The organism is Gordonia sp. McavH-238-E, from assembly GCF_022348225.1.
In the GTDB taxonomy this organism is placed as follows: domain Bacteria; phylum Actinomycetota; class Actinomycetes; order Mycobacteriales; family Mycobacteriaceae; genus Gordonia; species Gordonia terrae.
On the sequence record NZ_JAKRFE010000009.1, the window covers coordinates 172,667 to 229,039 of the forward strand.

Annotated in this window: 55 protein-coding genes and 1 pseudogene (2 of these 56 only partly in view); 21 read left to right on the forward strand and 35 right to left on the reverse strand. The window is 69.0% G+C overall.

What is annotated here, in order from left to right:
* The 4 genes in view from MHN80_RS15675 to MHN80_RS15690 are tightly spaced (at most 44 nt apart) and all read right to left on the reverse strand, a layout consistent with a single transcriptional unit that may run on beyond the window.
* Positions 1-360 carry the 5' portion of a TIGR00730 family Rossman fold protein gene (locus MHN80_RS15675; RefSeq protein ID WP_004019224.1) on the reverse strand. The gene continues 177 nt to the left of window position 1, outside the view, so the window shows 360 of its 537 coding nt (coding positions 1-360); it begins with the start codon at positions 358-360; the stop codon falls past the left edge of the window.
* A gap of 43 nt (positions 361-403) precedes the next feature.
* Positions 404-1,183 (reverse strand): TIGR00730 family Rossman fold protein, encoded by a 780-nt coding sequence (locus tag MHN80_RS15680; RefSeq protein WP_239402569.1) that lies wholly within the window; start codon positions 1,181-1,183, stop codon positions 404-406.
* A 44-nt stretch (positions 1,184-1,227) separates the two neighbouring features.
* A complete protein-coding gene (gene dapE / locus MHN80_RS15685) occupies positions 1,228-2,328 on the reverse strand; it encodes a succinyl-diaminopimelate desuccinylase (protein WP_239402570.1) in 1,101 nt (366 codons plus the stop codon).
* A 4-nt stretch (positions 2,329-2,332) separates the two neighbouring features.
* Positions 2,333-2,848 carry a DM13 domain-containing protein gene (locus MHN80_RS15690; protein ID WP_004019221.1) on the reverse strand — a complete coding sequence of 172 codons (516 nt, stop codon included), beginning with the start codon at positions 2,846-2,848 and terminating at the stop codon, positions 2,333-2,335.
* A gap of 189 nt (positions 2,849-3,037) precedes the next feature.
* Between MHN80_RS15690 and dapD the strand changes: the two genes are divergently transcribed.
* Both dapD and MHN80_RS15700 read left to right on the forward strand, forming a co-directional pair.
* Positions 3,038-4,003, forward strand: coding sequence for a 2,3,4,5-tetrahydropyridine-2,6-dicarboxylate N-succinyltransferase (dapD, locus tag MHN80_RS15695; RefSeq protein WP_081486967.1), 966 nt, complete (start codon positions 3,038-3,040; stop codon positions 4,001-4,003).
* Between the two features lie 61 nt (positions 4,004-4,064).
* Positions 4,065-4,307, forward strand: coding sequence for a DUF3072 domain-containing protein (locus MHN80_RS15700; RefSeq protein ID WP_239402571.1), 243 nt, complete (start codon positions 4,065-4,067; stop codon positions 4,305-4,307).
* Positions 4,308-4,334: 27 nt separating this feature from the next.
* Here MHN80_RS15700 and dapC read toward each other — a convergent pair whose 3' ends face one another.
* Together dapC and fdxA are read right to left on the reverse strand one after the other, a co-directional pair.
* Positions 4,335-5,477 carry a succinyldiaminopimelate transaminase gene (dapC, locus tag MHN80_RS15705; RefSeq protein WP_239402572.1) on the reverse strand — a complete coding sequence of 381 codons (1,143 nt, stop codon included), beginning with the start codon at positions 5,475-5,477 and terminating at the stop codon, positions 4,335-4,337.
* A gap of 10 nt (positions 5,478-5,487) precedes the next feature.
* A complete protein-coding gene (gene fdxA / locus MHN80_RS15710) occupies positions 5,488-5,817 on the reverse strand; it encodes a ferredoxin (RefSeq protein ID WP_004019217.1) in 330 nt (109 codons plus the stop codon).
* Between the two features lie 441 nt (positions 5,818-6,258).
* On the opposite strand from fdxA, the gene MHN80_RS15715 reads away from it, so the two are divergent.
* Both MHN80_RS15715 and MHN80_RS15720 read left to right on the forward strand, forming a co-directional pair.
* Positions 6,259-6,849, forward strand: coding sequence for a cysteine dioxygenase family protein (locus MHN80_RS15715; protein WP_239402573.1), 591 nt, complete (start codon positions 6,259-6,261; stop codon positions 6,847-6,849).
* A complete protein-coding gene (locus MHN80_RS15720) occupies positions 6,846-7,220 on the forward strand; it encodes a rhodanese-like domain-containing protein (protein WP_004019215.1) in 375 nt (124 codons plus the stop codon). Before MHN80_RS15715 ends, MHN80_RS15720 begins: the two co-directional genes overlap by 4 nt.
* A 3-nt stretch (positions 7,221-7,223) precedes the next feature.
* On the opposite strand, the gene cofG is transcribed toward MHN80_RS15720, so the two are convergent.
* The 7 genes from cofG to typA form a co-directional block, all read right to left on the reverse strand.
* Positions 7,224-8,471 carry a 7,8-didemethyl-8-hydroxy-5-deazariboflavin synthase CofG gene (gene cofG / locus MHN80_RS15725; RefSeq protein WP_239402574.1) on the reverse strand — a complete coding sequence of 416 codons (1,248 nt, stop codon included), beginning with the start codon at positions 8,469-8,471 and terminating at the stop codon, positions 7,224-7,226.
* A complete protein-coding gene (locus MHN80_RS15730) occupies positions 8,468-9,976 on the reverse strand; it encodes an NAD(P)/FAD-dependent oxidoreductase (RefSeq protein WP_239402673.1) in 1,509 nt (502 codons plus the stop codon). The genes cofG and MHN80_RS15730 overlap by 4 nt, the downstream gene beginning before the upstream one ends.
* A 53-nt stretch (positions 9,977-10,029) precedes the next feature.
* Positions 10,030-11,169: an FO synthase gene (locus MHN80_RS15735; protein WP_239402575.1), complete on the reverse strand. Its 1,140-nt coding sequence runs from the start codon at positions 11,167-11,169 to the stop codon at positions 10,030-10,032.
* A gap of 59 nt (positions 11,170-11,228) precedes the next feature.
* Positions 11,229-11,627: a hypothetical protein gene (locus MHN80_RS15740; protein ID WP_004019211.1), complete on the reverse strand. Its 399-nt coding sequence runs from the start codon at positions 11,625-11,627 to the stop codon at positions 11,229-11,231.
* A gap of 16 nt (positions 11,628-11,643) precedes the next feature.
* Positions 11,644-12,534 carry an N-acetyl-1-D-myo-inositol-2-amino-2-deoxy-alpha-D-glucopyranoside deacetylase gene (gene mshB / locus MHN80_RS15745; RefSeq protein ID WP_239402576.1) on the reverse strand — a complete coding sequence of 297 codons (891 nt, stop codon included), beginning with the start codon at positions 12,532-12,534 and terminating at the stop codon, positions 11,644-11,646.
* Complete coding sequence (locus MHN80_RS15750; RefSeq protein WP_064571152.1) at positions 12,531-14,501, reverse strand: ABC transporter family substrate-binding protein; 1,971 nt, start codon at positions 14,499-14,501, stop codon at positions 12,531-12,533. The genes mshB and MHN80_RS15750 overlap by 4 nt, the downstream gene beginning before the upstream one ends.
* A 70-nt stretch (positions 14,502-14,571) precedes the next feature.
* Positions 14,572-16,482, reverse strand: a complete 1,911-nt coding sequence (typA, locus tag MHN80_RS15755; RefSeq protein WP_004019208.1) for a translational GTPase TypA — start codon at positions 16,480-16,482, stop codon at positions 14,572-14,574.
* A gap of 209 nt (positions 16,483-16,691) precedes the next feature.
* On the opposite strand from typA, the gene MHN80_RS15760 reads away from it, so the two are divergent.
* A complete protein-coding gene (locus MHN80_RS15760; protein WP_004019207.1) occupies positions 16,692-16,868 on the forward strand; it encodes a hypothetical protein in 177 nt (58 codons plus the stop codon).
* 7 nt (positions 16,869-16,875) lie between these two features.
* Here the strand turns inward: MHN80_RS15760 and MHN80_RS15765 are convergent, their stop codons facing one another.
* From MHN80_RS15765 to MHN80_RS15780, 4 genes are all read right to left on the reverse strand, one after another.
* Complete coding sequence (locus MHN80_RS15765; protein WP_239402674.1) at positions 16,876-17,724, reverse strand: DMT family transporter; 849 nt, start codon at positions 17,722-17,724, stop codon at positions 16,876-16,878.
* Between the two features lie 70 nt (positions 17,725-17,794).
* The gene (locus MHN80_RS15770; protein ID WP_239402577.1) at positions 17,795-18,838 is read right to left on the reverse strand and encodes an ABC transporter ATP-binding protein; all 1,044 of its coding nucleotides are present in this window, start codon (positions 18,836-18,838) and stop codon (positions 17,795-17,797) included.
* Entirely contained in the window at positions 18,835-20,490 is a 1,656-nt protein-coding gene (locus MHN80_RS15775) for an iron ABC transporter permease (RefSeq protein WP_239402578.1), read from the reverse strand. The genes MHN80_RS15770 and MHN80_RS15775 overlap by 4 nt, the downstream gene beginning before the upstream one ends.
* A 7-nt stretch (positions 20,491-20,497) precedes the next feature.
* Positions 20,498-21,568: a thiamine ABC transporter substrate binding subunit gene (locus tag MHN80_RS15780; protein ID WP_239402579.1), complete on the reverse strand. Its 1,071-nt coding sequence runs from the start codon at positions 21,566-21,568 to the stop codon at positions 20,498-20,500.
* A 302-nt stretch (positions 21,569-21,870) separates the two neighbouring features.
* Between MHN80_RS15780 and MHN80_RS15785 the strand changes: the two genes are divergently transcribed.
* From MHN80_RS15785 to MHN80_RS15800, 4 genes are all read left to right on the forward strand, one after another.
* On the forward strand, positions 21,871-22,701 hold the full coding sequence (locus tag MHN80_RS15785) for a hypothetical protein (RefSeq protein ID WP_064571148.1): 831 nt from the start codon (positions 21,871-21,873) through the stop codon (positions 22,699-22,701).
* Positions 22,702-22,973: 272 nt separating this feature from the next.
* Positions 22,974-23,876: a hypothetical protein gene (locus tag MHN80_RS15790; protein WP_004022507.1), complete on the forward strand. Its 903-nt coding sequence runs from the start codon at positions 22,974-22,976 to the stop codon at positions 23,874-23,876.
* Between the two features lie 48 nt (positions 23,877-23,924).
* On the forward strand, positions 23,925-25,196 hold the full coding sequence (locus MHN80_RS15795; RefSeq protein WP_239402580.1) for a S9 family peptidase: 1,272 nt from the start codon (positions 23,925-23,927) through the stop codon (positions 25,194-25,196).
* On the forward strand, positions 25,193-25,855 hold the full coding sequence (locus tag MHN80_RS15800; protein WP_239402581.1) for a lysoplasmalogenase: 663 nt from the start codon (positions 25,193-25,195) through the stop codon (positions 25,853-25,855). The genes MHN80_RS15795 and MHN80_RS15800 overlap by 4 nt, the downstream gene beginning before the upstream one ends.
* Before the next feature lies 1 nt (position 25,856).
* On the opposite strand, the gene MHN80_RS15805 is transcribed toward MHN80_RS15800, so the two are convergent.
* Positions 25,857-26,402, reverse strand: a complete 546-nt coding sequence (locus MHN80_RS15805; protein WP_033203995.1) for a hypothetical protein — start codon at positions 26,400-26,402, stop codon at positions 25,857-25,859.
* A gap of 48 nt (positions 26,403-26,450) precedes the next feature.
* Between MHN80_RS15805 and MHN80_RS15810 the strand changes: the two genes are divergently transcribed.
* On the forward strand, positions 26,451-27,035 hold the full coding sequence (locus tag MHN80_RS15810) for an HhH-GPD-type base excision DNA repair protein (RefSeq protein ID WP_064571144.1): 585 nt from the start codon (positions 26,451-26,453) through the stop codon (positions 27,033-27,035).
* A gap of 70 nt (positions 27,036-27,105) precedes the next feature.
* Positions 27,106-28,071 (forward strand): hypothetical protein, encoded by a 966-nt coding sequence (locus MHN80_RS15815; RefSeq protein ID WP_239402582.1) that lies wholly within the window; start codon positions 27,106-27,108, stop codon positions 28,069-28,071.
* Positions 28,072-28,098: 27 nt separating this feature from the next.
* On the opposite strand, the pseudogene MHN80_RS15820 reads toward MHN80_RS15815, so the two are convergent.
* The 3 genes and pseudogenes from MHN80_RS15820 to MHN80_RS15830 all read right to left on the reverse strand — a co-directional run bounded on the left by MHN80_RS15820 (position 28,099) and on the right by MHN80_RS15830 (position 32,543).
* Positions 28,099-29,777 (reverse strand): annotated as a pseudogene (locus MHN80_RS15820) (DUF222 domain-containing protein).
* A gap of 191 nt (positions 29,778-29,968) precedes the next feature.
* A complete protein-coding gene (locus MHN80_RS15825) occupies positions 29,969-31,264 on the reverse strand; it encodes a wax ester/triacylglycerol synthase domain-containing protein (RefSeq protein WP_239402583.1) in 1,296 nt (431 codons plus the stop codon).
* A 28-nt stretch (positions 31,265-31,292) separates the two neighbouring features.
* Entirely contained in the window at positions 31,293-32,543 is a 1,251-nt protein-coding gene (locus MHN80_RS15830) for an acyl-CoA dehydrogenase family protein (protein WP_239402584.1), read from the reverse strand.
* 175 nt (positions 32,544-32,718) lie between these two features.
* On the opposite strand from MHN80_RS15830, the gene MHN80_RS15835 reads away from it, so the two are divergent.
* The 4 genes from MHN80_RS15835 to MHN80_RS15850 all read left to right on the forward strand — a co-directional run bounded on the left by MHN80_RS15835 (position 32,719) and on the right by MHN80_RS15850 (position 38,996).
* Positions 32,719-35,124 carry an acetyl-CoA acetyltransferase gene (locus MHN80_RS15835; protein WP_374206369.1) on the forward strand — a complete coding sequence of 802 codons (2,406 nt, stop codon included), beginning with the start codon at positions 32,719-32,721 and terminating at the stop codon, positions 35,122-35,124.
* Between the two features lie 135 nt (positions 35,125-35,259).
* On the forward strand, positions 35,260-36,501 hold the full coding sequence (locus MHN80_RS15840) for an AI-2E family transporter (RefSeq protein WP_239402586.1): 1,242 nt from the start codon (positions 35,260-35,262) through the stop codon (positions 36,499-36,501).
* Between the two features lie 90 nt (positions 36,502-36,591).
* On the forward strand, positions 36,592-37,824 hold the full coding sequence (locus MHN80_RS15845; RefSeq protein ID WP_004022519.1) for an acyl-CoA dehydrogenase family protein: 1,233 nt from the start codon (positions 36,592-36,594) through the stop codon (positions 37,822-37,824).
* A 20-nt stretch (positions 37,825-37,844) separates the two neighbouring features.
* The gene (locus MHN80_RS15850; protein WP_239402587.1) at positions 37,845-38,996 is read left to right on the forward strand and encodes an acyl-CoA dehydrogenase family protein; all 1,152 of its coding nucleotides are present in this window, start codon (positions 37,845-37,847) and stop codon (positions 38,994-38,996) included.
* A 58-nt stretch (positions 38,997-39,054) separates the two neighbouring features.
* On the opposite strand, the gene MHN80_RS15855 is transcribed toward MHN80_RS15850, so the two are convergent.
* Together MHN80_RS15855 and MHN80_RS15860 are read right to left on the reverse strand one after the other, a co-directional pair.
* Positions 39,055-39,843 carry an enoyl-CoA hydratase gene (locus MHN80_RS15855; RefSeq protein ID WP_239402588.1) on the reverse strand — a complete coding sequence of 263 codons (789 nt, stop codon included), beginning with the start codon at positions 39,841-39,843 and terminating at the stop codon, positions 39,055-39,057.
* Between the two features lie 43 nt (positions 39,844-39,886).
* The gene (locus tag MHN80_RS15860; RefSeq protein WP_101821061.1) at positions 39,887-40,411 is read right to left on the reverse strand and encodes a DUF1648 domain-containing protein; all 525 of its coding nucleotides are present in this window, start codon (positions 40,409-40,411) and stop codon (positions 39,887-39,889) included.
* Between the two features lie 60 nt (positions 40,412-40,471).
* Between MHN80_RS15860 and MHN80_RS15865 the strand changes: the two genes are divergently transcribed.
* The gene (locus tag MHN80_RS15865; RefSeq protein WP_239402589.1) at positions 40,472-41,557 is read left to right on the forward strand and encodes an NADH:flavin oxidoreductase/NADH oxidase; all 1,086 of its coding nucleotides are present in this window, start codon (positions 40,472-40,474) and stop codon (positions 41,555-41,557) included.
* Between the two features lie 142 nt (positions 41,558-41,699).
* Here the strand turns inward: MHN80_RS15865 and MHN80_RS15870 are convergent, their stop codons facing one another.
* The gene (locus MHN80_RS15870; protein ID WP_239402590.1) at positions 41,700-42,359 is read right to left on the reverse strand and encodes a TetR/AcrR family transcriptional regulator; all 660 of its coding nucleotides are present in this window, start codon (positions 42,357-42,359) and stop codon (positions 41,700-41,702) included.
* 98 nt (positions 42,360-42,457) lie between these two features.
* On the opposite strand from MHN80_RS15870, the gene MHN80_RS15875 reads away from it, so the two are divergent.
* Positions 42,458-43,765 (forward strand): cytochrome P450, encoded by a 1,308-nt coding sequence (locus MHN80_RS15875; RefSeq protein ID WP_239402591.1) that lies wholly within the window; start codon positions 42,458-42,460, stop codon positions 43,763-43,765.
* A 275-nt stretch (positions 43,766-44,040) separates the two neighbouring features.
* Positions 44,041-44,376 (forward strand): transglycosylase family protein, encoded by a 336-nt coding sequence (locus MHN80_RS15880; protein ID WP_004022526.1) that lies wholly within the window; start codon positions 44,041-44,043, stop codon positions 44,374-44,376.
* 140 nt (positions 44,377-44,516) lie between these two features.
* Here the strand turns inward: MHN80_RS15880 and MHN80_RS15885 are convergent, their stop codons facing one another.
* Positions 44,517-44,936 (reverse strand): hypothetical protein, encoded by a 420-nt coding sequence (locus tag MHN80_RS15885; protein WP_239402592.1) that lies wholly within the window; start codon positions 44,934-44,936, stop codon positions 44,517-44,519.
* A 56-nt stretch (positions 44,937-44,992) separates the two neighbouring features.
* On the reverse strand, positions 44,993-45,172 hold the full coding sequence (locus MHN80_RS15890; RefSeq protein WP_033205713.1) for a hypothetical protein: 180 nt from the start codon (positions 45,170-45,172) through the stop codon (positions 44,993-44,995).
* A 47-nt stretch (positions 45,173-45,219) separates the two neighbouring features.
* Here MHN80_RS15890 and MHN80_RS15895 point away from each other — a divergent pair, with 47 nt between their 5' ends.
* On the forward strand, positions 45,220-45,960 hold the full coding sequence (locus MHN80_RS15895; protein ID WP_239402593.1) for a guanylate cyclase: 741 nt from the start codon (positions 45,220-45,222) through the stop codon (positions 45,958-45,960).
* A 39-nt stretch (positions 45,961-45,999) separates the two neighbouring features.
* Here the strand turns inward: MHN80_RS15895 and MHN80_RS15900 are convergent, their stop codons facing one another.
* Positions 46,000-46,602: a TetR/AcrR family transcriptional regulator gene (locus MHN80_RS15900; RefSeq protein WP_239402594.1), complete on the reverse strand. Its 603-nt coding sequence runs from the start codon at positions 46,600-46,602 to the stop codon at positions 46,000-46,002.
* Between the two features lie 106 nt (positions 46,603-46,708).
* Here MHN80_RS15900 and MHN80_RS15905 point away from each other — a divergent pair, with 106 nt between their 5' ends.
* Positions 46,709-47,530, forward strand: a complete 822-nt coding sequence (locus tag MHN80_RS15905; protein ID WP_239402595.1) for an SDR family NAD(P)-dependent oxidoreductase — start codon at positions 46,709-46,711, stop codon at positions 47,528-47,530.
* A gap of 22 nt (positions 47,531-47,552) precedes the next feature.
* Here the strand turns inward: MHN80_RS15905 and urtE are convergent, their stop codons facing one another.
* From urtE to MHN80_RS15935, 6 genes are all read right to left on the reverse strand, one after another.
* Entirely contained in the window at positions 47,553-48,245 is a 693-nt protein-coding gene (gene urtE / locus MHN80_RS15910) for an urea ABC transporter ATP-binding subunit UrtE (RefSeq protein ID WP_239402596.1), read from the reverse strand.
* 3 nt (positions 48,246-48,248) lie between these two features.
* The gene (urtD, locus tag MHN80_RS15915; RefSeq protein WP_101821069.1) at positions 48,249-49,124 is read right to left on the reverse strand and encodes an urea ABC transporter ATP-binding protein UrtD; all 876 of its coding nucleotides are present in this window, start codon (positions 49,122-49,124) and stop codon (positions 48,249-48,251) included.
* Positions 49,121-50,233 carry an urea ABC transporter permease subunit UrtC gene (gene urtC, locus MHN80_RS15920; protein WP_239402597.1) on the reverse strand — a complete coding sequence of 371 codons (1,113 nt, stop codon included), beginning with the start codon at positions 50,231-50,233 and terminating at the stop codon, positions 49,121-49,123. The genes urtD and urtC overlap by 4 nt, the downstream gene beginning before the upstream one ends.
* Entirely contained in the window at positions 50,230-51,117 is an 888-nt protein-coding gene (urtB, locus tag MHN80_RS15925; RefSeq protein WP_004022535.1) for an urea ABC transporter permease subunit UrtB, read from the reverse strand. Before urtB ends, urtC begins: the two co-directional genes overlap by 4 nt.
* Positions 51,118-51,217: 100 nt before the next feature.
* Positions 51,218-52,531 carry an urea ABC transporter substrate-binding protein gene (gene urtA / locus MHN80_RS15930; protein WP_101821071.1) on the reverse strand — a complete coding sequence of 438 codons (1,314 nt, stop codon included), beginning with the start codon at positions 52,529-52,531 and terminating at the stop codon, positions 51,218-51,220.
* Between the two features lie 279 nt (positions 52,532-52,810).
* Positions 52,811-53,857 carry an oxygenase MpaB family protein gene (locus MHN80_RS15935; RefSeq protein WP_239402598.1) on the reverse strand — a complete coding sequence of 349 codons (1,047 nt, stop codon included), beginning with the start codon at positions 53,855-53,857 and terminating at the stop codon, positions 52,811-52,813.
* A gap of 115 nt (positions 53,858-53,972) precedes the next feature.
* Here MHN80_RS15935 and MHN80_RS15940 point away from each other — a divergent pair, with 115 nt between their 5' ends.
* Complete coding sequence (locus tag MHN80_RS15940; RefSeq protein ID WP_239402599.1) at positions 53,973-54,578, forward strand: TetR/AcrR family transcriptional regulator; 606 nt, start codon at positions 53,973-53,975, stop codon at positions 54,576-54,578.
* 29 nt (positions 54,579-54,607) lie between these two features.
* Here MHN80_RS15940 and MHN80_RS15945 read toward each other — a convergent pair whose 3' ends face one another.
* Positions 54,608-55,855, reverse strand: coding sequence for an MFS transporter (locus MHN80_RS15945; RefSeq protein ID WP_239402675.1), 1,248 nt, complete (start codon positions 55,853-55,855; stop codon positions 54,608-54,610).
* A gap of 42 nt (positions 55,856-55,897) precedes the next feature.
* Positions 55,898-56,373, reverse strand: partial view of a TetR/AcrR family transcriptional regulator gene (locus tag MHN80_RS15950; RefSeq protein WP_239402600.1) — the 3' portion only. 307 nt of this gene lie beyond the right edge of the window; only the last 476 of its 783 coding nucleotides appear in the window; its start codon lies beyond the right edge, outside the window; the stop codon is at positions 55,898-55,900.

A 56,373-nucleotide genomic window follows, 5' to 3' on the forward strand; every position in this document is an offset into this window, starting at 1 on the left:
GCCACCGGTCCAGGTCTCGAAGAGCTCCTCGAGCGTCCCGATCCCGCCCGGCAGGGTGATGAACCCGTCGGCGCGCTCGTCCATGAGCCGCTTGCGTTCGCGCATGGTCTCGGTGACGACGAGTTCCCCCGAACCGAGGTCGGCGACCTCGTGCTTCATCAGCGCGCGGGGGATGATGCCGATCGTGTGACCGCCCGCCTCGCGGGCGGCGTTGACCAGCGCGCCCATCATGGAGATGTTCCCGCCACCGGAGACGACGACATGCCCCTGCTCGGCCAGGGTCCGCCCGACCTCGGCGGCGAGGTCGAGATAGGGCTGGTCGACGGGACCGGACGCGCAATAGACACAGACAGCACTCACCGGGCAATCGTGCCATCGCCGCCCGACCCGGTCATCTCGGCCCTCAGGGCGTGGCGGCCTCGATCGCGGCGACCACGTCATCGGGGTCGTCGACGACGGTGAGCAGGTCCAGATCCTCGGGCGAGATCATCCCGCGCGCGGCGAGGACATCGCGCATCCAGGCCAGGAGCCCGCCCCAGAAGTCGCTGCCCACCAGCACGATCGGGAATCGCACCACCTTCTTGGTCTGCACGAGGGTCAGCGCCTCGAAGAGCTCGTCGAGCGTGCCCATCCCGCCGGGGAGACAGACGAACGCCTGCGCGTACTTGACGAACATCGTCTTGCGGACGAAGAAGTACCGGAAGTTCATCCCGAGATCGACCCACGGGTTGAGGCCCTGCTCGAAGGGCAGCTCGATGTTGAGGCCGATGGACTGGGCACCCGCCTGGCGGGCGCCCTGATTGGCGGCCTCCATCGCTCCGGGCCCACCGCCGGTGATGACCGCATACCCGGCCTCGCCGAGCGCACGTCCGACCCGCACCCCGAGCGCGTATTCGGGCGATTCCGGGGCGAGGCGGGCGGAGCCGAACACGGTGACGGCCTCGGCCACCTCGCTCATGGCGTCGAACCCGGCCACGAACTCCGACTGGATGCGCAGCACGCGCCACGAGTCGCGCATGGTCCGCTCCGAGCGCCGCTCGGCGTCGCGCGGGTCGACCCACTCGAGCAGCCGTCGATCGGTGGTCTTGCCCTGCTGATCCCGGCGGATGCGGATGGGCCCGACGTAGCAGGTGTCGGGATCGGTTCCGTCGGTGTCGGTGGCGGGATCGGGCGTGGTCGACATGGCGGTCACGCTAGCAGCGTGGCCGGGCCACCCGATCCGGCCACTCAGGACAGGTAGTCGCGCAGCAGCTCGGTCACCGCGCGGATCTGCTCCACCGGGACCCGCTCGTCGACGCGGTGCGCGAGGTTGGGGTCGCCGGGACCCAGGTTCACAGCCGGGATGCCCAGCGCCGAGAACCGCGACACATCGGTCCACCCGTATTTCGCGCGGAAGCGGCCACCCGCGGCCTCGACGAGCGCCGCAGCGGCCGGGTGTGCCAGACCCGGCAGGGCGCCGGCGGCCGAATCGGTGACCGCCAGCTCGATGACACCGTCGGCCAGGTCGGCGGCGAACACCTCGCGCACGTGGTCGAGGGCCTGATCGATCGAGCGGTCGGGCGCGAAGCGGAAGTTCACGTCGACGTGTGCGGCGTCGGGGATCACGTTGCCCGCGACCCCGCCCCCGACGGCGACCGCGGACAGACCTTCGCGGTACTCACAGCCGTCGATGTCGACCCGACGGGCCTCGTAACCCGCCAGCGTGGTCAGGACATTGCCGAGCTTGTGGATGGCGTTGTCGCCCATCCACGACCGGGCCGAGTGCGCCCGGGTCCCCGACGTCGACAGCCGGACCCTGAGTGTTCCTTGGCATCCCGCCTCGATGAGCCCCGCGGTCGGCTCGCCCAGGATCGCCACGTCGCCGGCCAGCCATTCGGGGAGTTCCCGTTCGATGTCGTTGAGGCCGTTGAACTCCGCCGCGATCTCCTCGCAGTCGTAGAAGATCAGCGTCAGGTCGGAGGCCGGCTCGGGCAGCGTTGCCGCCAGGTGGAGGAACACCGCGTCACCGGACTTCATGTCGACGGTGCCGCAGCCGTGCAGGACGTCACCGTCCGCCGGATGGGTCTCACGGCGGTGCGGGAGGTTGCCGGCCACCGGCACGGTGTCGAGGTGACCGGCGAGGATGACTCGCCGGGCATGCCCCCGATCGGTACGGGCGAGAACGCGATTGCCGTGTCGGAGGATCTCGAAACCGGTTGTCTGCGCCCGCAGTGCGGCCTCGACCGCGTCGGCGATGGCCGATTCGTTGCGCGACTCGCTCTCGATGTCGACGAGCGCGGCGGTCAGGTCGACGGGATCGGCGGTCAGGTCGAGATCGGGAGTGCTCACCCCTTCACCGTAGTGAGCCCATCTCGGCGGCGCCGAAGGAGACGCTGAACTTCACGCACCAGAGGAACACCGACGGATAGTCGCCCGGGTCGACGTCGGCGGGGATCTCGTAGAGCTGGTCGCCCTTGTTGCCCTTGATCATGCCGAGGTCGACGTGCGGGGCCCCGGCGGCCGTGCGCCAGCCGGCGAATCCCTCGACCACCTCCCCCTGTGACAGCCACACGTGGACGTCCGGGCCGGTGGTGGTGTCCAGGTTCTCGATCGCCAACACGCGTGAACCGTCGGGTTGTTCGATGACCGAGACCGTTCCGGAGGTCGAATGCTCATGGCTGATCAGGCTTCCGCGCGAGACCACCACCGGTCCGGCGGGGGGCGCCTGGCCCGGCGCCGAGGTCGTCGGGGTGACCGCCACGGGGATCGCGTCGTCGATCTCGGTGTCGACGAAGATCAGCCACGGCTGGAAGACGACGGCCCCGACCGCCAGCACCGCGACGAGCACGACGCCGAGGCCGCCGAGCACCCACGGCCAGCGGCGACGTCGCCGCCGGGGCGGTGCAGGTGGCTGCGGATGACCGGTCATGGTGGCGACCATACGAGCGCCGCACGGCACGTGACCAGGACTTTGGGCCGAATGGATGACGGTAGAGCGGCGTCGGGGCACCGGTGGCGGCGCGGGACGACGGGCAGCGATCACCTAGACTCACCTGTCGTGACATCTACTGGCGCACACGCAACTGGCATCGCGACCGTGACCGACGGGGGTTCGACTCCCGGCGTCGTCCTCGACGTCTGGTTCCCCGAACCCGAGCTCGACGGTGTCGAGACCGCCGAGACCGTGACCCTCGACGACGAGTCGACGCCGGCCCATCTCCGCGATCTGGTGGGCGTCGACGAGGCCCGCGGGGTGAAGACCATCGCGGTCCGCACCGGCATCGCCGACATCGCGGCCGCACCCATCGACGCCTACGACGTCTACCTCCGGCTCCACCTGCTGTCACATCGCCTCATCACCCCGCACGGCGCCAACCTCGAGGGCATCTTCGGGATGCTCACCAATGTCGTCTGGACCAACCACGGCCCATGCGCGGTCGAGAACTTCGAGTCGGTGCGGGCGAAGCTGCGTGCGCGCGGACCGGTCACCGTCTACTCGATCGACAAGTTCCCGCGCATGGTCGACTACGTCGTGCCCGGCGGCGTGCGGATCGGCGACGCCGACCGCATCCGCCTCGGCGCGCACCTGGCGGCCGGCACCACCGTGATGCACGAGGGCTTCGTGAACTTCAACGCCGGCACCCTCGGGTCGTCGATGGTCGAGGGCCGCATCTCCGCGGGCGTCGTCGTCGGCGACGGCTCCGACATCGGCGGCGGCGCCTCGACGATGGGCACCCTGTCGGGCGGCGGCAAAGAGATCATCGCGCTGGGCAAGCGCTGTCTCCTGGGCGCGAACTCCGGCTGCGGCATCCCGCTGGGTGACGACTGCGTCATCGAGGCCGGCCTCTACGTGACCGCAGGCACCAAGGTCACCGGACCCGACGGCACGCAGATCAAGGCGCGCGATCTGTCCGGCCAGTCCAACCTGCTGTTCCGTCGCAACAGCCTGACCGGCGCGGTCGAGGTCGTGCCGTGGAAGGGCGACGGCATCGCCCTCAACGAGGCGCTGCACAAGAACGACTGAGTCCGGCCGACGCCACCGTCGCGCACTGGCCGGATCGGTGATCGCGACGTATGGTGGGCTCATGAGCACATCGAACAATAGTTCGACGAACGATTCCGACGACGTCCTGGGCGCAGGCGCCGGAAACACCACCGAAAAGGACCCGGACGACTGGGTGACCGGTGACGAGCCGATGACCGGCGCCCAGCGCAGCTACCTCGACACCCTCGCACGAGAAGCCGGCGAGACGCTCTCGGCCGACCTCACCAAGGCCGAGGCCTCCGAGGAGATCGACCGGTTACAGCAGAAGAGCGGCCGCGGCTGATCCGGTCGGGACTGATCGGGCCGGGGCTCAGGCGGCCAGGCGGGCGACGGCCGCGCTGATCCGTTCATCGGTGGCGGTGAGCGCCATCCGAACGTGGCGTTCACCCGCCGGGCCGTAGAAATCACCGGGGGCGCAAAGGATTCCACGCGTGGCGAGCCAGTCGACGGTCTCCCGGCACGGTTCGTCCCGGGTTGCCCAGAGGTACAGGCCCGCCTCGGAATGGTCGACCCGGAAGCCCGCACCCTCGACCGCGGCCTTCAACAGCCGACGACGGGCTGCATAGCGTTCACGCTGCTCGTCGACATGCGCGTCGTCGCGCAGCGCGGCGGTCATCGCCCCCTGTATCGGGAACGGCACGATCAGTCCGGCATGCTTGCGGACCGCGAGCAGTTCGCCGATGAGATCGGGGTCGCCGGCGAAGAAGCCGGCACGGTACGACGCGAGGTTCGAGATCTTCGACAGCGAGTGGACGGCGAGCAGCCCGGTGTGGTCGCCGTCGCAGACCCGGGGGTCGAGGATCGACAGCGGCTCGCCCTCCCAGCTCAACCCGAGATAGCACTCGTCGGACACGACGACGGTCCCCCGCTCGCGTGCCCATCCGACGACCTTGCGCAGATGGTCGAGACCCAGCACCTTGCCGGTCGGATTCGACGGCGAATTGATGAACATCAGCGCCGGGTTCATCGGCCCCAGGGCGACGGTCGAGTCGGCGCGCACCGGCCGGGCACCCGCGAGCAGCGCGCTCACCTCGTAGGTCGGGTACGCGACCTCGGGGATGACCACGTCGTCGCCGGGCCCCAGTCCGAAAGTCGAGGCGAGACCCGCGATCGCCTCCTTGGTCCCGATCACCGGGAGGATGCCCGCCTCGTCGAGACCGGAGACCCCGTGCCGCCGGACCAGCGACTCCGCGGCCGCCTCGCGCAGCTCGCGCGTCCCGATCGTCGTCGGGTACCCCGGGAACGTCGAGTTGTCGGCGAGCGCGTCACGGATGAGGGCGGGCACCGGGTCGACGGGCGTGCCGACCGAGAGGTCGACGATGCCGTCGGCGTGGGCCCCCGCCGTCGCCTTCGCGTCGGCGATCGTGTCCCAGGGAAAGTCGGGTAGGCGCCCGCTCACCCGGGTCGAGGTGACGCGTAGCGGAGCGGCCGCACGGGATACAGGACTGCTCATGCCGAGCCGGTCAGTCCTCTTCGTTCATCGGCGGGAGTCCCTTGATGAACGCCGGATCGGCGTCGGTCTTGCCGACCTTGCTGGCGCCGCCGGGCGAGCCCAGGTCGTCGAAGAAGTCGGCGTTCGCGCTGACGTAGGGCTCCCACTCGTCCGGCACATCATCTTCGTAGAAGATCGCCTCGACCGGGCACACCGGTTCGCACGCACCGCAGTCGACGCACTCATCCGGCTGGATGTAGAGCATGCGTCCACCCTCGTAGATGCAGTCGACGGGGCATTCCTCCACGCAAGCCTTGTCCAACACGTCGACGCAAGGCTCCGCGATGATGTAGGTCACCACTCACTCCTTCGCTAGGGAAGATCCGGGTCGGCGCGACGAGAAGTGCGGGTTCGGCGTCGAACAGCACTCCGGCGTCGGCGCCGGTACGGCTCGAGGGCTGGTCGAACCGCACCCCACAGTATCCGCCCCGGTGGACGCTGCGACGAAATCGGCCCCCGCCCAGAACCGCCTGGATCGGCCTTCGAGTAACGAGGATCACACTCGGACCGCACGCGAGCGCCTCGGGTTTCGCTCAGCGTGCCGACAAACCTCGACGCCGCGACCATCCGCGGGCAGTGTCGGGCGCATGATCGTCGTCGACGAATCCGTCCTGAGGGGACACCGACCCGCGGGTGCGTGCGCCCGGGTGCCGCACCGACCCACCGCGCGGTCGATGTCGATGTGCTGTTGCTGAACCGATCGGCCTCATCACATCCTCATCGACCCACGCAAGGATTCGCCATGACCTCCACCCTCGCCCGCACCGAATGGGCGTCTCGGTCCTCCGCTGCCCCACGCACCATCAGCCACCTGCCGACGCGGCTCCGGCCCGCCGACCTCCTCCGTATCACCGATCAGGGCGTCGCCGACGTTCTCGACGGCCGGCACGACGCCGTGCTCCCGAACGTCTGGGACGAGCGGCACCGCTGGTCGACGCGACTGCACGCCGACGACGACGTCGATGTGTGGCTGATCAGCTGGACGCCGGGAGAGGCCACCGAACTCCACGACCACGCCGGCTCGCTCGGCGCGCTCACCGTGCTGTCGGGCAGCTTGCGCGAGTACCACTGGACGGGAGACGATCTCGCGGTGCGCATCCTCGACGCCGGCGACCAGGCCGCCTTCCCCCTCGGCTGGGTGCACGACGTCGTGCGGAACCCGGTCGTGGCCGCGCCGGAGCCGTCGACGAGTGAGCAGCCTGTCGCACTGGTGACCCCGACGCTGAGCGTGCACGCCTATTCCCCGCCGTTGACCGCCATGTCCTACTACGACATCTCCGAGGGCGGGTACCTGCGCCGCAACCGGACCGTCCTCACCGACGAACCCGAATGAGCGCTCACCGGACCATCGACGACGTGCTCGCCGACGCGCGGTCGCGGATCGCGCGGGTCGAGCCCGTCGACGTCCCCGCGGAGCTGGCCGACGGCGCGGTGCTGGTCGACATCCGGCCCGCGGCCCAGCGCGCCGAGGAAGGCGAAGCGCCGGGGGCTCTCGTGATCGAACGCAATGTCCTCGAATGGCGCTGCGATCCGGCGAGCGACGCACGTATCGACCAGGCAGTCGACCACGACGTCCGCTGGATCATCCTGTGTTCGCAGGGTTATACGTCGAGTCTCGCCGCGGCGGCGCTGCAAGAGCTCGGACTCCACCGCGCGACCGACGTCATCGGCGGATACGAGGCTCTGGCACCGGTTCTCGGTTGACTCTCAGGCCACCGCGGGCCAGGGCCGTGGCGCGGGGCGGGTGTCGACGGCGAGGCCGGTGACCGGGTCCGCGAGTGCGGACACATGGTGCGCGAGGGCCGGATCGATCCAGTCGGTACCGTTCAGCACATAAGGCGGCTGCGCGGTGATGCGTTCGGTGAGAACGAAATCGGACTCCGCGGTCCGCGCGGCCAGAGCGTCGAGGTGGGGCCAGGGGCGCTCCGGGTTGACGTGGTCGGGCGTCAAAGGTGACACCCCACCCCAGTCGTCGACGCCGGAGGCGATCAGGGCAGCGCACTCGGCGGGCGACACGAGGTTCGGCGGCGCCTGGATCCGCATGTGCGGGCCGAGGACGATCCGGGCGACCGCGACGGCGGCGAGGAACTCGGTCATCTCCGCATCGGGCGTCGAGCGCATCGCGGTGTCCGGCTTCGCGCGGAAGTTCTGCACGATCACCTCCTGGATGTGCCCGCCCTCGGCGTGCACATCGGCGAGGGCCAGCAGCGATTCGGCTCGCTCGGTGAGGGATTCGCCGATCCCGACGAGGATTCCGGTGGTGAACGGAACGCGGGCGGTGCCCGCGTCGCGCAGCACCTGCATGCGGACCAGAGGGTCCTTGTCGGGACTTCCGTAGTGCGCCTGCCCCTTCTCGGTGAACAGGCGTCGCGACGTCGTCTCCAGCATCATCCCCATCGACGGCGCGACCGGCCGCAGGTGGCGGAGCTCGTCGAGGCTCATCACACCGGGATTGAGGTGCGGCAGCAGACCCGTCTCCGACAGCACCGCGACCGCGGCCGCGCGCACGTAGTCCAGCGTCGAGGAGTATCCCCGTTCGGCGAGCCACTCGCCGGCCTGGGGCCACCTGTCCTCCGGTCGGTCGCCGAGGGTGAAAAGGGCTTCCTTGCAGCCCAGTTCGGCGCCGCGCCGCGCGAGATCGACGACCTGGTCGAGTTCGAGATACAGGCCCTCCCCCGCTCGGGCGAGCTTCCCGGGGACAGTCACGAAGGTGCAGTAGTGACACCGGTCGCGGCACAGGCGGGTCAGCGGGATGAACACCTTGCGCGAGTAGGTGATCTGACGCGACCTGCCGACCGCCGCGAGGCCTTCGTCGCGGATCGCCCCCGCGATCGACTGGAGTTCGGTGAGGTCCTCGCCCGAACAGGACAGGAGCGCCACGGCGTCGTCGAGACCGATCGGCGCGCGCTCGTGAGCGGCGGCCAGCGCCCCGCGGATGATGGACTTGTCGGTCATTCCTGCCCCTCCTCGGGTGTTCCGGTGCCGGGATCGGCGGGATGTGGTTCATAGGGTGCGGGGTCGAACGTGCCGTTGCGTTCGCGGAACGACGCCGCGGTGCCCGGCCAGAGCAGGGTCAGGCGACCACTGTCCGGATCGACATACCAACTGTCACAACCGGTCATCCACACGGTCGACTCGGCGCGCGCGTCGATCTCCCGCGTGTAGGCCTCTTCTGCGGCGGGCGACACCGCCAGGGTCCCGATCCCGTTGTCGGCCATGTACTCCAACGCGCCCAGGACGTAGTCGAGCTGCGTCTCGATCATGTAGATCGCCGAGTTGTGTCCGAGTGCGGCATTCGGCCCGTCCAGGACGAACATGTTGGGGAAACCGCTGACGACGGTCGAGGCATGGGAAGTCATGCCTGCGGACCAGTGCTCGGACAGCCGACGTCCGGCGCGGCCGGTGATACGCGACGCCGCGGGCGGTCGCGCGGCCTCGAAACCGGTCGCCATCACCAGGACGTCGAGGTCGTAGGTGCGGCCGCTGTGCGCGGTGGCCTTGGACTCGGCGACCGACGTCAGCGCGCTCGGCTCGAAGACCACGTTCGACCGCTGCAACGCCGGGTAGAAGTCGTCACTGAGAAGGATGCGCTTGCAACCGATCTCGTAGTCGGGGGTCAGCTGCTCACGGAGGCCGGCGTCGGCCACCTGCCCGTGCAGGTGGTCTCGGGCGCGCGCCCGGATCTGGTCGATGTCCGGATGCAACCCGAGTCGCTGCCGGAACGCCGAGTCGGCCTCGATCAGCAGGTGCTCGCGCACCTCGGCGGCGACGACCGGATCGAGCATCGCGACGCGCTCGTCGGCGGTGTAGCTCCGATCCGCCCGCGGCACGACATACGGCGCGGTACGAGAGAAGACGACGAGGTCCTCGGCGACCTCGGCGAGGTGCGGGACGAGTTGCACGGCCGACGCACCGGTCCCGACGACCCCGACCCGCGCACCGGCCACCGCGACGGCGTCGTGCCAGCCGGCCGTGTGGACGACCTGTCCCGGAAAGGTGTCGAGCCCTTCGATGTCGGGGATGCGCGCCTCCGACAACCGCCCCACGGCCAGGACCAGCGTACGGGCGCGGAACGTCGCGGACCGCCCGTCCGGCGCGGCGGCAGTGATCATCCAGTGTGCACCGCGCTCAACCCAGACGGCTTCGTGCAGTTCCCGATTGAGATGAATCCGATCGGCCAGCCGTTCGTCGACGACGATCTGCTCGAGATAGCTGCGGATCTCGGCGCCGCGCGGGAACCGCGCGGACCAGTCCGCGGGCGGCCGGAACGAGAACGAGTACAGGTGCGCGGGGATGTCACAGGCGATTCCGGGATAGGTGTTGTCGCGCCACGTGCCTCCCACGCCGTCGGCGCGTTCGAGAACGACGAACGACTCCCGGCCTCGGCGCGCGAGTTGCGTCGCCATGCCGAGTCCGGCGAAGCCCGCGCCGATGATGACCACATCGACGTCATCCATCATCAGCGACGACGGTCGCATCTCGTTCGACGGCCCGGCCTCGGACGGTGTCCGGCTCACGCGGACACCGTGGGCAGTGGGAGCAGCCGGCCCGGTCCCGGCACCCCATAGCGGGTGGTGCGCTGACGCGGCGCCCGTCCGGCTCGCGCCGCGATGTCGACGACGGCGGCCGCGTCGAGCACACGACCGGCTTCCGGCCCGGCCGTCGGCATCAGCGTGCCGTCGAGCAGCAGACCGCCCAGATCGTCGGCACCGCCCCGCAACACCCGATCGACGGTGGCGGCGGGAAGCTTCGTCCACGCCACCTGGAGATGGTCGAGAAGGCCCGCGGCCATGAGTCGGGCCACGGCGTGCACCGCTCGGGTCTCCCGTTCCGACGCCGTCCGGGTCGCGGTCCCGGCGAGGTGCGGCGGCACGTTCTCGGGCAGCAGCGGCATCAGGATGAGCTCGCTGAAACCGCCCGTGCGACGCTGGATCTCGAGCAGGAGCCGCAGGTGGGCGACCTGGTGCGCAGGCGTCTCGACGTGCCCGTAGAGCATCGTCGCGGTGGAGAAGAGGCCCACCCGGTGAGCGGTCTCGATGACATCGACCCAGCTGCCGACCGGCGGTGCCGAGCCGGTGGGCGACAGCGTCGCACGCACGGTGTCGTCGAGGATCTGGGCAGCGGTCCCCGGCACCGATCCCAGGCCTGCCGACCGCAACCGCTCGAGATGGTCGGCAACCGACACCCCGGCGCGCTCGGCGCCGTCGACGATCTCCGGTGCCCGGTATGCGTGGAGGTGCAGTCCGTCGGCGGCCCCGGTGATGACTTCCACGAGCCGGACGTATTCGTCGGCCGGGAGCTCCGCGGGCAGTGGTCCCTGCATGCAGATCTCGGTCGCCCCGAGACCGACCGCCTCGGCGACCAGGTCGTCCAACCCGGGATCGTCGGGGCCGAGAAAGCTGACGACCCCCGTGTCGAAGTTGCGGTTGACGACGAACGTCAGCACATCCGGATCGGTGACGCGGCGACGCACGGAGTCGGCGAGGTCGCACAATTCGTCGAGCTGCGCACCCGAGGCACCCAGCAGCGCAACCCAGCCGTCATCATCCAGGGCGTCGGCCCCGAGAGTCGGGTCGTCACGAACACGGCTCAGTGCGGCCGTGACGCGCTCGATCGGGGCCAGGATGTCTTCGGCCCACGCGCGCAGAAGCATGTCTCTCACTCTAACTCCGCACCGCGAAGTGCAGCGCAGAGCGCCCCGTCGCCGGGCGGTCACTCGGGTTCGGGCAGCCGACCCGTCCAGGCCAGCGCGACGCACGGCCCGACGCCGAGCACCAGGAGCAGAAGGGTCTGCACCAGGTAACCGCCGCTGATCGACAGCACGACATCACCGCCCGGCCCGGGGAATCCGCCGGCGATGACGACGACGAGCCCCCAGGCGGCGAGCGGGCCGTACCGCCACGGGGTGGCGGTGAAGGCGGACGCGAGCCAGAGCAGGGCCGCGTTGACCGCCCCCGCGACGAGCGCCGCCACGGGTAGCGCGACACCACCGAAGCGCTGGTAGGTGAACGCGACGCCGAGGAGTCCGACCGCGAACCCGTCGACGATCAGGAAGCCCAGGAGGAGCCGGTCGAGGACGGAACCCGGTGCGGGGCGAGCCGAACGTGTCATCGTCGCAATCCCGGTCTCAGTCGATCCCGGCGAACAGGTCCGACTCGCGCGTGTCCGCGGCACCGAGGGACTCGTGGCGTTCCGGCTCGGTGAGGATGAAGTGCTCCGCACGGGCGATCGGCTGCAGGATGTTGTTCGACAGGGCGTACTCGGTACCCGACGCGGCGACGGTCACCTGGGTGGCGTGGGCGGCCAGTGCGGCGACCTTGTGGGCGAGGTACGCGCTGATGTCGATCTCGGTGGTGATGTCGGCATCGGGATAGCTGGGGAGCTCACCGTCGTGCGGCATCCGCCAGCCGTGGGGCACGGTGACGGCTCGGGCCAGCCCGGACTCGAGGGCACTGCGTTCGGTCACCGATTCGTAGACCTTGACCGGACCCGACCCGACTTCGCGGGCCCGCGCGACCGCGGCGGCCGTGACCTCGTGGACGAGTTTGTGATCGGGATGCCCGTACGTGCCGGATGCGTCGTAGCTGACGACCACCTGCGGTGCGAACTCGGTGAGCACGTCGACCAGCGCACCGACCGGCTCGTCGAACGCCGCCCGCACGAGCGCGCGCGGGTGGTTCGCGGACGGCGCGCCGGCCATGCCGGAGTCCCGCCAGCGCCCGGCGCCGCCGAGGAACCGCGGCCGCAGCGGCGCGCGGCCGTCGGGAGTGAGCGCGGCCAGTGCCCGCGAGAGCTCGAGAATCCGGAAGCCCCCCAGCTGATCGGCACCGCCGTCGGCGACCAGTTGCGCCCACTCGTCCCCGATCACCTCGCCCTCTTCGCCGAGGGTGAAGGTCAGCACCCGCACGTCGACGCCCTCCGCGAGATACCGGGCGATGGTGCCGCCGGTCATGATCGTCTCGTCGTCGGGATGCGCGTGCACGAGCAGCAACCGACGACCGGCGGGGGTACCGGTCACGACAGCTCCCAGTTCACCGCGGTCCCGAAGATCGAGACCTGGATGGGCCCGGTGAGCGGGACGTCGCGCACGGCCGGCGTGGTTCCCACGACCATCGAGTCCTGGTACAGCGGCAGGTAGATCGCCTGGGCGGCCAGGAGCGGTTCGGCCTCGTTCAGGGTCGGGATCGGGTCGTCCTCGGAGAGCGCGGTGCGGGCGAGCTCGATCAGTCGCGGATCACACAGCCCGGAGATGTTGCTGGCGTAGCTGTCCCCGGGATCGCCTCCGCTCGGCGCGATGCTGGTGGGGGTCGGGGGCGTCGCGGGCGACGGTTCGGTACCGGGTTTGGGCTGGTTGCAGTCGACCTGCGAGGCGAGCGAGGCTGCCGGGGGCACCCCGAGGCCGGACCATCCGACGACCAGGTCGACACGTTTGTTCGTGAGTGCCGACCCGTACAACTCGCTGTTGGGGAGCGTGACCACCTGCGCCCGCACACCCGCCCCACGGAGCTGGTCGACGATGCTCGACGCCGCCGACGTGGTCCGCGGATCGCCGGCCACCGCACCGACACGGACGATGAGGTCCTGTCCGTCGCGCTGGAACGGCAGGATGCCCTCGGGCAGCTCCGGCACCTCGACCAGACCCTCGATCGGGGCGTCCGTCGCACCGGGCGTCGTGGACCCACCGGCGGACGGTGACCCGGATGCGGGGGGTGAGGACGGCGGGACCGAGGGTGCCGCCGAGGAGGATTCGGACGACGCCGACGGGACCGGGGATGCGGAACCGACGGGTTCCGGCGCGGCCCGACGGTAGCCCGCAGACCCCAGCAATGCGTCGATCTCGGCCGGCCCGACACGGGGTCGGTCCACCGGTGAATAACCGGGGTCCGACGGCGCGAAGACCGTGTTGGCGAACGGCTCGACGACCCAGTCCCCGGCGCCGGCGAAGGTCGTCAGCCGCGGATCGACCAGTCCGAGGATCGCGCGGCGGACCTCGACCGAGCTCATCGCGTCGGTGCGGGCGTTCACGCTCACCCCGAGTGACCGCGACGTCAGGCTGCGCGCGGTCTCCAGACCGGGCAGGGCGGTCAGTTCGGCGTCGGTGGCCGGCGAGGCGCCCAGGGCCACGACGGCCGAGTCGCCGGAGCGCACGGAGTCGAGCATCTGGGCCGAGGTGCCCGCGCGGCGCAAGACGACCTGATCCAGCCGTGGCGGGGTGACCCAGTACCGGTCGTTGCGGGCGAGCCGCACCTCGTCACGGGTCTTGTCGATGCCGACGATCGCGTACGGACCGGCCGACACCGGCTTGCCGGTGTCCATCCCGGTCTGGAAACCTGCCGGCGCTCCCTTCAGCACGTGACTCGGCAGAAGTCCGGTGAACAGTTCCCGCCAGGCCGGGAACGGCCGCTCGAACCGGACCTCGACGACCTTGCCGCCCTCCCGGGATTGCACCGAGTCGATGAGGCGGTAGCCGGCCGGCGCCACCACGTTGGGTTGCCGGGACATCTGCTGCCACAGGAAGTTGAAGTCGTCGCCGGTCACCGGCAGCCCGTCGGACCACTGGGCGTCGGTGTGGATGCGGTAGGTCACGGTGAACGGCGCCCGCGAGGTGACCTCCGCGGAGGTCACGAACGAACGCTGGAGTTCCCACACCGTCCCGCCCGGTGTCTGGACCGGGGCGAAGGCACTCGGCAGCGTCATCGCCGCGACCGCCGTGGTCACCGGGTTCTGATCCGCCGCGATGTGCGGATTGAACCCGGAGCCGACCGAGTCGGTGGCGATGTAGATCGTCTTCTCCACCGGGTACTCGGTCGGGGTGGGCGGCGGCCCGGTGTCGCGGACCGGTGGCGGCGGGTCGGACATGCACGCCGTCAGCACGACGAGCAGGGCGATCCCGCACGAGACCACGCCGAACAGCCGGCCCCGGACGCGATTCGTGGTCTCGCGGCCTGGTCGTGGTCTCGCGCGATTCACCTCGGATACCCCCATGACAAAGAAGCTGCTCGGTCCGTCAGACGTGTCTACCACCGTGCACGGGCGCTGCCGTACCGCCGAACCGTCAGCTGACAGCGGCATCCCGGGACTTGGCGCGCGAACGCTCGCGGGCACGGGTGTTCGAGTCCAGGTGGACCTTACGGACGCGGACCACCTCCGGGGTCACCTCGACACACTCGTCGGCGGCGCAGAACTCCATCGCACCCTCGAGATCGAGCTGCATCGGCTTGGCGAGGGTCTCCATGACGTCGGCCGACGACTGACGCATGTTGGTCAGCTTCTTCTCGCGGGTGACGTTGATGTCGAGGTCTTCTTGACGCGGGTTGATGCCCACGACGTGTCCCTCGTAGGAGTCCTCGCCCGGGTTGACGAAGAACGTGCCCCGGTCGGCGAGCTGGATCATGGCGAACGGGGTGACGGTGCCGGCGCGATCGCTGACGAGCGAGCCGGTGTGGCGGGCGCGGATCTCGCCGGCCCAGGCGTCGTACCCGTCGAAGACGGCGTTGGCGATGCCGGTGCCGCGGGTCTCGGTGAGGAAGTCGGTGCGGAAACCGATCAGGCCGCGGGACGGCACGATGAACTCCATCCGGACCCAGCCGGTGCCGTGGTTGTTCATCTGCTCCATGCGGCCCTTGCGCGCTGCGAGCAGCTGGGTCACCGCGCCGAGGTACTCCTCCGGCACGTCGACCGTCAGGTGCTCGAAGGGCTCCTGGATCTTGCCGTCGACCTTGCGGGTGACCACCTGCGGCTTGCCGACCGTCAGCTCGAAGCCCTCACGACGCATCTGCTCGACGAGGATGGCGAGCGCGAGCTCACCACGGCCCTGCACCTCCCAGGCGTCGGGGCGGCCGATGTCGAGCACGCGCAGCGACACGTTGCCGATCAGCTCGGTGTCGAGGCGCTGCTTGACCATCCGGGCGGTCAGCTTGTGACCGGACACCCGGCCGGCCAGGGGCGATGAGTTGGTGCCGATGGTCACCGAGATCGCCGGCTCGTCGACCGTGATGCGCGGCAGCGGCTGCGGGTTCTCCAGATCGGCGAGGGTGTCGCCGATCATGATCTCCGGCATTCCGGCGACGGCGACGATGTCACCGGCCGACGCGGACTCGGCGGGGGCGCGATCGACGCCGACCGTGGCGAGGAGCTCGGTGATCTTGGCGCGCTCGACGACGGGTTCACCGTCGACCTCGCGGCACCAGGACACCTGCTGACCCTTGCGGAGGGTGCCGTTGTGGATGCGGACGAGCGCGAGGCGACCCAGGAAGGCCGAGGCGTCCAGGTTCGTGACGTGTGCCTGCAGGGGCGCGTCCGGGTCTCCCTTGGGAGCCGGGACGTGCTCGAGCAGGACGTCGAAGAACGAGTCGAGGTTCTCCCCGGCCGGGATCTCGCCGTCGGCCGGCTGCTCGGTACTGCACACGCCGGCGCGGCCCGAGGCGTAGAGCACCGGCAGCTCCAGGACGAGCTCGGCGGCTTTCGCGGCCTCCTCGTCGAGGTCGGATGCGAGGTCGAGAAGGAGGTCCTGCGTCTCGTCGACGACCTCCTGGATGCGGGCGTCGGGTCGGTCGGTCTTGTTGACGACGACGATCACCGGGAGTTCGGCGGCCAGCGCCTTGCGGAGCACGAAGCGCGTCTGCGGCAGCGGGCCCTCGGAGGCGTCGACGAGGAGGACGACACCGTCGACCATCGACAGACCGCGCTCGACCTCGCCACCGAAGTCGGCGTGGCCGGGGGTGTCGATGACGTTGATGACGACCTCGGTGCCGTCCGGCTGGCGCCGGTGGACCGCGGTGTTCTTGGCGAGGATGGTGATGCCCTTTTCACGTTCGAGGTCACCGGAGTCCATCACCCGGTCGACGACCTCGGCGCGCTCGCCGAAGACGCCGGACTGGCGCAGCATGGCGTCGACGAGTGTGGTCTTTCCGTGGTCGACGTGCGCGACGATCGCGACGTTGCGGAAGGTGGGGGCAGCGCTCACTGGCTCTCTTTCGTGTGGGTGGGGACCTGCGGCGACGGACGGCGCTCGGCTCACTGCGGAACGTCGGCGACGCTCGCATCCGAACGGCTCTGACCGGCGCGGGGAGCAGATCACCTAGGGATTCAATGTGACAGAGTATCGGCTCGGACGGTGAGACCGCGATCACAGCACCCACAAAGGCGATAGTTAGGGTCTGCTAACCTCGCCGTATGGGCAAGGTCGACCCGACCAGAGTGGGCTCGTTGAAGCCCAAGAAGAAGTGTTGCAAGAGTTCCACGCGCTGCGTTCGCTGCCCGGTGGTCATCCATCGGATGCGCAAGCTCGACACCTCCGACATGTCGAAGAAGGAACTCCACAAGGCGTTGAAGAAGGCGCGCGCCGCCTGACCACGGGTCAGCCCGGCGGTGTCTCGCCCTCGCGGTCGACGAGCCGATCGTCCTCGTCGCCCGATCGGACCGCGACGGCCACCGCGACGAGGGCGATGCCGGCCGCTTCGAGTGGCCGCGGAACCTGTCCGAGTGCGAGCAAGCCGATCACCGACGCCGTCACCGGCAGCAGTGCGAGCAGGATCGCGAACCTCGCCTGTCCGACTCTCCGCAGCACGATCTGGTCCAGGGCATACGGCACCGCGGTCGACGCGATGCCCAGCAGCAGGCCCTGCGCCAGCACGGCCGGCAGGGCGGCACCCGCGCGCACCGCGTCGGCCACCCACCACGCGAGCGGCGCGGTGAGCAGTGCGGCCACCGCGAAGCCGGTGGCCAGATCCTCCACGCCCGCACCCCGCGCCGCGACGCGTTTGCCCAGGACGATGTACCCCGCCCAGCAGGCGGCCGCGGCCAGCGCCAGGACGACGCCGATCGCCGTCCCCGACCACCGGACATCGGCGATCAGGACGACGCCGACCGCCGCCAGCACGAGCGCGGCGACGTCGCGACGCGTCGCAGAACCCAACGCGGCCACCACGATCGGACCCAGGAACTCCAAGGCGACGGTCGTACCGAGCGGCAGATGTGCGAGGGCCTCGTAGAAGGCGATGTTCATCCCGGCGGTGATCAGCCCGAAGCACGCCGCGAGGCGTAGCCGTTCCCACCGCCAGGCGGTCCGCGGTGGCCGCACCCACAGCAGCAGCACCAACGCGGCCCCGACGATCCGCAACCAGGCGACCGCGGCCGGGGAGATGACGTCGAACAGGCCGACGGCAACGGCCGCGCCGAGGTACATCGACGTCGCGCCGACGACCATCAGGCCCGGCGGGACGAGCAGGTCGCGTCGCGTCACCGGCACGGCTAGGCCCCCATTACCGCGCGCATCGTCACGGCCCGATCACCGCGACGCGTTCGGGCACCAGACGCATCCGGACCCGGTCGCCGACGGCGACCGATGCGTCTGTCACGGCGTCGATCTCGCCGACCGGGGTGTCGATGCGCACGCGCGGGCCGGCCGGGAGTTCGGCGACGAGCATGACTGTCGCTGTCGCTGCCGTGTCCTCGTCCGCCCCCGGCGACGCCGGGCCGATCGAGACCGACTCGGGCCGCAGACCGAGTCTGCGACTGCCGTCGGGGAGGTCGAGTGGCATCTCACCGAGCACGGTGTCGGCAACACCCGACCGGACCTGCGCGTCGACGACGGTCGTGGCGCCGAGGAATCGTGCGGTCCACTCGTCGACCGGGCGTCGCCACAGCCCCGCCGGGGCGTCGGTCTGGATCATCACGCCGTCACGCATCACCGCGATCTCGTCGGCCATGGTCGCGGCTTCGGCGTGATCGTGGGTGACCACCATCGTCGGGACACCGGCCGCGCGGACGATCTCCGAGATCTCCACCGCCAGTTCGTCTCTCATACGTCGGTCGAGGGCCGCGAGCGGTTCGTCGAGCAAGAGCAGCCGCGGGCGCGGGGCCAGCGCACGGGCGAGTGCGACGCGCTGCGCCTGGCCGCCCGACAGGGTGTCGACGAGACGTCTGTCGTAGCCGGTGAGGCCGACCACATCGAGCATCTCGGCGACGCGTTCGGCGATGGCGCGGCGCGACCAGCGCCGCACCCGGAGTCCGTATCCGATGTTCGACGCGACGCTGCGCCCGCCGAAGAGCTGCCCGTCCTGGAAGACCACGCCGAAGTCCCGGCGATGGACCTCCACCCCGGCGAGGTCGACACCGCCGAACCGCACGGTTCCCCGGACCGGCGACTCGAGCCCGGCGATCGCCCGGATGAGGGTCGACTTGCCACACCCCGACGGGCCGAGGATCGCGGTCACCAGGGAGCCGTCTCCCCCGAGCCGCCAGGACAGGCCGTCGATGACGGTCTCGTCGCCGTACGCAACGGTGAGATCACGGACTTCCAATGAATTCCCGGGGGTCACAGCAGCGGGACCTCCGAGCGGGGACGGAACGCCTCGACCGCGACGACGGCGAGAACCGTCGCGACGACCAGGACCACGGAGGCGGCCATGGCGGTCGCCAGATTGTCGGCACCCGGCCGGTTGAGGGCCGACCCGATCAGCACCGGGAGGGTGGTCGTGTCCGCGCGGGCGAGAAAGCTCGTCGCGCCGAACTCGCCCAGGGCCATGACGAAGGCGAAACCCCCGGCCGCTCCCATCGACCTGCCGATGATCGGCAGATCGACCGTCGCGAACACCCGAATCGGCCTGGCTCCCAGCGTCGCCGCGGCGTGCCGCAGCCGGGCCGGCACCGATTCGAGCGCGGGCATCATGATCCGGATGACCACCGGTATCGCGATGAGCGCCTGGACGAGCGGGATGACCGCGGGCGACGCGGCGATCTCGTAGGGCAGCGACGCCAACACGATGAGATATCCGAATCCCAGTGTGACGGCGCTGATCCCGAGTGGCACGAGCGACACCGCCGAACCGATCGCCCCGACCACCCCGTGTGCGCGGTGGAGCGCGACCGCGGCGAGTGTCCCCACCACCAACGCGATGGCGGTCGCCGCGGTCGCGGTCACCAGTGAATACCGCAGACTCTCCAGCGGCGTCACCCCGTTGACCGGTTCGGCCAGTGCGCGATAGCCGGCGAACGTCCAGTCGCCGTGCGCGACCGGCCGGACCGACCGCACCATCAGCACCACGACCGGCCCGACGAGGAGTACCGCCGTCCATGCCCCGACCGCCCAGACGGCCGGCCGCGTCCACCGGCCGCCGGCGACCCTGCGGTCGCGTTCGGCCCGCCGCGCACCGCCGCCCGATCCGCGGCCGGCCGGATCGGCGAACACCCGTGTCAGCAGCAACGCGGCGAGCACCACCACGATCTGCAGCATCGACAGGGCGACCGCCTCGGGGATGCGGAAGTATCCGATGGCCTGGGTGTAGATCTCGGTCTCCAGGGTGCGCAGCTCGCCCGCGCCGAGGATGATCACGACGCCGAAACTGGTGGAACAGAACAGGAAGATGAGCGCTGCGGCCGACGCGATCGCGGGCACGAGTCGCGGCACGACCACGGTCAGCGTCGCCCGTATGCGGCTGGCGCCCAGCGACCGTGCCGCCTCGAGCAGCCGTGGATCGAGGTTGCGCCAGGCCGCGCCGACGACGCGGACGACGACGGCGATGTTGATGAAGACGTGGGCCGCGAGCACGGCCGGCAGCCCGGACTCGATGTGCAGGAACGCGAGTGGGCCCGACAGCAACGAGCGGAACGCGACGCCCACGACGACGGTGGGCAGCACGAACGGCACGGTCACCACGACGGCGAGGACGACAGCGGTGGCCCCGCGCACCCGGGCGAACAACCACGCGATGGGGGCGGCGGCGGCCAGCGCCAGGACGGTCGACGCCGCCGCCTGACCGAGGGTGACGCCGAGAAGTCCCAGCGCGTCGGTACGTTCGAGCAGTTCACCCAGGCCCGCCCCCGAGTCGCGGGCGATCGACACGGCCCGCCGGACGAGGGCGACGACCGGCCACGCGAACAGCACCACGATGAACAGTGCCGGGAGGAGCCACAGCGCCACCGGTCCGGCAGCCCGGGACGCCCGGGTCACCGCCGTCCCGGCGCGGGTCACCGAGGCATCACCGGCCGACCGCGGCGCGCCACTGGTCGAGCCACATCTCGCGGTTCTCCGCGATCGTGGCGGGCGGCAGCGACGACATCCAGGCGGGCACCTCCGCGCGCGCCGGCCAGCCCGGGGGCAGCGGCGTGTCGCGCTGCACGGGATAGACGTACATCGACGACGGGAGTTCTTTCTGCACGGTGGGACTGAGCATGAAGTCGACGAGCTTGCGTGCCCCGGTGGAGTTCCGGGTGCCCTTCAGGACGCCGATGTACTCGACTTGCGGGAAGCAGCTGTCCAGCAGCGCGCTCGTCCCGGGCGTGGCCGCCGGCGACGAGGCGTAGGACAGCACGATGGGCTTGTCGCCGCGACCCTCGCCGGCCGTGAAGAGCTGGTTGTAGGCGACCTCCCAGCCCGAGACGACCGTTGCGCCGCCGCCGACGACCTGCTTCCAGTAGTCCTGCCAGCCGTCTCCGAGCGCGCCGACCGTGGTGAGCAGGAACGCCGTGCCCGGTGAGGAGGTGGCGGGGTCGGTCACCGCGGTGAGCGACGCGAACTCCGGGCGGGTCAGATCGCGGAAACTCACCGGCGGGGTCAGTCCTCTGGACTCGAACCAGCCGTCGTCGACGTTGAGGCACACATCGCCCCGGTCGACGGCCGTCAGCTGCCCCTCGGCGCCGGGTACCGCATAGTCCGCGGCACCGTCGACCGCGGCCGGTGACTCGTAGGATTCCAGGGCGCCGGCGTCGATCGGGCGCGACGCAAAGGTGTTGTCGATACCGAAGACCGCGTCGCCCTTGGGTGCGCCCGGTGTCAGCGACACCGTCGATGCCAATTGCCCGGCGTCGCCGGACTTCACGGTCTTCAGGGTCAGGCCGGTCTCCTGACGGAATGCGTCGAGGACGGACTCGGGCAGTTCGAACGAGTCGTGGGTGAGCAGGGTGACCTCCGCACCCGACGACGAATCGTCTGCGCATGCGACTGCGGTCGACGCAACCAGTGCAAGGGCGGCCACGGCGACGACGACACGCGTCAGCCGCGATCTCCCGCGTCGACGACCCGGCAAGCCGTCGGTGCGCAGCTCGTTCACATCAGACTCCTGTTCGACATCGGCGAGAGTTCCCCGATTCTCCTCATCCAACCAGGTGGCCGACTGGCCGCACGCCCCGACCGCGTTGACCTCACTTGAGTAACAATTGCATCAATAACCACACAAACCTCACCCGTAACAGGACCTCGGCCTGGACATTGGAACCCGCGAGGGGCTTAGAATGACCCGCGACGACTCGGGTGAGAGGATGGGCTATCCGCGAGCCGACACCCGGGCGGATGCCACGACCACGAGGCGCAGCACGACTCACCCGCCTGCGCCACGACCGTTAGGACACACCAGTGCGTTTCTCCCGGCCACCGAGGTTGCGATCCGGCAATGCCCCGCATCGAATCCGGACCCGTCGCCTCCTCGTCGCCGTGTCGGCGCTCGCGGCGGCCACGTCGCTCGCTCTTCCGGTCGCCGCCCAGGCCGCACCGGCGCCGAAGGTCGACCAGCGCGTGCTGGACTCGCTCGGCGCGTTCGCACCCGCGATCATCGGCTCGGTGGCGACCCCCGGACCCGACGGCAAGGTCTCGGTCGATCTGCTCCGTCAGGCCCAGTCGTTCGCCGACACCCCCGGAATGCCCGGTGAGGTCAGCAAGATCTGGCGCTCGATCGCCGACTTCCTGGGCGAACCCGGCCGCAAGCAGGCCGCGCGCGAACTCGCCGCCGAGCGCAAGCCCGGCGATCCGGAGATCCCGCAGGGACCGAACGCTCCGAAGATCCAGGAATTCCTCTACCCGACCTTCGGCCTCGGCTGCATCCCCGGCGGTGGTTCGCTCGGACGCGCCCTGGCCACCGCCGGACCGCAGGAAGCCCCGGCTCCCGGCCCCAAGCGCGGCGAGGCGGGCTACGTCTACACCTCGCTCGGTACCGGCCCGGCCATCGACAACAAGACCGCACCCCTCACGGTGAGCTGGTTCAACGTCGACACCGGCCGCACCGGCACCACGACGCTGAAGCGGAACCCGAAGATCAACGTCCAAGAGGGACCCGGCACCTTCACCGGTATCTCGCGGACCGGCAAGGGCCGTGTCATCTCGGCGATCCACGGCAACGTGACCACGAAGACGAAGGGCAAGATCGTCTCCTGCACGATCGTCCCGGTCATCGGACTCGCGATCATCTGACCGCTTTTCCTCTCACAGACGAAGGCACCTCGGCTCATCGCCGGGGTGCCTTCGTCGTGCCGGGGGGTGGGGCGCTCACTTCGAACACGCAGCTCGACGCGGGTTCGGTCTCTCGCCGATCGCGCCCGTGTCACAGGTCGGACTCGCAACTTGCCGGGGCCGACACCGACATGGTCTCTTTTAACTTGAGTCCCACCTGTCACACCCGCCACACGTGGCGGGGTGCTCGATCGCCCATCCGGTCGTCAAGGCCGGTTGCCACAAGGAGAGCCATGTCCCTCACGTCTCGGTTCACGCGTTCCGACGCTCCGCGTCGCGTCACTCGCAGCCGCGCGATCCAGCGCTGCGGCGCCGGTCTCATGGGTGTGGCGATGGCGGCGGCCACCCTCACCGCAACGTCGGCACCCGCAGCCGCGGAACCGCTCGTTCCCGCCAACATGCTCGGTGCGCTGTCGATCCCGTTCGACGCGGAGCTGGCCGGAGCGGTCCGCCTGCTGAAGGCCGCGGGCGTCGACCAGATCGCGGTGCAGGCCGCACAGACGATCATGGGCAGCGCCGGCCAGTTGTCGGTCGAGGACATCGCCGGTCGTGCGGGAGCCCTTCCGCTCCCGGCAGCCGCCGAGGGTGCCCCCGCCCCGGGCGCCACGCCCGCCGCCGCGCCGACCGATCCCATCGCCCTGCTCCGCACGCTGGGCATCCAGACGCTCACCCCGTCGGTGTCGCCGTTCTGCACCGCGCCGACCGCCGACAACCCGCTCGGTCTCGTGACCGCCGGGGCGGGAGCCGTGGCAGGTCCGTGGCCGATGAAGACCGATCCGCTGACCCAGCTCAAGCCGCTGCTCGACATGATCCCCGGCGTCAAGCTGCCCGAGAAGTTGAACCTCGTCGACAAGGGCGAGACCGCCTACGCCTTCGTGCCCGCCTCACCGACGGCCGGCAGCGGCGGCAAGATGCAGGTCGCCTGGTTCAACACGAGCACCCTGCAGGGCGGCTTCGCCGATCTCGACCCGATCACCGACCGGACCGCGCTCACCGCGCTGCCCCTGCTGTCCGGGGTCCGGCTCGCACCGGTCAAGACCGGCAGCGGCACCATCCTGTCGGCGGTCTTCGGCAACGCGAGCAACGGCACCCAGAACTGCTGGTTCCTGCCGGCCGTCGGCGTCGTCAACGCCTGAGCGACAACGCCTTCGGTAACCGACCCACCTCACAGAACGAACTGACACATGAACCCCCACGGCAACACTTCGAAACCCCGGAGTGCCCACCTCACCCGCGCCCTCGCGGCCGCAGCGGCTCTCACGATCGTCGTGGCTCCGGCCGTCGCCGGTCTGACGGCCACGGCCGCGGCCGAACCGGCCCCGAGCACCTCGACACCAGGCACGGCGGAACCGTCGTCGACAGACAACAGTGCCCCCGCCGACGACAACGCGGGCACCGTCGACACGCGTGGTCCCGGACAGGCCCCGGGCGCCGTCTACGCCAATCGTGAACTCCCCCGGTCTCGTACGGTCGCCGGAGCGGCCTCGGGCAACGACTTCACCTACTGGAGCACCGGCGCCGACGGCAAGGCCCACCTGTCCTCCGGCGTGCTCATGGTGCCCGGCGGGCGCGCGCCCGCCGGCGGCTGGCCGATCGTCGCCTGGGCGCACGGTTCGCGCGGTATCGCCGACAAGTGCGCGCCGTCGACGCGGCCCACCGCCGAGGACACCGAGGAACTCAAGCGTTGGCTCGGACGCGGATATGCCGTCGTCAGCACCGATTACGCGGGTGTCGGTACGCCCGGCACCCCGCAGTACTACGACCTGGAGGCCACCGCACGCAACATCGTCGACGCGGTGCGCGCCTCGCGGGACATCGCCGACAACCTGTCGCGCTCGTGGGCGGTCGTCGGCGAGGGACAGGGAGCGGCGGCCGCGATCACGCTCGCCCGGTTGGCGCCGACCATCCAGGGCGGCAAGCTCGACTTCAAGGGTGCCGCGGCGAGCTCGATCCCGGCCCAATTCGGTTCGCTGGTGGCCAATCTCGGCCCGTCCTCGGCGGCGATGCCGTCCGGACTGGCCGCCGACGCGCTGTACACGCTGAGTGCGATCCGCAACGCGCACCCGGACATCGACGTGAACGCCTACCTCACCGACGCCGGCAAGAAGTGGATGACCAGGGCCGCCGCATCATGTGTGACCGAGTTCGTCCGTGAAGTGGATGGTCTCGCAATCGGTTCGCTATTCACCAAGCCGCTGTCGGGGAACACCGAACTCACCTCCCTGCTCACGAAGGCGACCGACCTGCCGACCCGTGGTTTCGAACGTCCGGTTCTGATGACGCAGACCCTGCAGGACACCTCCGTCGTCGTACCGCTCACGCTCAAGTACCTCAACGACGCACGCGGCGGTGACGCCAAGGTGTCGGCACGCACGTATCTGACTCTCGACGGGGCGCAGTCGAAACGATTCTCCGACACCGACATCCGTGGGTTCGTCGCCCGAATCCTGCAGTGAACCGTGCATTCCGGATCGCCTATGCGGCCACCGCCGCCGCAGCGACGATCAGCGGGTCGGTCGGTGACCGACGCAGCGCCGAGATCACCAAGCCGCTGCCGATCGCGCTGCTCGCGGCACGGGTGGCCGCCGGTTCGCGGCGTCGTCCGGTCGCCGACACCGTCGCACTGGCAGCCGTTCTCGGTTTCTCGGCGGTCGGCGACCGATTCATGCTGCGGGAGGAGTTCGAACACGACGACCCGGTGGCGAAGGATCGTTGTCTGCGCAGAGGTGCAGCGTCTTTCGCGGGTGCGCAGCTGAGCTACGCGACTGCGATGTGGCGCGCAGGCGCCCGGCCGTCGGTCCGTACGCTCGCGCCGCGAGTGAGCATCCTGGCCGAGTCGGCGACGGTCCTGGCGCGCCACCGTCCGGCACTGCTGCCGGTGCTCGGTACGTACGGCAACACGCTTGCGACCATGTCGGCGCTGGCGTCGGACGTGCCCGCGCCGCAGCCGCGCCTGCGCGCCGGCGGGTGGTTCTTCCTGCTCTCGGACCTCGCGATCATCAATCGACGGCACCTGGTCACCGATCCACGACTACGGGTCGCCGGTGAGGCCTGGGTGCTCGCGAGTTACTTCACCGCGCAGTACCTCCTGGTCGGCGGACTCGCCGACCGGTAGGTCATGCGACGGCGCGACCCGAGCACGACGAGTATTTCGGATTGGTCATCGGGAAGAACGCGAGCGCGCCGATCTTCTGACGGATCGTGAAGGCCACGGGACCGCTGCCCGGATGGATGTCGACTTGCCACTTGACGGTGTAACCCCGGCCGGGAACCGTCGTCACACCCGTCCGCCCGGTGCGCAGATTCCGCCACGACACCGACACCTCGTAGGTGTATTCGAGTGCGACGCGCTTGGCGCGGTCGGTGCCGATGAGCGCGATGACCGGACCGGGCAGTCCGTCGGCCGGGTGGCGGATCTGGTTGAACACGTCGACGCGGACCTTGACCGTGCCCGCGGGCCACGGGTTGACGCTGTCGCATCGCAGCGTGGTGACGTAGTTCGCCCCGTCGTCGGCCGGCGCGGCCGTGGCGACACCAACACCGAAGAGCGACACCGCCAGTCCCATCACGGTTCCGACCACCATGGCGATCGTCCCCGCCCCGAAGCCCCCTCGCCGTGGCCTGCTGTTCTCGACGCCGCCCGTGTTCTCCCCGCTGATCATGGAGGCAGTCTAGAGCCGCGCACGGGTGCCGTCTGCCAGAATCGACCCATGCCGAAGATCCAGATCGCCCAGGAACCCGCGGCCGACGAACTCCTCTCCAGCGATTCGTTCGCCCTCCTGACCGGAATGCTCCTCGACCAGCAGTTCCCGATGGAGCGGGCGTTCGCCGGGCCGGCCAAGATCCGCGACCGGTTCGGCACGATGGACCCGGTCGAGATCGCCGACGCCGATCCCGAGGCGTTTGCCGACCTGTGCGCCACTCCCCCGGCCATCCACCGCTACGGACGCTCGATGGCCGGGCGGGTCCAGGCACTCGCGAAGGTCGTCGCCGACGAATACGGCGGCGACGCAGCGCGCATCTGGACCGAGGCCGCCGACGGTGCCGACCTCATGAAGCGGCTCCGCGCACTGCCCGGTTTCGGCGACCAGAAGGCCAAGATCTTCGTCGCCCTCGTCGCCAAGCAGCTCGACGTCAAGCCGTCGGGCTGGACCAAGGTCGCCGGGGACTACAGCAAGAAGGGGTTCCGTTCGGTCGCCGACGTGACCGGCCCGGATTCGCTGCAGAAGGTCCGCGACTTCAAGAAGGCCGCCAAGGCGGCCAAGGCTGCGCAGGCCTCGGGCGCCGACTCCTAGGGCGACACCGCCCGCCGGATCGCGCAACCCTCGCCCCGAACGCACACCCCTTGGCCTAGGGTCGGACACCATGGAGTCCCTTCCGGATCGGTCGCTGTCCGACCGTCCCGTCCCCGGTCGGCGCGCCGTCGAGCGTCGGCAGGCTGCACTCGATCCCGGCCGTGCTCTCGTCGAGATGCCGTTCCGGGTCGGATTCGCCGTCACCGGCGTGGTGCTGAGCGCCGCGGAATCCGCCGTCACCATCGCTCGGATCACCGCCGGCAGCGTCCAGCATGAGCTCGCGCTGGCCGTCGGCGTCGACGCCGACGAGTTGGGCAGCGCCCGCACGCCGCTCGCCCTGCTCAACCAGCTGTCCGAGCTGCTCGGACCCGACCGGCCGTTCGGACGCATCCTCGCCAGCGGGGGTCCGCTGGAACGGTTGCTGAACCCGGGCGGCGTCATCGACCGGCTCACCGCGTCTGACGGCCCGCTCGAGAAGCTCACTGCGAAAGGCGGGCTCCTCGATCAGATGGCGGACGAGCGAGGCATCCTGATCCGCCTCACCGCCAAGGACGGCCCCCTCGACCGGTTGACCCGCCCGGGCGGCGTCGTCGACCAGTTCACCGAGAACGAGGGCATCCTCGAACGTCTCACCTCCGAGGGCGGGATCGTCGACAAGCTCACGGCACCCGACGGTGTGCTGGAGAAGGTGACCGCGGCCGGGGGCATCCTCGACCGACTCGCGGAGGACGACGGCCTGCTCGATCAGCTCCTGGGCGAGAACGGTGCGGTCGAGCGTGCGATCGCACCCGGCGGGCCGCTGGACCGGATCACCGAGCTGACCGAGGTCATCGGACAACTCGGCCCGACCCTGATCACCATGCAGGAGACGGTCCACGAACTCGCCGAGACCGTGGACCTGCTCAACCAATCGGTCGCACCGCTCGGCGGTCTCGCCGAACGACTTCCCAAACGCCTCACCCGTCCGCCGAAGGGGTCGGGCGGAAACGGACACGGAGACGCCCCGGCGGACACGAACGGGTACCCGCGGGGTTAGCCACCACAGGCCACGCCGAGCGCCGGGTCAGAATGGCGGGGGCTCGTCGTCGTGGGTTGTCGGCTGGTGGTGGGCTGCTTCGGTCCGGGCCCGTCGATTCGCGTCGCGCTGTGTCTTGTTGCGGGCACGTTCTTCTCGCCGCTTCGCGTGTTTCGCGGCGGTTCGTTCGGTGATCGTGCGTGGTGGTCGGCCGTGGTGGTCGGGCACGATGATGCGCGGTGTCGGGGGTGCTTTCGCGGCTTGCTCGAATCGGATACGACGTAGGTTCGGGAAGAGATCCTCGAGAGTTTCGGCCGCGCCGGGGATCACGAAACCTTCCGGCGTCACGAATTGGGTGACCAGACGGCCCTCGTCGTCGCGGTACTGCACGTCGGTCCAGTCACCGTGCGTCTTGTGCAGATGACCGGCGCGGCATTTGGCGTTGAGGTTCTCACTCGAGGTCGCGCCGCCGCGGGCGGGCCGGGCGTGGTCGTATTCGGCGACGTGGTCGACGTCGGCGGTGAACGCCGAACGCGTGCACCCTGGTTCGGTGCAGTAGCCGTCCCGTACCCGCACGAACTCGGCACACGCACTCGTCGGCCGGTACGGGTCACCGGGCAATGCCCCCGGGAACACGATGACACTCTCGACGTCCTGCCGTGGTGCGGCGGCATTCGCGGTCCGCGCGCTCGCACCATCGGCGGCGACGCGGGTGGGTGGTGTACGCACCGGGGTGACCGGCCGGATCGTCGCGTCAGGCCGGGCGGCGAGATCGCGCACATGCTCATCGCAGATCACCCCGTGCCCGTCGACCCAACCGGGTCCGGAGCCGCCGGCCAGGGTGTCGGCGTCGGTGACGACATGGATCACGATCTCGGTACCAGCTGTCGCACCGGCGGGGGCGGCAGGATTGAACGGTGGTCGGTGCAGTCGGAGTGTCCGCACGCGCACGTGAACGCCGTTCGGGTGAGCAACGCGCACATGGCGTCGGACTTCCGTTCCCCGAGGGTGCGGCCATCGCGGTCGCAGACGGATGCGGCCAACTCACGTACCGAGGCGTTGGAAGCCCGGATGTTCTCGGCGGCCATGACCGCGGTGATCTCACCGGTCCCGTCGCCGTGGTTCTCGGTCCACACGCCACGGTTGTCCAGCGCCTCGCGGCGCCGTTCGCGGACCGCGTCGGCGTCATGGCCGAAGACCAGACGGTCGATCATGTCGCGCAAACCTGACGTCGACCACGACCCGGACCGAGAGCGCAGCAGGTCGGCGATGGATTCGTCGAGCACCTCGATGATCCGACGACTGGCGGGGTCGGCGGGGTCGAGCAGGTGGTCATCGGCCACCAGGTGGGTACGGCCGATGATCTCGCGGATCTGGTGCGGCCCGATGATGCCGTCGCGCAACGTCTCCAACACCCGCGGCAACCGGTCACGCAGACACAGTGCCTCGTCGACCAGCACCCCGGCGCCGTAGCGGGTGATCCCGGCCTCCCGCGAGACCCGGGCGACGATGTCACCGAAACCGTCAGAGATGTAGCTGTTGCCAACCGAATTCAATGACCGGTCGCATAGCACCAGGATCGTCTGATAGCGGCACCACGCCAGATACGACTCCCCGGCACGGATCGATCCCAAACGTTGCATGTGGGTGGCGGTGTCGGCATCGGCCGGGCGCGCTGGATCGACCCCGGCGAGAAACTCGCCCGGCAGATCGGTCCATGCCCCCACAGTGACTACCCCCGAAGTCGTTGCCGCCCGGCCTGGTTGACCGGTCCACCTGATACATCCAAGATAGACCCGACCACCGACAAGAAATCGCGCCCGACGAGCAGTCCTCGACATCTGGCTATGGTCGGCTGCGCAGATCATGTCGAATTCGAAGGGCGCGGGGGCGCCGGTTTGCGGCGGCGGTGAGGACCTCAGCTACCCACCGCCCGGGCGAGCAGCTCCACGTACCGGTCCACGTCATCCATCACGTCGGGGCTCGTGGTCACCGAGATCGCGATCCGATCGCCGATCCCGTGCACGCCGTGGGTCAGGCCCTGAGCGGGCGACAGCGCGGGAAAGCCTGTGGTGAACAGGATCTCGCCGCCATCGAGGTCGAGGTCGGCGGCGCCACGGTTCACCGACGACACCACCGAGACCCCGGTGACCGTCTCGGGCGGGGTGTCGAGGTCGAAAGCGTCGATCCCCCATCGGGCCAGAAGCGCGGGCGTCGATTCGGACGCCCGACGCCGCGCATCCCGCAACGGGTCCTTCTCGGCCGCTCGAGCTGTGGCGATGTCGGCGCCGATGAGTCGCGCGCGCTCGTCGAGGTCGTCGACGTCGATGTGCAGGTCCACTCCGGCATTGCGGAAGTGGTTGCGGGACCGCGGTTCACCCGACCGGCCGATCGTCAGCTCGACGCCCAACCGCCGCCCGGTCTCACCCAGGTATTCCGGCAACGCCACCGAGATCGCGGTGAGCACCGCGACCGTGACCGGCTGTCCGCGGGCGGTCAGGCGATCGCGCTCGACGACCAGCACCCGAAGGGTCCGACGCGGGCCGGGCGAGGTGTTCAGCGGAGTCGGTGTGTACCCCGGCGTTTCCGGCACGGACGCCGAGGCGAGCCGCGCCGCGCGGAATCCCCGCCGGGCCGTCACGACGAACTCGCCGGGGAATCGGAGGACACCACCGAGTACAGTCCCGGCGTCGACCAGCAGCTCGCGACCCGGCCGGTGACGCGCGGGCCCGGGATCGCGTTGCGTGGCGGGCGCAGTGAACAATTCACGAGCGATCCGAGAGGCGCGACGTCCGTCACCCAGCGCGTGACAGATCTGCAGTACGACGACGCAGGCCACGCCCGCGGCGCCCGGGGCGTCGACGACGGGACCGAACAGGTGTACCCGCCACGCCGCCGACGTGGGGTCGAGTGGACTGGCGATGAGTGCGGCGATCTGGGCCAGGCACGACGACCACGTCCGGCTCGACCGGTCCACACGGACCTGGTCGTCGGTGGGCCGTACGGATTCCCAGTACGGGCGGTCGACCGTGCCGGGGACCTCTCGTATCCGGAGGCACAGATCGTCGACGAACGCGGCACGGAGCCGAAGTCGCGCCGCGCAGTCCTCGATCGGACTACGCGGCGCGGCAAAGCAATACACCACGAACTCGTCGTTCGGGATGTGTTGCGACATCCAGTACGACGCCGCGTCCGCCGCGGCCATCCGGTGCATGGCCGCCAGAGTAGCGGCGCGGCGCGCGCTACTTCTGTCCGGCGCTCCAGGCGTAGGGCAGGTCGGTGCCGTTGAGCACGTGGTCGCCGACCGCCTGCAGTTTGAAGATCAGCGGGTTGTGCACCGAGATCACCCGGGCGTTGCGCCAGTGACGGTCGAGGCGCAGACGTTCGGAGGTGATCGACGCACCACCGACCTCGAACAGCTGGGTGGTGGCGTCGAGGACGGCGGGGATGACCGCGGCCTGGGCACGGGCGACGTCGAACTCGACGCGGTCGAGGAGATCGGCGTCCTCCCAGCCGGCGAGTGCGAGCTCGTCGAGTTCGTCGGCGATGTCGAGGACCAGCGTGCGCGCGGTGTAGGCCGCCGCCGACAGTCGGCCGATCACCTGCTGCACGAGCGGATCGTGGCGTGGCAGGTCGGCCGTCGAGTGGGTGAAGGTGCGTGTGCGGTTGCGTACCCACTCCACGACGTCGTCGGTGGCGCGCGCCGCGATGCCCGCCAGCACCGCGAGCTGGACCAGCTGCAAGTACGACGTCGCGTACGTGCGGCCCTCCCCGCCGTAGCCAGGACCGAGGACACGCTCGGCCGGGACCTCGACGCCGGCGAACTCGGTGGTGCCACTTGCGGTCAGGCGCTGGCCGAAGCCATCCCAGTCGTCGTGCTGGGTGACACCGTCGGCGTCGGCGTCGACGAGCACCGAGACGCGCTCCCCGTCCTGGTCGGCGGCGACGAGGATGTGATCGGAGTAGAGACTGCCGGTGCTGTAGTACTTGGTGCCGTCGAGCCGGAACCCGTTGCCGTCCGCGCTCGCCGGGTCGGGGGTGAGGCGCGTCTGATAGCGGTCGATGGCACCGACGCCGGGCTCGGTGATGGCGTTGCCGACCAGCGTCCCCTCACCGACCTTGCGCAACCACTGCTGCGCGGCCTCATCCGGGAGTGCGGACAGCTGGTCCTCGACGAACGACCAGTGCACGCGCAGGGCCTGCGGCAGATTGGACTCCGCGGCAGCCAGATCGATGAGCAGCCGGAACAACTGCCGGATCGACGCACCGTATCCGCCGAGTTCCACCGGCACGCGCAGCGCGCCGAACTTCGCCTCCCGCAGCCAGGCGACCTCGTCGTGTGCGAGCCTGCGGTCGTCCTCGCGCTGTACCGCGCCCTCGGCGATCCGGGCGAAGATCGGCGCGAACACCTCGTCGAGCCGCTCGTCGGTCGTTCCGGCGGACTCGCCGGTCGCGGGCCCGCCGGCAGGCGTGGTGGACACGGTGGACGTCATCGGTGGTCCTTTCGATCGCAATCTGGTCGGCGACAGTCTGGTCCGATCCGCGGCGCCCGACCACGGTTGGAACCGCGCTGACCGCAACACTGACGTTCCCGGCGAGCCGACCGCACACTGACGCCCGGACGTTCGTGCACCACCTCCGATGAGACCCCGGTCACGCCGTGTGTCAATGTTTGGTATGCCAACAACGCTCGTTGATATCGATCCGAACACCCCCGTCGTCGTCGGCGTGGGCCAGGCCTCGGAACGCCTGACCGATCCCGGCTACGAGGCTCTCGGCGAGGCCGACCTCGCCGCCCGGGCGGTGACCGCCGCGTTCGCCGACTCCGGGGGCGATGTCGCCGCGTCGATCGACACCATCGCCGCGATCCGGTCCTTCGAGATCTCGAGCCCGTTGTCGTCGTCACCGCTGGGCCGTCCGGACAACATGCCGCGGGCGGTCGGCAACCGGATCGGTGTGGACCCCCGCCGCGCGGTGCAGGCGGTGACCGGTGGTCAGACACCGCAGACGATCCTCACCGAGCTCGCCGGGACGATCGCGACCGGCAGATCCGAGGGCGCAGTCGTCTTCGGCGCCGAGGTGATGTCGACCGTCCGCCATCTGATGTCCCAGCCGGAGGACCAGCGGCCGAGCTTCGCCGAAGAGGTCGGGGGCCAGCTCGACGACCGCGGCTTCGGGCTGAAGGGGATCATCACCGTCGCCGAGATGCGGCACGGCCTCGCATCGGTGCTGCCGCAGTACGCCCTACTGGAGAACGCCCGCCGGCACGCCTCGGGGCTGGGCCGGGACGCCTACATCGCCACCATGGGTGAGTTGTTCGCCCCCTTCACCCAGGTGGCCGCCGCCAACCCGCACTCGGCGGCACCGACGGCGCGCACCGCCGCCGAACTCGTCGCGGTCACTCCCGAGAACCGGGTCGTGGCGGATCCGTTCACCCGGTACATCGTGGCGCGCGATCAGGTGAACCAGGCAGCCGCGGTGGTCGTGATGTCGGTCCGGGCGGCGCAGGCCGCCGGGATCGATCCCGCGAAATGGGTGTTCCTGCATGGTCACTCGTCGACCGTCGAACGCCCCGTCCTGGCTCGTCCCGACCTCGGCTCCGCCCCCGCAGCCCCGGCTGCGGTGCAGCACGCGCTGCAGGTCGCCGGACTCGGACTCGACGACATCTCGGTCGTCGACATCTACAGCTGCTTCCCGATCGCGGTGTTCAACGTCCTCGACGGAATCGGGATGGCGCCCGACGATCCACGCGGGCTGACCCTCACCGGCGGGTTGCCGTTCTTCGGCGGCCCGGGCAACAACTACTCCCTGCACGCGATCGCCGAGGTGGTCACGCGGGTCCGACGATCACCAGGCGATTTCGGTCTGGTCGTCGCCAACGGCGGGGTGCTGAGCAAGCATGCCGCCGGGGTGTACTCGACGACGCCGGCACCGTGGCGCCCGGACACCAGCGGACCGGTCCAGGCCGAACTCGACGCGGCGACAACCGTTCCCACCATCGCCGACGCCGACGGCGCCGCGGTCATCGAGACCTACACGGTCATCCCGCAGAAGAGCGGCCGCCGCACCGGTGTGGTCATCGGCCGGCTGGTCGACCCGACCTCGCCGGACGGGCTCGGCGCCCGGTTCGTCGCCAATCTCGACTCCGACGACGACGAGTTCTTCGACCTTCTCCTGACCTCCGACGACCCCGTCGGCACGCCGATCGTCGTGCGGTCGTTCGACAAGGGCAACCGGGTGGCCCTGACCGCCGCGGCCATGAACTCCCGGCATCCGGTTGTCGCACCGGCATTCCGCGAGTCCTACGAACATGTCGAGGTCCGTCGCGACGGTCGGTTGCTCGAGGTGACCATCAACCGCCCCGACGCACGCAACGCGTTGAACCCCGCGGCCAACGCCGAACTCGACTCGATCTTCGAGGCCTACTTCGCCGATCCCGACCTGTGGGTGGCGATCCTGACCGGTAAGGGCGACAAGGCCTTCTCGGCGGGCAACGACCTCGCCGCGACCGCAGGCCCGGCCGCCCTGTCGGTCCCGAAGAACGGGTTCGCGGGACTGACCTCACGGCGCAGCCTCCCCAAACCGGTCATCGCCGCGGTCAACGGGTTCGCACTCGGCGGTGGCTGTGAGATCGCGATGGCCTGCCACATCGTCGTGGCCGACGAGGACGCCTCCTTCGGCCTGCCCGAGGTGAAGGTCGGACTCGCGGCGGCCGCCGGCGGATTGGTCCGGCTGCCGCGGATGATCCCACCTGCGCTCGCGCGCGACATGATCCTGACCGGCCGCCGGATCTCGGCCGCCGAGGCCGCCGCCGCCGGTCTGGTGAGCCGGATCGCCCCGGCCGGAAAGGTTCTCGAGACCGCGCGCGGAGTGGCCGAGGAGATCCTCGCCGCCTCACCCACGTCGGTGCGGGCGTCGATCGCCACCATGGAGCAGTCCGATGCCATCACCGACACCGTCGATGCCGTCCACGCCAGCACCTCGGTGCTCGACTCGCTGGTCATCAGCGGCGACACCCTCGAGGGGATCATGGCGTTCGTGATGAAGCGTTCACCGAACTGGAAGGGTCACTGAGAACCAACCGGAGACGTAAGCACGCCGAAAGCGCGCGGATGGTCGTCGAATGGTCAACACTTGACGGCGGCCACCCCGCGCGTCGGGGTGGCCGCTGTTCCGACACATCAGTCGTGTCCAGAAAGGCGGCACACCATGTCCGGTCGCAGTGAGGCAAGCGGAACGAAGTCGTCCAAACGCACTCCGCCACAACCGTCGTATCGAGTCGATCCGCCCGATTGGACGCTGCCGCGGGGAACCATCGTGCTCCTCACCATCGCCGGGCTCGTCGTCGCCATCGCCGGGATCAAGTCGGTGGCGTCGCTGGTCGGGCCGATCTTCCTCGCGCTGATGCTCACCGTCGCCGTTCAGCCGATCCCGACCTGGTTGCGCAAGAGAGGATTTCCCCGCTGGGCCGCCTTCGTGACGACTGTGCTCCTCGTCTACGGCATCCTCATCGGATTGTTCGCGGCGCTGGTGTTCTCGGTGGCGCGCCTGGCGTCGATACTCCCCCAGTACGACGACAAGTTCGACGACCTCGTCACCAGCTTCCAGAACTTCCTCACCAGTCACGGCGTGAGCCACGACAAGGTGCAGGACATGATCTCCCACGTCGACACCAGCAAGGTCGTGAGCGCGGTGACCGACGTTCTGGCCAGCACGTTCAGTGTCGCCTCGGCACTGATCCTGGTGCTTGCCCTGCTGCTGTTCATGGCGGCGGACTCGGTCGGCTTCGACGACCGGATGAACATCCTGGACCGGATGCGTCCCGACATCGCATCGGCCTTCCGTTCCTTTTCCCAGGGCACGCGCAGCTACCTCTGGGTGTCGACGGTCTTCGGGCTCATCGTCGCCGTCCTCGACAGCGTGGCCCTCGCCCTGCTCTCCATCCCGCTCCCCATCCTCTGGGGCCTGTTGTCGTTCATCACCAACTACATCCCGAACGTCGGCTTCATCATCGGTCTCGTCCCACCCGCACTGCTGGGACTGCTCGACGGCGGGGTCAGCAAGATGCTGATCGTCATCGTCGTCTACAGCGCCATCAACGTCGTCATCCAGTCGGTGATCCAGCCGAAGTTCGTCGGCGACGCGGTGGGACTCTCCACCACCCTGACGTTTCTGTCACTGCTCTTCTGGGCCTGGGCGATCGGACCGTTGGGCGCGATCCTCGCGGTACCGCTGACACTGCTCGGCAAGGCCCTGCTCATCGACATCGATCCCGCGACCCGCTGGGCGGACGTGCTGCTGTCGTCGGGCGGAAAGCCGAATGACACGGACTCGCCCGATGACGAGGCACCCGACGGCGACGGCGCCGAGCCCACGACGACCCCGGACGCGGAGGGCGAGGATCCACCTCGCGGTTCCACTCCGGACGTCACACTGAAGCCGGAAACGTGAGGCGGGCTACGCACCGCGCCGATCATTGGGTAGATTCCCTTTCGACCCCAATCTGACCACAACCGTTTACAGATAGGTTGCGCACCGCTCATGGACATGAACTGGTCTCCGGACGACGCTGCGTTTCGCGACGAGGTCCGCGCGTTCCTCGACGAGAAACTGACCCCCGACCTACGCGCGGCGGGCACGCTGCGCACCAGCGTCTACTCCGACCACGAGGCCTCGATGGAGTGGCAGGCGATCCTGCACGAGCGTGGCTGGGCCGCTCCCGCGTGGCCGGTGCAGTACGGCGGGTGCGACTGGTCGCAGTCCCAGCACTACATCTTCAGCCGTGAGTCGATCCTCGCCGGCGCACCCTCGCTGTCGCCGATGGGCATCCGCATGGTGTCGCACGCGATCATGGCGTTCGGCACCGACGAACAGAAGAACTTCTTCCTGCCCGGCATCCTCGACGGCAGCGTGTTCTTCTGCCAGGGCTACTCCGAACCCGAGTCCGGCTCCGACCTCGCGTCGCTGTCGATGGCCGCGGTCGACGACGGCGACGACCTCGTCGTCACCGGTTCGAAGATCTGGACCACGCACGCCTCGGAGGCGAACTGGATCTTCTGCCTGGTGCGCACGTCGCGCCAGGAGCGCAAGCAGCAGGGCATCACGTTCGTCCTCATCGACATGAACTCGCCGGGTATCGAGGTGCAGAACCTGGTGTTCGCGTCCGGCGAGCAGGTCCAGGCGCAGGTCTTCTTCGACGGTGTGCGCGTCCCCAAGAAGAACGTCCTCGGCAAGATCGACGACGGTTGGACCGTCGCCAAGTACCTGCTCGTCTTCGAGCGCGGGGGCGGCGCGGCCGCTCCGGCGCTGCAGGTCATGGCCGAGCAGCTCGGGCGGGACGCGGCATCGGTGACCGCACCGAACGGCGGCCCGTTGTCGGAGGATCCGGCGTTCGCGGCCAAGCTCACCGATCTCCAGGTCCGCGCGAAGATCCTCGAGGTCCTCGAATACCGCGCGCTCGCCGCGATGAGCTCGGGCAAGGACCCCGGTTCCATCGCATCGATGCTGAAGATCCTCGGCACCGAGCTGAGCCAGGAGATCACCACCCTGAGCCTGGAGGCCGCCGGCCCCCACGGACGCGTCTTCCAGCCGCACGCCACCAAGCCGGGCGGACCCATCTTCCAGTACACCCCGCCCACCGACGGCTACGTCAGCGGCGAACCGTGGCAGGCCGTCGCCCCGCTGCACTACTTCAACGACCGCGCGGGCTCGATCTACGCCGGCAGCAACGAAATTCAACGCAACATCCTCGCCAAAGCGGCTCTCGGTCTCTGACGGGTCACAGGAGAAAACTGATGGACTTCACACTCACACCCGAACAGCAACTGCTGTCCGACGGTCTCGGCAAGTTCCTCGACGCACGGTACGACCTGCAGGTCAGCCGCGACGCGGCCAAGGTCGGCGAGGGCTGGCAGCCGAAGATCTGGAAGGCCTTCGTCGAGGACCTCGGCGTCGTCGGTGCCTGCCTGCCCGAGGACATCGGCGGATTCGGCGGCGGCCCGGAGGAACTGATGGTCGTCACCGAGGCGCTCGGGCACGCTCTCGTGGTCGAGCCGTTCGTCGACACGGTGGTGCTCGGCGCGGGTCTCCTCCATGCGACCGGCAACCCGGCCGCTCTCGAAGCCGCCGGTCGCATCGCCGAGGGCGAGGCCCTGAGCGCGCTGGCCGCACTCGAAGACGGCTCGGGCGGGGTTCTCTCACGGATCGAGACCAGTGCCGACCGCGACGGTGATGCCTGGGTGCTCAACGGCACCAAGGCTGTCGTCACCACGGCGCCGCTCGCCGACTACCTCATCGTCAGCGCCCGCACCGCAGGCGAACCCCACGACCCCGCCGGGGTCTCGCTGTTCCTCGTCGACCTCGCCGATGGTGGCCCGAAGGGTCTCGAGCTGCACAGGCTGCGCACCATCGACGACCGCCAGGCGGCCGACATCACGTTCACCGACGTGCGCCTGCCCGCCGACGCGCTCATCGCCGACGAGAATGCGATCGAGATCCTCGAGAAGGCCTGGGACACCGCGACCGCCGCGGTGGTCTCCGAGGCCGTGGGCCTGATGCGCAAGGTGTTCACCGACACCGTTGATTACTCCAAGCAGCGCGAGCAGTTCGGCGTGCCCATCGGTAGCTTCCAGGTGTTGCAGCACCGCATGGTCGACATGCACCTCGAACTCGAGCAGTCGGTCGCCGCACAGTATTTCGCGATCCTGTCCCTCGACGGCTCCCCGGCCGAGCGTGCGGCGGCGGTCTCGGCCGCCAAGGCCACGATCAGTCGCGCCGCCCGGTTCATCGGCCAGAACGCGGTGCAGTTGCACGGCGGCATGGGCATGACCGAGGAACTGGCGATCGGTCACTACTTCAAGCGACTGACCGCGATCGAGTACGAATTCGGCACCGCCGACGCCCATCTCGCGCGCTTCGCGACCGCCACCGCGCAGATCGACGCCTGACTCCATCGCAGAATCGCCACCTCCCGCTTCCGGTGGGTGGCGATTCTGCGACCGGGCCCTAGCTGTCGGTCCACACCGGCTTCCGCTTCTGCAGGAACGCCGACATCCCCTCCTGCGCATCGCACGTCATCGCATTGGTCGCCATCGTCTCGCCCATCTCGTCGTAGGCGGCGGACTCGTCGAGCTCGATCTGCCGGTAGAACGCCTGCTTGCCGATGGACACGGTCCGGGCACTCGATCCGGCGATCTGCAGAGCCAGTTCACGCACCGAGTCCGCCAGCGCCTCGTCGTCGACGACACCGCTCAGGAGTCCCCACTCGGCGGCGGTCTCGGCATCGATCGCCTCGCCGGTGAGCAACATGTGCATCGCGCGCTTGCGTCCGATCGCGCGGGACAGCGCGACCATCGGCGTCGAGCAGAACAACCCGATGCGGACGCCCGGCGTGCTGAATCGCGCGCTGCGACCGGCCACCGCCAGATCACAGGTCGCGACCAGTTGGCACCCCGCCGCGAACGCCATGCCGGCGACCTCGGCGATGACGGGCGGGCGCACGTCGTGGACCGTCTGCATCAGCTCGGTGCACGTCGCGAAGACAGCGCGCTCGTCGTCGAGGGTTCGGTCGACGAGTTCACCGAGGTCGTGGCCTGCGGAGAAGGCGGGCCCGAGCGCGCGGATCACGATCACTCGCACGCGCGGGTCGTCGTCGAAGTTCCGCAGCGCGGCGGTGATGGCGCGCATGGTGCTCGTGGACAACGGGTTACGACCCCGCGCATCCCCCAGCGTGATCACCCCGAGGGGTTCGGCGATCTCCGTCGACACCGCATCGAGCGCGGTCTGATCTGTCATGTTCGGCTGCCTCTCATCCGTTCTCTTCACTGACGCACGTTCGTCACTCGCGCACCCGGTATCGGTCGCCGACCGCGATGTAGACGGTGTAGCCGATCAGCGCCAGGACGTAGACGACGAGCGGCACCGCGAACGCCCAGGCGTTCATCGACGCCTCCCCCGACGCCGAGAAGACCGTCGTCGCCGCCAGCAGCCAGGCCAGCAGCGCCATCGTGGCCGCCCCGATCAGCTCCAGGTCCCCGGCCATCAGACGGTTGAATTCGGCGCGGTGCTCGGGGCGCATCCAGTACTCCTTGCGGTGCCGGCCGGGGAGATTGATCGCTCGCGCCGGCAACCGGGCGAGCAACGGACCCGAAGCGCCGAACACCACCACGATCAGCAGGCCGACCGCACCCAGGCCAGTCAGCACGACCCACTTCGAATCCCACCTGGTGACCTCGCCTGCAGCGTCGATGTGCCCCGCGATCCGGGCCGGACCGGCGACGGCGACCGCCACCCACACCGACGCGAACACGGCTGTGGCGAGTACGAACGCCCATCGCTGCGCGCTCCACGGCGAATCGGTCATGCCACGACGATATGGCAGCCGGCAGGGAATACGGCGCCCCGTCGATCGTTGTGTCTCCTCGTGACCAGTACCGCGCTCTTCGAACCGATCACCCTCCGCGACGTCGCCGCCCCGAACCGGATCTGGCTCGCCCCGATGTGCCAGTACAGCTGCTTCGCCGGCGACGGGGTGCCCACCGACTGGCACCTGACGCACCTCGGCGCCCGAGCCGCCGGCGGCTTCGGACTCATCCTCACCGAAGCGGCGGCCGTGGTACCCGAAGGTCGGATCAGCGCCCATGACGCCGGACTGTGGAACGACGACCAGGCGGCGGCGTGGCGGCGCATCGTCGACTTCGTACATTCCCAGGGTTCGGTCATCGGCACCCAGCTCGCCCACGCGGGCCGCAAGGCATCCACCTATGCGCCGTTCGACGACCGCTCCGGGGCGGTCCCGCTCGACGACGGCGGCTGGACGACGTTCGGCCCGTCGGATGTCGCCTTCGAGGGACTGCCCGCCCCCACCGCGATGACGACCGAGCAGATCGCCGACGTCGTCGACGCCTTTGCCCAGGCCGCCCGTCGTGCCGACGACGCCGGCTTCGACGTGGTGGAGATCCACGCGGCACACGGCTACCTGCTCCACCAGTTCCTCTCCCCGCTCTCGAACCGGCGCACCGACGCCTACGGCGGCGACTTCGACGGACGGACCCGGCTGACCCTCGAGGTCGCCGACGCGGTCCGCGCGGTGTGGCCGTCGTCGAAGCCGCTCTTCATCCGCGTCTCCGGCACCGAATGGACCGAGGGTGGGTGGGACGTCGAGGAATCGGCGCGTCTCGCCGCTCTCCTCGCCGGCCGCGGCGTCGACCTCGTGGACGTCTCCTCGGGTGGCAACGTCATCGCCGACATCCCGGTCGGTCCCGGCTATCAGGTCGATCTCGCCCGCTCGATCCACCGGGAGTCGGGCGTTCCGACCGCGGCCGTCGGCCTCATCACCGAACCCGATCAGGCCGAGAAGATCGCCGGCGACGACGACATCACCGCCGTCTTCTTCGGTCGTGTCGCGCTACGCGAACCGTCGTGGCCGCTACGCGCCGCGCACGAGCTGGGCATCGATCGTCGCGAGGCGCCGTATCCCCCGCAGTATCAACGCGGTTCGTGGCACTGAGCCCGGTCCCGCTCCCTGAGGAGGCCCGGAGCTCGCGGAGCACGGTCCCCCGCTCCCTGAGGAGGCCCGGAGCTCGCGGAGCACGGTCCCCCGCTCCCTGAGGAGGCCCGGAGCTTGCGGAGGGCCGTCACGAAGGGTCTCGTCACTCCGACCGCGGCATCACCAGCGCGAGGGACGCCGCGGTCGCCGACTCGATGATCGACGCCAGCGGAGTCCCGGATTCGACGGCTCCGGCGGTCAGCTCCCGGAAGCCACCCCACAGGAAGATCGCGCGCTGACGGTCCATCGGCACCACCCCCGCCGCGGCCATCGCCGGGGTCGAGGTGAGGCCGACGAAGAGTTCGATCCACGCTTCCATCGCCTCGTCCTTGACCGACTGGGCGGCACTACCGAGCGCGGGCAATTCGCGAATCCAGCTCAACGTGAGACCCGGATACCGGTCACTCGCTGCGACGTATGACGACACCGCTTGTCGCACTTGCTCGTCGATGGGTGCCTCCGCATCGACGCGTCGGGCGATCTCGGCGATCATGAACGTGTTGGTCACCGTCAGCAGCGCGAAGAAGCATGCCTGCTTGTCGGCGAACTCCTGGTAGAACGACCGCCTCGAGGTCCGCGCGACCCGCACGATGTCGGCGACCGTGGTGTCGCGGTACCCCGCATCGGCGATGCACTCGAGCATCGCGGCGAGCAATCGGTCCCGGGTCGACGCGCCGGCCGGCGAGCTCAGCCAGGGCGCGGGGAGCGGAGCGAGCGGACCCGGCGTCGCGGGCGGGGCGAGCGGGCCCGATCCAGCAGTCACGTCTTCGAGCATAGGCCCTTGCCCCGGCCGGTACGTGAGCGTACCGTCAGCTGGTACGTGGACGTACCAGCTGACTGCGGCGAGAGGACCCGACGCCCGTGAACACACCGACCCGAAGCGGCGAGGCGGTACTCCCGCCCACCACGTCGATCCCGTCCGCCGTCCAGGGCCTCGGTGCGGTCGTCTCGCGGCGACACTTCTTCCGGTATCTCCACGACCGGCACGGTTCGGCCTTCACCGTGAACCTGCCCGTCTTCGGTCCGACAGTCGTCATCTCCGACGCCGCGATGGCGCGCGAGTTGTTCACGTCGGGCGACAAGGTCGAGAACGTCCAGCCCAACCTCGGCCGCATCCTGGGCACCGGATCGATGTTCGCACTGGAGGGCGCCAGACACCGCGCCCGACGCAAGCTGCTCACCCCGCCGTTGCACGGCAAGCCGATTCGGTCCTACGAGCAGATCGTGGTCGACGAGGTCCGCGCCGAAACCGCTGACTGGCGCCACGGGGTCGAGTTCGCCTGCATCGAACCGATGATGCGCATCACCCTGAACGTGATCCTCCGCGCCGTCTTCGGCGCCGAGGGGAACGACCTCGACCGGCTCCGCGACATGATCCCCCCGATGGTGACCGTCGGGTCGCGCGCCGCGACGATACCCCCGCTCCCCCGTCTCCTCCGGCCGGTCGACCCCAATCACCGGTACGCGCGCCGCAATGTCGAATACCGCCATTACGTGGGCGGCCTGATCACCAAGGCGCGCAACGATTCCCGCCTGGACGAACGCACCGACATCCTCGCGATCATGCTCCGCAGCACCTACGACGACGGCAGCCCGATGAGCGACGACGAGATCGCCGAGGAACTGCTCACCATGCTCGCCGCCGGACACGAGACCACGGCCACGACCCTCGCGTGGGCGCTCGAGCGACTGCGGCGCCACCCCGAGGTGTTGCGCCGGCTCGTGGCCGAAGTGGACGCCGGCGGACACGACTACCGCCACGCCACGATCCTGGAGGTCCAGCGAAGCCGCCCCGTCATCGACTTCGCCGGCCGGCATGTGGTCGCCGATCATCTCGATCTCGGCGAGTGGCGGATCCCGAAGGGATACAACGTGCTCGTCTCGATCGCCCTCCTCCACGACGACAGCCGCGAATTCGCCCGGCCCGAGCGCTTCGACCCGACCCGCTTCCTGGGCACCAAGCCCTCGTCGGCGTGGCTGCCGTTCGGCGGCGGGACCCGACGGTGCATCGGGGCGGCCTTCGCCACCATGGAGATGGACGTGACGCTGCGGACGCTGCTGGAGGACCACGAGCTGCTGCCGACCGCCGAACGGTCCGAACGCTGGTTCTCGCGCGGAGTGGCCTATGCCCCGTCTCGCGGCGGGCGGATCGCGGTCCTACCACGCTGAGCCCCGCCTGACGCCGTCTCGAACGTGACGGGTCCCACTTTCTTTCTGTGACCTTCGTCATCGAACGCGGCCGAACACGCATGCTCGAGAACCCCCACGGAATTGCGGGATGCGCTGGGAATTCGCCGCAAAGCTAACAGCGTTATCCGGACGTTATCCGAACCCCGCAGGTCACGGCGTCGACGTGACCCAGCCGTTACCGAACCCGTATGGTCGCCCACGGTCCGAGATCAACTGTCCTGCCAACCCCGGGGCAGTGAGGAGGAACGAAGACCATGCGTATGACCAAGACCCACATGACCAAGCTCGTCGCCCGCGCCGCGATCGTCGGTGCACTGACCGCCGCCCCCTTCGGGATGCTGGCGTCCACCGCACATGCGGCAGGCGGCAACTGGGACGCGGTCGCTCAGTGCGAGAGCGGCGGCAACTGGGCCACCAACACCGGCAACGGATACTACGGCGGCCTCCAGTTCTCGATGAGCACCTGGCAGGCCAACGGCGGAACCGGCAACCCGGCAGACGCCTCCCGTGAGGAGCAGATCCGCGTCGCGGAGAACGTGCTCGCTTCGCAGGGCGCCGGAGCCTGGCCGACGTGCGGCGCCAACCTCTGACGCACGCACCGGCGCAGCATGCGCCGTGAGGCCGTGCAGTCGTTGATACCACGAGGCCGGCGGGTCCATCCAGGACTCGCCGGCCTCGTTGCGTCTGACGCCGCCTACGGTTCTGACGCTGCCTACGGTTCTGACGCTGCCTACGGCGTGGGTGCGGCGTCGTCCCCGCTGTCCCCGACAGTCGTGTCCAGCGCGCTCACCGCGATGCCATACGGCAGGAATCGCACGTTGCGGCGTGGATCGGTGTTGCTCTTGTTGGCGCGCAACGCGTCGAGTTCGGTGGCGTAGACCTGCTCGACCCGGGCACCGCCGTCGTCCTCGACGACGAAGACCGCCCAGACACCGGAGCCGGCCTCGCCGGTGGTCTCTTCACGCGGCTTGGTGCGCGTGCGCCCGCGGGAGGCCTCGTCGAAGAACATCGAGAAGGCCGCCGGCCCGGCCTGCCCCTCGAAGAGCTTGCCGAACACGTCACGCAATCCGTCCCCGGCCTCCCGTGCGAACCGGTCGAAGTCCTCGGGGCCGAAGTTGAATGAGCCGCCGAAGCCGCTGTTGTCGCTCATGATGTTCCCTTCCTCCGGCACCCTGACGGGCCGCCGGCCAACTCAGCCCAGTCTCCTCACAAATCCGCGGCTTCGCCACCCGCGTTCTCGGTCTCGTCGAGCCGCTGATGCAGTCGGGCACGAACGTCATCGGCCGAATAGGACTTCCGTTGCCGTTGATCCCGCGCGACCATCACCCCGCCGGTGGCCACCCCGACCGCGCCCGCCAATCCCAGCCATTTCCAGAGGTTCCTCATGCGGGCAGGATAGGTCGCTCGGCCCGGGGACGCATTAGCCTTCATTCGTGCCCACCAGCAGAATTCTCTTCGGCCGAGACCGCGCCGACGCCGGCATCTCGTTGACCGACGCACTCGACGCCACCCGCACCGGCGACATCTGGCTCTTCCGTGGTCATTCCGGGCCCGACCGGGCCATCCGCACGCTGACCAATGCGCCGGTGAACCACGTGGCGATGGCGGTGTGCATCGACGATCTGCCCCCACTGCTCTGGCACGCCGAGCTCGGCGATCGCCTGACCGATGTGTGGACCGGATCGAACCATCGCGGCGTTCAGTTGCACGACGCGCGAGAAGCCGTCGAGCAATGGATGATCCGCTACAAGCAGGCGTGCTGGTTCCGTCAGCTCACCCCGGAGGTCACCCTCGATCAGGAGAACGCTCTGCTCAAGGTGATCGCCGAACTCGACGGGACACCGTTCCCGACGACCGCACGCCTGGCCGGACGGTGGTTTCGTGGCCGGGTGCCCAACTCGATCGATCTCGTCCGGGGCATCCCCTACCTCGACCGCAAGGTCCGTCAACGACGCGATGAACGGCAGCAGCGCCGCAACCGCACCACCGACGGCGCCGGACTCGAAGCCGCCTACTGCGCGGAGGTGGTGGCGATCACCTACCGCGAGTTGGGCATCCTCGATACGTCGAAGGATTCCAACTGGTTCGACCCCGGGCGATTCTGGAGCGGCGACGATCTCCCCCTCCACGCGCCGCATGACCTCACCCCGGAAGTCGGGGTCCGGCTCGACTGACCTCTGCGCGCGGGCGCCGGTCATTCGGCAGCGAACGCCTCATCCGGTACCGAACGCCCGGAGCGTCGCCTCGACCAATGCGTCGGCATACGCCGGGGACAGCGGTCCGCTGCGGTGTAACCACCGTTGGAACAGTGGGGCGTAGAGCATCTCGAGGAACAGGTCGAGGTCGGTTCCGGGCGGCAGCTGACCGTCGCGCTCGGCAACACGGAGTCGAGCCTTCTTGGCATCGTCCAGCGGTCGCGACAGCTTCTCCCGGTACTCCGTCGCGAGGTCGGCGTCGTTCGCGATCTCGGTGTTGACCGCCCGGATCAGCCGGTCGAAGGACGGATCGCCGAACTCCGCGACCGTGGCTCGCACGACCTGCTTCAGGTCGGCCTCGAGATCCCCGGTGTCCGGCAGGACGACCGACTGCCCGTCGGCATCCTCGCTCAGGGCCAGCACGGCCGCGAAGACGACCGCACTCTTCGACGGCCACCGCCGATAGATCGTCTGCTTGCCGACGCCGGCACGGGCAGCGATCGCCTCGACGGTGACCTTGTCGTACGGCTCCTCGACGACGAGGGCCCGGGTCGCCTCGAGAATCGCCAGTCGAGACCGCTCCTTTCGACGTGAGTGGTCCGGTCCGGCGTCGTTCCTCATGTCGCCAGGCTAGTACACGAAACGAGACGGTCCGTCTTGACACCCGACACCGAGACGTCTAACTTACTTTCGAGACGGAACGTTCCGTTTACTTGAGGAGGCGACCATGTCAACCCCACGGGTCTGGTTCATCACCGGTGCGTCCCGCGGACTCGGGCGAGCGTTCGCCGAGACGGCCCTCGCCGCCGGCGATCGTGTCGTTGCCGTCGCCCGCGACGTGGATCCGCTGGCGCCGCTGGTCGAGCGATACCCCCAGCACCTGCGCCCGCTGTCGCTGGACGTCACGGACCGGCAGGCCGTGTTCGACGGTGTCGAGAAGGCGGTTGGCGCTTTCGGCCATCTGGACATCGTCGTCAACAACGCAGGCGGAATGCTCTACGGGATGGTCGAGGAAGCCTCCGAAGCGCAGATCCGGGCGCATCTCGACCTGAACTTCTTCGGAGCCGTCTGGGTCGCGCAGGCGGTGCTACCCCACCTGCGCGCCCGCGGCGGCGGACGCCTGCTGCAGGTCACGTCGATGGGCTCCGGCGGTGGGATGGCCACCGTCGGCTACTACGGAGCCGGCAAGGCGGCGCTCGACTCGGTCAGCGAGGCGCTGGCGATGGAGGTCGAGCAGTTCGACGTCAAGGTCACCATCGTGCAGATGGGCGGCTACGACACCGGGTTGTTCACCACCGGGACGACCACCACCGAGCCGATGTCGCAGTACCAGGATCTGCGCACCGGGATGGAGGAGTCCTGGGGTGACGACGCCGGGCCGTCGCCGGCCACCGCCGCGCCGGTCATCCTGCAACTCGTGGCGCTCCCCGACCCGCCTCGACGGCTGATCCTCGGGAGCCAGTCGTACGATCACGTGCTGGAGATGGACCGGGCGCGTGCGGAGAACTATCGGGCATGGGAACACCTCAGCCGACAAGCGCCCGGCTGAGGCACCCCGCAACCTCCTCGAACTAGATCGTCATCGCTTCGCGCACAGCGGTTTCCGCAGTCGAACCGCCGTCACCCGACGACGTCACACGCCCGCTCTCCAGCACGCAGTACCGCTGCGCCGCCTCGAGGGCGAAACCGATGTGCTGCTCGACGAGGAGCACTCCCAGTCCGCCGCGCTCGGTGAGCGTGGTGATCGTCTGCTCGATCTCGGCGACGACCGAGGGCTGAATGCCCTCGGTCGGCTCGTCGAGGATCAGCATCCGCGGTTCGGTGATGAGAGCGCGAGCGATCGCCAGCTGTTGACGCTGGCCCCCGGACAGCAGGCCGGCGCGTCGTCCCAGCAATTCCTTGAGTGCCGGGAACATGTCCAGCATCTCGGCAACCAGCTCCTTGCCACGTTTACGACCGTCCGCCACGACCTGCAGATTCTCGGCAGTGGTGAGGTGACCGAAACTCTGCTGCCCCTGCGGCACATACGCGATGCCGTGCCCCACCCGGGCGCTGGGTCGCACCCGGGTGATGTCGACACCGTCGAACGTGATCGTGCCCTTGGTGGTCTTGACGAGCCCGACAGCTGCGCGCAACAGAGTGGTCTTCCCCGCTCCGTTGTGTCCCATCACCGCGACGACGCCGTCGGTGGGTACCTCGATGTCGACCCCGTGGATCACCTCGGTGCGCCCGTAGCCCGCATGGACCCCGGAGAGTTTCAGCATGATTCAGCCCCTGTCCTGGGTCGATGGCGTGGAGAGTCCGGCGGTGTCGGTCTCGGCGGCGATCTCCTCGAGTTCCTCACCGCCCGCGGCGGTTCCGAGGTACACCTCCTGGACCTTCGGATTGGCCTGGACCTCGGCGACCGTGCCCTCGGCGAGCACCCGGCCGCGGGCGAGCACCGTGACCGAGGTCGCGAAGGACCGCATGAAGTCCATGTCGTGTTCGACGACCACCACCGTGCGTTCACCCCCGATGCGACGCAACAGGTTCCCGGTCTCCTCCCGCTCCTCGTGACTCATGCCCGCCACCGGCTCGTCCAGCAGCAGCACGGAGGCGTTCTGTACCAGCAGCATCCCGATCTCGAGCCACTGCTTCTGCCCGTGGGCGAGCACCCCGGCCGGCGTCTCGGCCAGATGCTGCAGGCCGATGGTCTCGAGCGCCTCTGCTATCGAGTCCGGGATCTGAGCCGGCCGTCGCCGGAGCATCGTCCACACCGACCGCCCCGCGCCCGCGGCGATGTCGAGGTTCTGCAGCACGCTGAGTTCCTCGAAGACGCTGGCGGTCTGGAAGGTTCGGCCCACACCGAGACGCGCGATCTGGTGCACTTTCTTGCCGACGAGTTCGACCCCGGACTTCTGGATCGACCCGGTCGGCTTCACCAGTCCGGTGATCGCGTCGATGATCGTGGTCTTGCCGGCCCCGTTCGGCCCGATCAGGAACCGCAGATCACCCTGGAGCAGGGTGAGATCGACGTCGGAGACCGCCTTGAAGCCGTCGAACTCCACACTGAGACCGCGCACCTGGAGGTAGTCGCTGTCCATCCCGGCGTTGCCACCGGCGACGGGCAGATGCTCGACGACCGTCGATTCCGCTTCGGTCATGACGACGCTCCTACCTTGCTGACGGTGTGTTCATCGATGTCGCCGGTCGGCGACGAGTCCGGGGCTCTCCTCCGCCGCCACTTGATCAATGCCCCGAGTCCGGCCAGACCGGCCGGGAAGAAGCCCACGACCACGATGAACAGGATGCCCTGGGCGTAAGTCCACCCGGACGGGAAGTTCTCCGACAGACTGGTCTGCGCCCAGGCCACCGCGATGGCGCCGAGCACCGGGCCGAGAAGCGTTGTGCGCCCGCCGATCGCGACTCCGATCAGGAAGGCGATCGAGGGCACGATCCCGACGTCCGCGGGTGAGATGATGCCGACGATGGGAACGAACATGGCGCCCGCGATGCTCGCGAACAGCGCCGCGATCGCGTAGGCGATGACCTTGGTGTTGGCCGGGTCGTAACCGAGAAATCGGACCCGCTCCTCCTGGTCGCGGACGGCGACCAGCAGTTCGCCGTACCGGCTGTACATCAGCTGTCGCGTGATGGCGACGACGGCGAGCAGGATGGCCGCGGTGATGAAGAACAACAGCTGCCGGTTCACCGGGTCGTTCAGGGCCAGGCCGAAGAAGCTGCGAAATCGGTTGAGCCCGTTGCTGCCACCGGTGGTCTGCTGACCGATGAGCAGGATCGCGAAGGCCGCGGCGAGCGCCTGCGACAGAATAGCGAAGTAGGCGCCCTTGACCCGCCGTTTGAAGACACCCAGACCCAGCAGGATCGCGAGGAACGTGGGCACCAGCAGGATGCCCAGGATCGTCACCACCGGTGAGGCGAACGGCTTCCAGTACCCGGGCAGGTCGCTGATCCCGGCGATCTGCATGAAATCGGGCACGTCGTCGCCGCGCAGTTCGGCGTCGGAGATCTTCAGGTGCATCGCCATGATGTACGCACCGAGACCGAAGTACACGCCCTGCCCGAGGGTGAGCATGCCGCCACGCCCCCAGGCCAGGCCGATACCGACCGCGACGATGCCGAAGCACAGGAACTTGCCGAGCAGATTGAGGCGGAAGTCCGACAAGACGGCGGGCGCGACCGCGAAGAGCAGGATCGCCGCGAATCCGAACCCCGCCCAGACCTTCCACGAAGCGCTGAAATAGTCCTTCACACAAGACTCCTCGACTGGACCGTGAACAACCCCTGCGGCCGGATCTGCAGGAAGATCACGATGATGACGAACACGGCGACCTTCGCCACCGACGCCGTCGTGTTGTATTCGATGAACGAGTTCAGGACGCCGAGGGCGATGGCCGCGATGACCGCGCCCTTGATCTGGCCCAGGCCGCCGATGACGACCACCAGGAACGCGTCGATCAGATAGGTCATCCCGGTGTTCGAACTGGTGGAGCCGATCAGGGTCAGTGCCACACCGGCGACGCCGGCGAGCCCCGAGCCGATGAAGAACGTCGTGATGTCGGTACGGCGGCTGGAGATACCGCTCGTCTCGGCGAGATCTCGGTGCTGGACGACCGCGCGAATCCGCCGTCCCATCGGCGTGTACTTCATGGTGACCGCGATCGCGGTCACGGCCACGATGGCCAGCAACATGATGAACAGGCGGGTCTTGGGGACGACCGCACCGAGGATGTCGACGCCACCGGACAACCACGACGGCGCCACCACGTCGACCGCCGGTGCGCCGAAGATGTCCCGGGCCAGCTGCTGGAGGATGAGTCCCACGCCGAACGTCACGAGAAGTGTGTCCAGCGGCCGGTCGTACATCCGCTTGATCAGCGTGACCTCGAGCAGGACCCCCATCAGACCACCGACGAGAAACCCGATGACGAGCGAGACGAGCAGGGACACCCCGGCATCGGAGATCAAGTACTCCTGCACCGTGTACGCGGTGTAGGACCCGGCCATGATGAACGACCCGTGGGCCATGTTGATGACGCCCATCTGCCCGAAGGTCAGGGACAGGCCGAGAGCTGCGAGGAGCAGAATCGAACCGAGGCTGAGCCCGGTGAAGAGCTGTCCGATAACGGTTTCCACGTGTCTATCCGTTCGTCGGCGGCGGGTGCCGCGTTCGCCAGGAGGGACCGTGCGCGACCCGTCCCGCGTCAGGTGGACGCGGGACGGGTCGTCGACGGTGTCAGTTGCTCAGGCCCTCGGCCCACGGGTACGACTTCAGGTAGGGGTCCGGTTCGATCGGCTGACCCGAGTCCCACACCGTGTAGATCAGTCCGTCGCCGCGGATCTCACCGATCCGAGCGGTCTTGGTGATGTGGTTGTTCTCGCCGTCGATCGTGACAAGACCCTCGGGAGCGTCGAAAGTGACGCCGCCGGCGGCTTTCTGGACATCCGCGACGGCAAAGGACTGGGCCTTCTCGACGGAGTTCTTCCACAGATACACCGAGACGTAGGCGGCTTCCATCGGGTCGGAGGTCGGCTTGTTCGCGCCGTAGGCGGCCTTGTAATCACGGACGAACGACACGTTCGCCGGGTTGTCGACGGTCTGGTAGTAGTCCCACGCGACCAGCTGGCCCTCGATGTTGTCCACACCGATGCCGCCCACCTCCTCCTCGGCGATCGACACCGAGACGACGGGCATGGCCTGCGGGGTGAGCCCGACGTTCTTGTACTCACGGAAGAACGCCACGTTGGAATCGCCGTTGAGAGTGTTGAACACGGCGTCGGCGTCGGCGGTGCGGACCTTGTTGACGATGGTCGAGAAGTCCGTCGAACCGAGCGGGGTGTAGTCCTCGCCCTTGATCTCGATACCGTTGGCCTCGGCGTACGCCTTGATGACCCGGTTGGCGGTCTGCGGGAACACGTAGTCGCTACCGACCAGGTAGAGCGACTTCACGCCCTCCTCTTTCAGGTACTCGAGCGCCGGCACGATCTGCTGATTCGTCGTCGCGCCGGTGTAGAAGATGTTCGGCGACGACTCGAGCCCCTCGTACTGCACCGGGTAGTAGAGCAGGGAGTTGTTGTCCTCGAAGACGGGCAGCATGGCCTTGCGGCTCGACGAGGTCCAGCCGCCGAACACTGCTGCGACACAGTCGCTGGAGATCAGCTTCTCGGCCTTCTCGGCGAAGATCGTCGGCTCGGAGGCGCCGTCCTCGCCGATGAGCTGCACCTGCTTGCCCAGGACACCGCCGTTGTCGTTGATCTGATCGACGGCGAGCTTGATCGAGTCACGAACGGTGACCTCGGAGATCGCCATCGTTCCCGACAGCGAGTTCAGCGACCCGACCTTGATGGTGTCGCCGGAGGTGTCGACGCACGATTGCGCATTCGACGCCGATTCCTCGCTGGCCGAGCTGCCGCAGGCACTGAGGACCAGTGCCACCGCGGAGAGGGCCGCGGGGACGAGAATGCCGTACCGCCGCCGGCGTGACCGGGTGGTGGTGGGCGGCGGGGTGTCGGCCGGCAGGGAGCCGGACGGCAACGGAACAGACGGCATCGGCGGAGCCTTTCTCACTACGTCACTGGTCCACTCAGGTGGGGGCACGACGAACACGCGGCTGTCACCGCTTGACCCCCGATGAGATACGCGCCGCAACAAAGCTTGCGATCTGGCGTATGGGGGGTAAACGTATTTTGACTTTGTTACACCGGCGTGACGTGAGATGAATTCGATGTTTCTGCTTCCGGACGCGTCACCGCAGCCGAGTTCCGCTGAATCCCGTTGGCCTCATTGACGATTCAGAGAGGCCCAGTTTGACACGCGGACCCACAGGCGCTAGTGGGCGAATGAGGCCTCGACGTCGGCGCGGGTACGCTCGGGGTCGGATCCGAGCTCATATCGCGGAAGAGTGTGCGGCACAGTGGTCCCCCGCGCCACGCGGCGGCACGCGGCCGCGAACTCCGGCGCCTCCCCCATCGTGAGATGCGCCGAGTTGATGATGCTCCACACCGCACTCCGGCGGGCACGCCGCTCGATCGGATTGGGCGCCCGATACATGATCAGCTGTTTCGCCCAGCGCGGCATCGTGTCACGGATCGCCCAGTCCACGGCACCCTGGGCCGGGTTGCGCACATTCAGCCCGGTCGCCATCGCATTGCCGTGCGTCAGAGCCAGTTTCGGCAGATACTCCTCGAGACAGGTGAGAGTGTCGGCCTTGGTCGTCGGCAGATCGGTACCACCGAGCGCATGGCCGACCCGGACGAACTCCCGGTAGTAGGCGTCGAGCTCGCCTCCGCGCAGCGGCTGCGGGTGGTAGATCTCGTGTGCGGTCGCGATGCCCCAGACCACCGTCGCGTAGTTCCACCGCAACCAGGACGGGTCGTCGGCGTCGTAGGCCGCACCGTCGGGGCGGACGCCCTTGATGGTGTGGTGCATCGCGCGAACCGTTCGTGCCAATCGTTCGGCGGACTCGGTGGACCCGTATGCGGTTCCCATGAAGAATGCCAGCGAGTGCCCGAGCCTGGTCATGGCACCGTCGGGATCGATGGACAGGGTCGGGGTACCGTCCTCGCGTCGCCGGACCAGCCGCGAATGGTGGACGCCCATCCAGAAGATGCTCGGGTCCAGACGTTCGAGGTACGACGCGCACTGGAGACCGAAGATGAGTGCCGGGGTGTGCGAGTGGACGTACCAGGTCGCGCTGTCCGGCCCGAACCAACCGGGGTCTCCGGCGGGGTTCTCGAAGTCCATTCCGCGGAAGAACTTCGCACGCACGTGGGCGTCGAACTTGCCGTTGAGCCAGGACCCGACGAACTCGTGCGGGAGCCGGACGGGGACCCGGTCGGTGGACGGCAGCCGGAGGGGAGCCAGGGACACAGTCATCTACAGACCTTCCGCTCGGGGCGACCATCGGTCACCGTCGTGTCCAGACTAGCCCTTTGGCTACGGGTGTGACCAGATCCGGTACGGCCGGGTCGCCGCCGACTATGGTGAGACGATGTCATCACCGACCCGCTGGGCGGGCGTACCGCTCGCGGACCGGCGCGCAGAGCGCAGATCCGACCTGATCGCGGCCGCCTTCGACATCTTCGGGGGCGTCGGCGTCGAGTCCGAGCTGTCGGTCCGCTCCGTGTGCCGGCACTGCGGCTTCAACACCCGATACTTCTACGAGAGCTTCGCCGACACCGACGAGCTGCTCGAAGCCGTCTACGACGCCACCGCCGCAGAGCTCGGCGCGGTGGTCATGGCGGCGATGGCCGACGCAGAGCCCGCGGTCCGGTCACGCACTCGAGCGGGTATCCGCGCGGTCCTCGGGCACGCATCCTCCGACCCCCGCCGCGGTCGCGTGTTGTTCACCGCGGGGGTGACCAATCCTGTTCTCGCTCAACGGCGCGCCGAGACCCAGGCGATGCTGCGCGACATGGCGTTCGCCGAGGCCGACGCCCTGGACACCGATCGGCTCACCAGCCGGGTACGAGCCGCCGTATTCACCGGCGCCATGGCCGAGCTGGTGCAGCAGTTCTTGGCCGGCAGCCTGGGCGATGACCTCGACCGCGTCGTCGACGAGGCGATGGCCACCCTGCTACCCACCCGGACCTCGTAGCGACGTTCCGCGCCGTGGGCGCGCTGTCGCTATGGGATCGAGGTTCCGAGGCGTGTCATGAGACCGCGGTCGAGGGCGCGGATCATGATGAGGCACCCGAGTCCGGACAGGACCAGCCCGGTCGCGAAGATCGCCGGGAACCCGAAGAGATCGCCCACGATGCCCGCGGCGAATCCGGCCGCGCCCTGCACTCCGACCACCGCGCAGGCGAACAACGTGTAATCGCTTCCCTCATACCCCTTCTGGCAGGCGTCCATCATCAGCGTGAACACCGCGACCGTCGCCGCCCCGCCCAGGACGTGCTCGGCGAGACTGGCCGTGACCACGAGCCAGAAGCCGCCGACCCCCATCGACGCCACCAGATACAGGCCGAGACTGAGCGTCTGGGTGACTCCGCCGACGAGCAGCGCGTGCCGCCGGCCGTAGGTGTAGGCGAGCCACCCGCCCAGCGCCGCCCCGCCGAGTGCCCCGGCCGACGACAGCGCACCTTCGACAAGCGCGATCTGCCCCAGGGTGAGCCCGATGTCGGACATGAACGGGCCGACCAGAGCCGATGCCATCGAGTTGCCGAACTTGAAGGCGCCGACGACGAGGATGAAGCCGATCACGCCGGGGCGTCGGAGCCGCGACGCCCACCCCGTCAGCAGCAAGGCAGGTGACACCGACCTCGGCTGCCCGGGCGTCGCATCACCCCGGCGCGGCCCGGGGTCACGGGCGAGGAACCACACCCCGACGGTGACCGCGAACAGCAGCACCGACATCACGACGAAGAGGGCACGCCACCCGGCGAGGGAGAACAACCAGAGAAGTCCGCCGCCGCCGGCGATCATGCCGATCCGGTAGGCGCCCACCTGGATTCCGTTGCCCAGACCACGCTGCCGCGGCTCGAGCATCGACACGGCGAGACCGTCGGTCGCGATGTCCTGCGTCGCCGAGAGCAGGTTGATGACGGCGATTCCCACCAGGAGCCAGACCAGGGTCCCGGACAGGTCGAGACACGCCAGGACGAGCGCGACGACCGCCGACGACAACTGCAGCGCGAGCAGCCATCTGCGTCGGGTGCCGTAGGCGTCGACGTAGGGCGCCCACAGGAACTTCAGGCCCCACGGCGCGAACAGCAGTCCGTAGACGCTGATCTGCGTCAGTGAGTAGCCCTCCTCGCGGAGAATGACGGGTATCGCCTGACTGAAGAACCCATAGGGCAGACCCTGCGCGAAGTACAGCACCGTGAGCAGTCCCAGGGTGCCGACCGCGAGCCCGGAGCGCGGAGTCGACATGGACCGCGGAGTCGACATGGATGACATCATGCCGCACGTCGCTCAGGGGGACCGTGCGACGTGCGCGGCGATGCCGTCCAGGATGAGCTGCAATCCGAAGTCCTCGTCCACCGGTGCCGAACGTGGGTCACCCAGAGCTGCGACCGTGTACGGGAACTGGACCGGATCGGCGAGATTCGTCAGGATTTCGTCGAAGTACCAGGTCTGCGCCTGGCCATCCCTGTCGTCGCCACCCCCGTGATCGTCACCGGCACCGGGGTCGACCGGGGATTCGACACTGCGGCGATGCTCGATCTCCACCCGGCTGGCCGACAGAGCGTATTGCGCGAGCAGGCCGACGATCTCGAACCGGACTTCACCGGGTAGGTCGAACTCGTCGAGAATCTCGAAGGCCGCCTCGATCCAGGCCATCCGATTCGGGCCGGGGACCGCACTGGTCAGCGGAAGATCGAGATACCACGGCCGCTCCACGATGCCGTCGATCTGGGCGCGGGTCCACGCCACCAGATCGTCCCGCC

Bases quoted from the DNA above. Each gene is read 5' to 3' on its own strand.
- MHN80_RS15680 (WP_239402569.1), bottom strand. From the start codon at position 1,183: ATGTCGACCACGCCCGATCCCGCCACCGACACCGACGGAACCGATCCC.
- MHN80_RS15700 (WP_239402571.1), top strand. From the start codon at position 4,065: ATGAGCACATCGAACAATAGTTCGACGAACGATTCCGACGACGTCCTG.
- dapC (WP_239402572.1), bottom strand. From the start codon at position 5,477: ATGAGCAGTCCTGTATCCCGTGCGGCCGCTCCGCTACGCGTCACCTCG.
- MHN80_RS15715 (WP_239402573.1), top strand. From the start codon at position 6,259: ATGACCTCCACCCTCGCCCGCACCGAATGGGCGTCTCGGTCCTCCGCT.
- MHN80_RS15720 (WP_004019215.1), top strand. From the start codon at position 6,846: ATGAGCGCTCACCGGACCATCGACGACGTGCTCGCCGACGCGCGGTCG.
- cofG (WP_239402574.1), bottom strand. From the start codon at position 8,471: ATGACCGACAAGTCCATCATCCGCGGGGCGCTGGCCGCCGCTCACGAG.
- MHN80_RS15730 (WP_239402673.1), bottom strand. From the start codon at position 9,976: ATGATGGATGACGTCGATGTGGTCATCATCGGCGCGGGCTTCGCCGGA.
- MHN80_RS15735 (WP_239402575.1), bottom strand. From the start codon at position 11,169: ATGCTTCTGCGCGCGTGGGCCGAAGACATCCTGGCCCCGATCGAGCGC.
- MHN80_RS15740 (WP_004019211.1), bottom strand. From the start codon at position 11,627: ATGACACGTTCGGCTCGCCCCGCACCGGGTTCCGTCCTCGACCGGCTC.
- MHN80_RS15750 (WP_064571152.1), bottom strand. From the start codon at position 14,501: ATGGGGGTATCCGAGGTGAATCGCGCGAGACCACGACCAGGCCGCGAG.
- MHN80_RS15760 (WP_004019207.1), top strand. From the start codon at position 16,692: ATGGGCAAGGTCGACCCGACCAGAGTGGGCTCGTTGAAGCCCAAGAAG.
- MHN80_RS15765 (WP_239402674.1), bottom strand. From the start codon at position 17,724: ATGGTCGTCGGCGCGACGTCGATGTACCTCGGCGCGGCCGTTGCCGTC.
- MHN80_RS15790 (WP_004022507.1), top strand. From the start codon at position 22,974: ATGTCCCTCACGTCTCGGTTCACGCGTTCCGACGCTCCGCGTCGCGTC.
- MHN80_RS15795 (WP_239402580.1), top strand. From the start codon at position 23,925: ATGAACCCCCACGGCAACACTTCGAAACCCCGGAGTGCCCACCTCACC.
- MHN80_RS15805 (WP_033203995.1), bottom strand. From the start codon at position 26,402: ATGATCAGCGGGGAGAACACGGGCGGCGTCGAGAACAGCAGGCCACGG.
- MHN80_RS15810 (WP_064571144.1), top strand. From the start codon at position 26,451: ATGCCGAAGATCCAGATCGCCCAGGAACCCGCGGCCGACGAACTCCTC.
- MHN80_RS15815 (WP_239402582.1), top strand. From the start codon at position 27,106: ATGGAGTCCCTTCCGGATCGGTCGCTGTCCGACCGTCCCGTCCCCGGT.
- MHN80_RS15825 (WP_239402583.1), bottom strand. From the start codon at position 31,264: ATGCACCGGATGGCCGCGGCGGACGCGGCGTCGTACTGGATGTCGCAA.
- MHN80_RS15830 (WP_239402584.1), bottom strand. From the start codon at position 32,543: ATGACGTCCACCGTGTCCACCACGCCTGCCGGCGGGCCCGCGACCGGC.
- MHN80_RS15835 (WP_374206369.1), top strand. From the start codon at position 32,719: ATGTTTGGTATGCCAACAACGCTCGTTGATATCGATCCGAACACCCCC.
- MHN80_RS15840 (WP_239402586.1), top strand. From the start codon at position 35,260: ATGTCCGGTCGCAGTGAGGCAAGCGGAACGAAGTCGTCCAAACGCACT.
- MHN80_RS15845 (WP_004022519.1), top strand. From the start codon at position 36,592: ATGGACATGAACTGGTCTCCGGACGACGCTGCGTTTCGCGACGAGGTC.
- MHN80_RS15850 (WP_239402587.1), top strand. From the start codon at position 37,845: ATGGACTTCACACTCACACCCGAACAGCAACTGCTGTCCGACGGTCTC.
- MHN80_RS15855 (WP_239402588.1), bottom strand. From the start codon at position 39,843: ATGACAGATCAGACCGCGCTCGATGCGGTGTCGACGGAGATCGCCGAA.
- MHN80_RS15860 (WP_101821061.1), bottom strand. From the start codon at position 40,411: ATGACCGATTCGCCGTGGAGCGCGCAGCGATGGGCGTTCGTACTCGCC.
- MHN80_RS15880 (WP_004022526.1), top strand. From the start codon at position 44,041: ATGCGTATGACCAAGACCCACATGACCAAGCTCGTCGCCCGCGCCGCG.
- MHN80_RS15885 (WP_239402592.1), bottom strand. From the start codon at position 44,936: ATGAGCGACAACAGCGGCTTCGGCGGCTCATTCAACTTCGGCCCCGAG.
- MHN80_RS15890 (WP_033205713.1), bottom strand. From the start codon at position 45,172: ATGAGGAACCTCTGGAAATGGCTGGGATTGGCGGGCGCGGTCGGGGTG.
- MHN80_RS15900 (WP_239402594.1), bottom strand. From the start codon at position 46,602: ATGAGGAACGACGCCGGACCGGACCACTCACGTCGAAAGGAGCGGTCT.
- MHN80_RS15905 (WP_239402595.1), top strand. From the start codon at position 46,709: ATGTCAACCCCACGGGTCTGGTTCATCACCGGTGCGTCCCGCGGACTC.
- urtE (WP_239402596.1), bottom strand. From the start codon at position 48,245: ATGCTGAAACTCTCCGGGGTCCATGCGGGCTACGGGCGCACCGAGGTG.
- urtD (WP_101821069.1), bottom strand. From the start codon at position 49,124: ATGACCGAAGCGGAATCGACGGTCGTCGAGCATCTGCCCGTCGCCGGT.
- urtA (WP_101821071.1), bottom strand. From the start codon at position 52,531: ATGCCGTCTGTTCCGTTGCCGTCCGGCTCCCTGCCGGCCGACACCCCG.
- MHN80_RS15935 (WP_239402598.1), bottom strand. From the start codon at position 53,857: ATGACTGTGTCCCTGGCTCCCCTCCGGCTGCCGTCCACCGACCGGGTC.
- MHN80_RS15940 (WP_239402599.1), top strand. From the start codon at position 53,973: ATGTCATCACCGACCCGCTGGGCGGGCGTACCGCTCGCGGACCGGCGC.
- MHN80_RS15945 (WP_239402675.1), bottom strand. From the start codon at position 55,855: ATGTCGACTCCGCGCTCCGGGCTCGCGGTCGGCACCCTGGGACTGCTC.